Source organism: Pseudoalteromonas luteoviolacea, assembly GCF_001696455.1.
GTDB classification, from domain to species: domain Bacteria; phylum Pseudomonadota; class Gammaproteobacteria; order Enterobacterales; family Alteromonadaceae; genus Pseudoalteromonas; species Pseudoalteromonas luteoviolacea_C.
The window spans coordinates 245,419-303,089 of sequence record NZ_MAUJ01000003.1; the positions used below are offsets into that span (position 1 = coordinate 245,419).

Annotated in this window: 53 protein-coding genes (2 of these 53 only partly in view); 24 read left to right on the plus strand and 29 right to left on the minus strand. The window is 42.5% G+C overall.

The features are described from left to right. The 3 genes in view from bufB to A7985_RS11825 are tightly spaced (at most 9 nt apart) and all read left to right on the plus strand, a layout consistent with a single transcriptional unit that may run on beyond the window. Positions 1-344, plus strand: partial view of an MNIO family bufferin maturase gene (bufB, locus tag A7985_RS11815; protein ID WP_065790672.1) — the end only. Its footprint begins 502 nt before the window's first position; 344 of the gene's 846 nt are visible here — the last part of the coding sequence; its start codon lies beyond the left edge, outside the window; its stop codon occupies positions 342-344. Continuing rightward, the gene (locus A7985_RS11820; RefSeq protein WP_065790673.1) at positions 331-1,125 is read left to right on the plus strand and encodes an HvfC/BufC N-terminal domain-containing protein; all 795 of its coding nucleotides are present in this window, start codon (positions 331-333) and stop codon (positions 1,123-1,125) included. The genes bufB and A7985_RS11820 overlap by 14 nt, the downstream gene beginning before the upstream one ends. Positions 1,126-1,134: 9 nt before the next feature. Beyond that, the gene (locus A7985_RS11825) at positions 1,135-1,560 is read left to right on the plus strand and encodes a hypothetical protein (RefSeq protein WP_065790674.1); all 426 of its coding nucleotides are present in this window, start codon (positions 1,135-1,137) and stop codon (positions 1,558-1,560) included. A 180-nt stretch (positions 1,561-1,740) separates the two neighbouring features. On the opposite strand, the gene A7985_RS11830 is transcribed toward A7985_RS11825, so the two are convergent. Further along, entirely contained in the window at positions 1,741-2,115 is a 375-nt protein-coding gene (locus A7985_RS11830) for a hypothetical protein (RefSeq protein ID WP_065790675.1), read from the minus strand. Then, positions 2,112-4,667 (minus strand): reprolysin-like metallopeptidase, encoded by a 2,556-nt coding sequence (locus A7985_RS11835; RefSeq protein ID WP_065790676.1) that lies wholly within the window; start codon positions 4,665-4,667, stop codon positions 2,112-2,114. Before A7985_RS11835 ends, A7985_RS11830 begins: the two co-directional genes overlap by 4 nt. Before the next feature lie 376 nt (positions 4,668-5,043). Here A7985_RS11835 and A7985_RS11840 point away from each other — a divergent pair, with 376 nt between their 5' ends. Next, positions 5,044-5,235: a hypothetical protein gene (locus tag A7985_RS11840; protein WP_141685343.1), complete on the plus strand. Its 192-nt coding sequence runs from the start codon at positions 5,044-5,046 to the stop codon at positions 5,233-5,235. Positions 5,236-5,287: 52 nt separating this feature from the next. Here A7985_RS11840 and A7985_RS11845 read toward each other — a convergent pair whose 3' ends face one another. The 6 genes from A7985_RS11845 to A7985_RS11870 form a co-directional block, all read right to left on the minus strand. Beyond that, positions 5,288-5,956, minus strand: coding sequence for a substrate-binding periplasmic protein (locus A7985_RS11845; protein WP_081310561.1), 669 nt, complete (start codon positions 5,954-5,956; stop codon positions 5,288-5,290). A 257-nt stretch (positions 5,957-6,213) separates the two neighbouring features. Next, the gene (locus A7985_RS11850) at positions 6,214-6,672 is read right to left on the minus strand and encodes a nuclear transport factor 2 family protein (RefSeq protein ID WP_065790679.1); all 459 of its coding nucleotides are present in this window, start codon (positions 6,670-6,672) and stop codon (positions 6,214-6,216) included. Between the two features lie 84 nt (positions 6,673-6,756). After that, positions 6,757-7,497 carry a ferredoxin--NADP reductase gene (locus tag A7985_RS11855; RefSeq protein ID WP_065790680.1) on the minus strand — a complete coding sequence of 247 codons (741 nt, stop codon included), beginning with the start codon at positions 7,495-7,497 and terminating at the stop codon, positions 6,757-6,759. A 54-nt stretch (positions 7,498-7,551) separates the two neighbouring features. Further along, positions 7,552-8,562, minus strand: a complete 1,011-nt coding sequence (locus tag A7985_RS11860) for a hypothetical protein (RefSeq protein ID WP_141685344.1) — start codon at positions 8,560-8,562, stop codon at positions 7,552-7,554. A 451-nt stretch (positions 8,563-9,013) separates the two neighbouring features. After that, positions 9,014-9,715 carry a purine-nucleoside phosphorylase gene (deoD, locus tag A7985_RS11865; protein WP_065790682.1) on the minus strand — a complete coding sequence of 234 codons (702 nt, stop codon included), beginning with the start codon at positions 9,713-9,715 and terminating at the stop codon, positions 9,014-9,016. Between the two features lie 17 nt (positions 9,716-9,732). After that, positions 9,733-10,947, minus strand: a complete 1,215-nt coding sequence (locus tag A7985_RS11870) for a phosphopentomutase (RefSeq protein WP_065790683.1) — start codon at positions 10,945-10,947, stop codon at positions 9,733-9,735. A gap of 311 nt (positions 10,948-11,258) precedes the next feature. Between A7985_RS11870 and udk the strand changes: the two genes are divergently transcribed. From udk to A7985_RS11885, 3 genes are all read left to right on the plus strand, one after another. Further along, a complete protein-coding gene (gene udk, locus A7985_RS11875) occupies positions 11,259-11,888 on the plus strand; it encodes a uridine kinase (RefSeq protein WP_065790684.1) in 630 nt (209 codons plus the stop codon). Between the two features lie 17 nt (positions 11,889-11,905). Then, entirely contained in the window at positions 11,906-13,129 is a 1,224-nt protein-coding gene (locus tag A7985_RS11880; RefSeq protein WP_063358628.1) for a NupC/NupG family nucleoside CNT transporter, read from the plus strand. Between the two features lie 377 nt (positions 13,130-13,506). Beyond that, the gene (locus tag A7985_RS11885; protein ID WP_065790685.1) at positions 13,507-16,539 is read left to right on the plus strand and encodes a TonB-dependent receptor plug domain-containing protein; all 3,033 of its coding nucleotides are present in this window, start codon (positions 13,507-13,509) and stop codon (positions 16,537-16,539) included. A 92-nt stretch (positions 16,540-16,631) separates the two neighbouring features. On the opposite strand, the gene A7985_RS11890 is transcribed toward A7985_RS11885, so the two are convergent. Both A7985_RS11890 and A7985_RS11895 read right to left on the minus strand, forming a co-directional pair. Beyond that, positions 16,632-16,883 carry a DUF2999 family protein gene (locus A7985_RS11890; RefSeq protein ID WP_065790686.1) on the minus strand — a complete coding sequence of 84 codons (252 nt, stop codon included), beginning with the start codon at positions 16,881-16,883 and terminating at the stop codon, positions 16,632-16,634. 110 nt (positions 16,884-16,993) lie between these two features. Then, positions 16,994-18,220 carry an RsmB/NOP family class I SAM-dependent RNA methyltransferase gene (locus A7985_RS11895; protein ID WP_081310533.1) on the minus strand — a complete coding sequence of 409 codons (1,227 nt, stop codon included), beginning with the start codon at positions 18,218-18,220 and terminating at the stop codon, positions 16,994-16,996. Between the two features lie 315 nt (positions 18,221-18,535). Between A7985_RS11895 and A7985_RS11900 the strand changes: the two genes are divergently transcribed. Both A7985_RS11900 and A7985_RS11905 read left to right on the plus strand, forming a co-directional pair. Further along, entirely contained in the window at positions 18,536-19,921 is a 1,386-nt protein-coding gene (locus A7985_RS11900; RefSeq protein WP_065790687.1) for an FG-GAP repeat domain-containing protein, read from the plus strand. A gap of 161 nt (positions 19,922-20,082) precedes the next feature. Continuing rightward, positions 20,083-21,432: a hypothetical protein gene (locus A7985_RS11905; protein ID WP_065790688.1), complete on the plus strand. Its 1,350-nt coding sequence runs from the start codon at positions 20,083-20,085 to the stop codon at positions 21,430-21,432. Positions 21,433-21,494: 62 nt separating this feature from the next. Here A7985_RS11905 and A7985_RS11910 read toward each other — a convergent pair whose 3' ends face one another. Further along, entirely contained in the window at positions 21,495-22,964 is a 1,470-nt protein-coding gene (locus A7985_RS11910) for a chitinase (RefSeq protein WP_081310535.1), read from the minus strand. A gap of 250 nt (positions 22,965-23,214) precedes the next feature. Here A7985_RS11910 and A7985_RS11915 point away from each other — a divergent pair, with 250 nt between their 5' ends. From A7985_RS11915 to A7985_RS11925, 3 genes are all read left to right on the plus strand, one after another. Further along, a complete protein-coding gene (locus A7985_RS11915) occupies positions 23,215-23,775 on the plus strand; it encodes a GNAT family N-acetyltransferase (RefSeq protein ID WP_065790689.1) in 561 nt (186 codons plus the stop codon). Continuing rightward, positions 23,772-25,109: an NAD(P)/FAD-dependent oxidoreductase gene (locus A7985_RS11920; protein ID WP_065790690.1), complete on the plus strand. Its 1,338-nt coding sequence runs from the start codon at positions 23,772-23,774 to the stop codon at positions 25,107-25,109. Before A7985_RS11915 ends, A7985_RS11920 begins: the two co-directional genes overlap by 4 nt. 94 nt (positions 25,110-25,203) lie before the next feature. Beyond that, on the plus strand, positions 25,204-25,608 hold the full coding sequence (locus A7985_RS11925) for a hypothetical protein (RefSeq protein ID WP_141685345.1): 405 nt from the start codon (positions 25,204-25,206) through the stop codon (positions 25,606-25,608). A 98-nt stretch (positions 25,609-25,706) separates the two neighbouring features. On the opposite strand, the gene A7985_RS11930 is transcribed toward A7985_RS11925, so the two are convergent. From A7985_RS11930 to A7985_RS11940, 3 genes are all read right to left on the minus strand, one after another. After that, on the minus strand, positions 25,707-25,958 hold the full coding sequence (locus A7985_RS11930; protein WP_065790896.1) for a YdcH family protein: 252 nt from the start codon (positions 25,956-25,958) through the stop codon (positions 25,707-25,709). A 997-nt stretch (positions 25,959-26,955) separates the two neighbouring features. Continuing rightward, positions 26,956-27,654, minus strand: coding sequence for an SDR family oxidoreductase (locus tag A7985_RS11935; protein WP_065790691.1), 699 nt, complete (start codon positions 27,652-27,654; stop codon positions 26,956-26,958). A gap of 122 nt (positions 27,655-27,776) precedes the next feature. Beyond that, positions 27,777-28,160 carry an STAS/SEC14 domain-containing protein gene (locus A7985_RS11940; protein WP_065790692.1) on the minus strand — a complete coding sequence of 128 codons (384 nt, stop codon included), beginning with the start codon at positions 28,158-28,160 and terminating at the stop codon, positions 27,777-27,779. A gap of 163 nt (positions 28,161-28,323) precedes the next feature. Here A7985_RS11940 and A7985_RS11945 point away from each other — a divergent pair, with 163 nt between their 5' ends. Next, positions 28,324-29,094, plus strand: coding sequence for a putative porin (locus tag A7985_RS11945; RefSeq protein ID WP_065790693.1), 771 nt, complete (start codon positions 28,324-28,326; stop codon positions 29,092-29,094). A 22-nt stretch (positions 29,095-29,116) separates the two neighbouring features. On the opposite strand, the gene A7985_RS11950 is transcribed toward A7985_RS11945, so the two are convergent. The 8 genes from A7985_RS11950 to A7985_RS11985 form a co-directional block, all read right to left on the minus strand. Continuing rightward, positions 29,117-30,427 (minus strand): class I SAM-dependent methyltransferase, encoded by a 1,311-nt coding sequence (locus A7985_RS11950; RefSeq protein ID WP_065790694.1) that lies wholly within the window; start codon positions 30,425-30,427, stop codon positions 29,117-29,119. Between the two features lie 20 nt (positions 30,428-30,447). After that, entirely contained in the window at positions 30,448-31,053 is a 606-nt protein-coding gene (locus A7985_RS11955; protein WP_065790695.1) for a LysE family translocator, read from the minus strand. Positions 31,054-31,168: 115 nt separating this feature from the next. Further along, the gene (gene prpF, locus A7985_RS11960) at positions 31,169-32,344 is read right to left on the minus strand and encodes a 2-methylaconitate cis-trans isomerase PrpF (protein ID WP_065790696.1); all 1,176 of its coding nucleotides are present in this window, start codon (positions 32,342-32,344) and stop codon (positions 31,169-31,171) included. A gap of 54 nt (positions 32,345-32,398) precedes the next feature. Continuing rightward, the gene (acnD, locus tag A7985_RS11965) at positions 32,399-34,987 is read right to left on the minus strand and encodes a Fe/S-dependent 2-methylisocitrate dehydratase AcnD (protein WP_065790697.1); all 2,589 of its coding nucleotides are present in this window, start codon (positions 34,985-34,987) and stop codon (positions 32,399-32,401) included. A gap of 94 nt (positions 34,988-35,081) precedes the next feature. Beyond that, entirely contained in the window at positions 35,082-36,203 is a 1,122-nt protein-coding gene (prpC, locus tag A7985_RS11970; RefSeq protein ID WP_065790698.1) for a bifunctional 2-methylcitrate synthase/citrate synthase, read from the minus strand. 92 nt (positions 36,204-36,295) lie between these two features. After that, the gene (gene prpB / locus A7985_RS11975; protein ID WP_065790699.1) at positions 36,296-37,174 is read right to left on the minus strand and encodes a methylisocitrate lyase; all 879 of its coding nucleotides are present in this window, start codon (positions 37,172-37,174) and stop codon (positions 36,296-36,298) included. A gap of 27 nt (positions 37,175-37,201) precedes the next feature. After that, entirely contained in the window at positions 37,202-37,864 is a 663-nt protein-coding gene (locus tag A7985_RS11980) for a GntR family transcriptional regulator (RefSeq protein ID WP_065790700.1), read from the minus strand. Positions 37,865-38,198: 334 nt separating this feature from the next. Further along, positions 38,199-38,408, minus strand: coding sequence for a cold-shock protein (locus A7985_RS11985; protein ID WP_023398377.1), 210 nt, complete (start codon positions 38,406-38,408; stop codon positions 38,199-38,201). Positions 38,409-38,882: 474 nt separating this feature from the next. Between A7985_RS11985 and A7985_RS11990 the strand changes: the two genes are divergently transcribed. Beyond that, positions 38,883-39,560 (plus strand): hypothetical protein, encoded by a 678-nt coding sequence (locus A7985_RS11990; RefSeq protein WP_256096748.1) that lies wholly within the window; start codon positions 38,883-38,885, stop codon positions 39,558-39,560. Between the two features lie 11 nt (positions 39,561-39,571). Here A7985_RS11990 and A7985_RS11995 read toward each other — a convergent pair whose 3' ends face one another. After that, positions 39,572-41,839: a putative bifunctional diguanylate cyclase/phosphodiesterase gene (locus A7985_RS11995; RefSeq protein ID WP_065790701.1), complete on the minus strand. Its 2,268-nt coding sequence runs from the start codon at positions 41,837-41,839 to the stop codon at positions 39,572-39,574. A 173-nt stretch (positions 41,840-42,012) separates the two neighbouring features. Here A7985_RS11995 and A7985_RS12000 point away from each other — a divergent pair, with 173 nt between their 5' ends. The 6 genes from A7985_RS12000 (at position 42,013) to A7985_RS12025 (ending at position 47,633) form a co-directional block, all read left to right on the plus strand. Continuing rightward, positions 42,013-42,630 (plus strand): chemotaxis protein, encoded by a 618-nt coding sequence (locus A7985_RS12000; RefSeq protein WP_065790702.1) that lies wholly within the window; start codon positions 42,013-42,015, stop codon positions 42,628-42,630. Next, positions 42,627-43,361 carry an MBL fold metallo-hydrolase gene (locus A7985_RS12005; protein ID WP_065790703.1) on the plus strand — a complete coding sequence of 245 codons (735 nt, stop codon included), beginning with the start codon at positions 42,627-42,629 and terminating at the stop codon, positions 43,359-43,361. Before A7985_RS12000 ends, A7985_RS12005 begins: the two co-directional genes overlap by 4 nt. A gap of 317 nt (positions 43,362-43,678) precedes the next feature. Beyond that, complete coding sequence (locus tag A7985_RS12010) at positions 43,679-45,472, plus strand: glycoside hydrolase family 3 protein (RefSeq protein WP_176716736.1); 1,794 nt, start codon at positions 43,679-43,681, stop codon at positions 45,470-45,472. 56 nt (positions 45,473-45,528) lie between these two features. Then, positions 45,529-46,326: a D-glutamate cyclase family protein gene (locus A7985_RS12015; RefSeq protein WP_065790704.1), complete on the plus strand. Its 798-nt coding sequence runs from the start codon at positions 45,529-45,531 to the stop codon at positions 46,324-46,326. Positions 46,327-46,340: 14 nt separating this feature from the next. Continuing rightward, a complete protein-coding gene (locus A7985_RS12020; RefSeq protein ID WP_065790705.1) occupies positions 46,341-47,075 on the plus strand; it encodes a 5-oxoprolinase subunit PxpA in 735 nt (244 codons plus the stop codon). Positions 47,076-47,111: 36 nt separating this feature from the next. Continuing rightward, positions 47,112-47,633, plus strand: coding sequence for a GNAT family N-acetyltransferase (locus A7985_RS12025; RefSeq protein ID WP_065790706.1), 522 nt, complete (start codon positions 47,112-47,114; stop codon positions 47,631-47,633). 84 nt (positions 47,634-47,717) lie between these two features. On the opposite strand, the gene A7985_RS12030 is transcribed toward A7985_RS12025, so the two are convergent. Then, positions 47,718-49,850 carry a beta-propeller domain-containing protein gene (locus tag A7985_RS12030; protein ID WP_065790707.1) on the minus strand — a complete coding sequence of 711 codons (2,133 nt, stop codon included), beginning with the start codon at positions 49,848-49,850 and terminating at the stop codon, positions 47,718-47,720. A 155-nt stretch (positions 49,851-50,005) separates the two neighbouring features. Between A7985_RS12030 and A7985_RS12035 the strand changes: the two genes are divergently transcribed. From A7985_RS12035 to A7985_RS12050, 4 genes are read left to right on the plus strand one after another with little or no spacing between them, the layout of a single operon-like run. Next, positions 50,006-50,965 carry a MipA/OmpV family protein gene (locus A7985_RS12035; protein WP_081310537.1) on the plus strand — a complete coding sequence of 320 codons (960 nt, stop codon included), beginning with the start codon at positions 50,006-50,008 and terminating at the stop codon, positions 50,963-50,965. Then, positions 50,955-51,356: a DUF3019 domain-containing protein gene (locus tag A7985_RS12040; protein ID WP_065790708.1), complete on the plus strand. Its 402-nt coding sequence runs from the start codon at positions 50,955-50,957 to the stop codon at positions 51,354-51,356. Before A7985_RS12035 ends, A7985_RS12040 begins: the two co-directional genes overlap by 11 nt. Then, positions 51,356-52,045: a response regulator gene (locus tag A7985_RS12045; RefSeq protein ID WP_065790709.1), complete on the plus strand. Its 690-nt coding sequence runs from the start codon at positions 51,356-51,358 to the stop codon at positions 52,043-52,045. The genes A7985_RS12040 and A7985_RS12045 overlap by 1 nt, the downstream gene beginning before the upstream one ends. 7 nt (positions 52,046-52,052) lie before the next feature. Continuing rightward, positions 52,053-53,297 carry an ATP-binding protein gene (locus A7985_RS12050; protein ID WP_065790710.1) on the plus strand — a complete coding sequence of 415 codons (1,245 nt, stop codon included), beginning with the start codon at positions 52,053-52,055 and terminating at the stop codon, positions 53,295-53,297. Here A7985_RS12050 and arfB read toward each other — a convergent pair. The 5 genes from arfB to A7985_RS12075 form a co-directional block, all read right to left on the minus strand. Then, on the minus strand, positions 53,294-53,707 hold the full coding sequence (gene arfB, locus A7985_RS12055) for an alternative ribosome rescue aminoacyl-tRNA hydrolase ArfB (RefSeq protein WP_065790711.1): 414 nt from the start codon (positions 53,705-53,707) through the stop codon (positions 53,294-53,296). The genes A7985_RS12050 and arfB overlap by 4 nt on opposite strands. A gap of 233 nt (positions 53,708-53,940) precedes the next feature. Beyond that, positions 53,941-55,146 (minus strand): ABC transporter permease, encoded by a 1,206-nt coding sequence (locus A7985_RS12060; protein WP_065790712.1) that lies wholly within the window; start codon positions 55,144-55,146, stop codon positions 53,941-53,943. Positions 55,147-55,155: 9 nt separating this feature from the next. Beyond that, the gene (locus A7985_RS12065; protein WP_065790713.1) at positions 55,156-56,484 is read right to left on the minus strand and encodes an ABC transporter permease; all 1,329 of its coding nucleotides are present in this window, start codon (positions 56,482-56,484) and stop codon (positions 55,156-55,158) included. Positions 56,485-56,494: 10 nt separating this feature from the next. Next, complete coding sequence (locus A7985_RS12070; protein ID WP_081310538.1) at positions 56,495-57,184, minus strand: ABC transporter ATP-binding protein; 690 nt, start codon at positions 57,182-57,184, stop codon at positions 56,495-56,497. Between the two features lie 10 nt (positions 57,185-57,194). Then, positions 57,195-57,671: the 3' end of an efflux RND transporter periplasmic adaptor subunit gene (locus A7985_RS12075; RefSeq protein ID WP_065790715.1), read on the minus strand. The gene runs 792 nt beyond the window's last position; only the last 477 of its 1,269 coding nucleotides appear in the window; the start codon falls outside the window, past its right edge; its stop codon occupies positions 57,195-57,197.

Below are 57,671 nucleotides of genomic sequence, written 5' to 3' on the forward strand. Positions count from 1 at the left end.
GAACACAGTGCCGTTATTTGTTGGATATTAACAACATTTATGTCAGTGCTCGTAATCACGAGTTTGAACCAGAGACATTCCTTGATGCAATTCCACAACAAGCCATTGCTCAGATACATTTAGCTGGCCACAGTGATTTTGGTAGCCACATCATAGACACACATGATCAACCGATCTGCGATCAGGTATGGCGCTTGTTCGAAAATTTTGCAAAAACGCGTGGCCCGATAAATACCATGATAGAACGAGACGACAATTTTCCACCATTTTCAGAGTTGATGGCAGAACTGGATCATGCCAGAGCTATCGCACCAGAAAGTTGGAGCGTACATGACTTCGCTTGAGCAACTACAGAAAGATTTTGTCGAGATGCTCAGTCAGGACTCGCCAAAATTTGAAGCACATATCGCTGCGCAATCGGGTCTAGCCCCACAACAGCGAGCAGAAATCTATCAAAATGCATATCGTATCCGGTTAACCAAAGTACTGGAGCAAGATCACGAAATGCTGGGGCTGTACTTAGGAGATGACCTATTTGAAGAAATGGTCAAAGGCTACTTAGCAATATACCCTTCTTGCGCACCGTCACTTAGAGAATTTGGAAACAGACTGCCGCACTTTTTATCTTCGCAATCGCCGTTTAAAGAGCATGGTATACTTCAAGAGATAGCACTTTTTGAAAGGCTTTTACTCCGTGCTTTCGATGCAGCCGACAGTGACACATTACAGTTTACGCAGCTACAGAGTATCCAGCAAACAAGTTGGCCAAACATTCAATTTCGGTTACATCCCAGTGTTCAGCTACTTACTTGCCATTACCCCGCCGTTGAAAGTTGGCAAGCACTTAAAAGCGAGCAATCCCCTCCCTCTCCAGAAAACACGACTGAAAGGTACTGGATAATTGCACGAGAACAAGACAAGCGTACCGGGTTTTACGCTCTTTCAAAGTGCCACTACGAATGTTTGAAGAGTATACAGTCCGGGCTCCCTTTTGGCTTTGTTTGTGAAACTGCTGCCCAATATACAGACTCTGAAGAGCAAGGCATGATGCAAGTTATGGAACTCCTCCAAAAAGGCATTGAATTGGGTTGGCTGCAAAGCAATATTGAACTACTGCAAGCTTAGGTACTTAAAATGAGAATGAGGCAAAAATTACAGCTTTATCAAATAAGCGTTATATTCAGTATGGTTTTTGCCTTAATTGGTTTCAGCTATAACACTTGGCGACTCGAAGTTACGGAGCACAATAATAACATTAGACTTGCAAGTTTTGAGATTTTGAAGGAATTGGCAGCGCTAGAGCAATTAGTATACATCGCCCATTATGACGGTGACATGGTGATGGCAAGCCCCAGAAAAGGCTGGATAAAAGTGGGCTTGATACAAGATTTTAGCTATTTAACGAATGAAAAAGTGAAAGACGATGCAGCCTCACTGCACAATACTTGGTCTAGCAACTGGGAAAGCATCGCAACCAGCAGTCAGTCGGTGGAGCTTATCGTTCAAGATATCGACAATGTAAAAGCCAGTATCAAAGCACTGTTAATCACCCTTAAATAGCACTAAAGGACTGTGCGCTTCTGCGATATAAAGATTCAGTGACTTCAAAAAATATTACATACGGCGATTTTTTCGGGCAAACCCCACAATAAAAACCATCTGTTTTACGAACAAACTAAATAAGGGCTTCACAGCTATATCGCAGGCTTTGATACCCCGATTGACACTGAACCCCTGCCATCAGTCTCCGCTATGCATTTTTTTGCAGTGTTTAAACATTCGCAAGTTATAAGCTTTCGCAAAATTATATCGGGCAATACGGTCTCGCTTTGCGTCTTCTCCTCTAATCACGTCTCCTGATTCAGATAAGTATTTGGTTCCACAAACTCCCTTGATAGATTCGATGGAAGTCTGCTCCAAACCTGGTAAAACAGGGCGTCTGCCCTGCGTTAAGTACAATCGATAGTCTTGGCGCTTGATCGCTTGCTGTACAGCCGTATCGACTTCATCAATTACTTTTTGTTGTTCCATGTTAGGACGCTCAAGCGCTTGATTTTGCTGCTCTGTTGCGCACCCACTTATCATCCATAACCACAGTAATGGCAAAACTCTCATATTCTTCTCCTTCCTCTGTGCTCAAACATACAAAGAAGCATAAGGAGGCTCAACAGGTATGAAAACCCGCCGGACGACCCGTCAGAGTTTGACTGTGGTATTGAAACCGATATAGTCACCTGTGCTGTAGATTCAGCACCATTTGTGTCGCGGACCACATATGTTAGCAGCTCAGAGCCAATAAAATTCTGCGCGGGTGAATAAGAGATCTGGTTGTTAGATACGAACACATTGCCATTTCCCTGATAGCTAATACTTCCCAATGCCAACGTATCTCCATCAACATCACTGTCATTGGCAAGAACATTTAATAAATTGTTCCCACTGTTCTGTGCAATGTTGAAAGAGTCATTGGTTGCTTGTGGGGCATCGTTCACTGCCGTAACAGTTATTTGTGCATTAAAGAGCCCACTGGTTAGTTCACCACGCGTTGCGGTCAATGGTACTGACAAGACACCATTAAAGTTCGCATCTGGACGAATTTCAAGCCCAGTGAATGTGTAGTTTTCGCCGTTTTGAATCGTGAGCATTTCGGCATTCAAGCCACCCGTATACTTGAAGTTGTCTATTGCTAGTACAATGCTGTTATCTTCTGGAATTGCCAGTGTCTGTTGCGCTGTGATCTCTGGTGCAATGGGTTCACTCGAACCACTCAGTGATATTAAACCATCACTCACCGCAAAGAATATGTTGTCTGCGCACTCAATTTTCACCTTTCCCTGAGATGAACTGACCAATTGTGCCAATGTAACACTCTGCTCTCCATCATTGGGAACATTATCTGCAATTATCGTCGGAAATGACGCGCCTCCATCTAAAGAAAGTAAGATATCGACTTGCTGGCAAGAGATCGGCGCATTTTGAGTGCCTGCAGTATTCCACGTTACCAATTGCTCTCCTAGCGTCCACGGTGTATCTACACTCGGTTCAATCACTGAAAAGCCTTGTTGATTACCGACCACATTGATCACTGCCAAATCATCTGCAATGTTACCCGCGCCATCTCGAACGAGCAGCTTAAAAGAGAGTGTACGAGTGGTTGTCGGCAAGGCTTCACCGTAGCTTGTTTGTCCTGATAAGATATCTGATAACTTAGGAAATGTTCTTTCACCATTCTCTATGGGGTTAAATACCCTAAATAATGGCCCACTGCCATTGTCAGTGGCATCGTCTTGCGCACCACTTGTTGCGCTGCCTAAATCACTTTGTTGCCAACTAAAAGTCAGTGCGTCACCGTCATTGTCGGTCGCAATGCCTTGGAGAGTGAACGGTGTTCTCGCTGGAATTGTGTAATCGGGCCCGGCATTCACTACAGGCGCTTGGTTTGTTTTTGCAGTGCGAGTGCCACAAGTACTTCCTCCTGTTTGGCGCGTGAAAGCAGCCATTTGCTCAAGCGAGTGCACATGAAAATAGGGATCAGAGTTAGTCTGTAAGTTTTGTGATTCACAGATCCCAGTATAAGCCATGATTGTAGAGCCACTACCCGGCTCAAACGCAGAAGCGTCTACACGATTTCCAGCACAAGCACCGGCCAATCCATTATAAGTGTGATCCGCACCTAATTGATGGCCAATTTCGTGCGCTACATAGTCAATGTAAAAAGCATCATTTATCGGCTGCGGGTTCCCTGTTACTCCTTCAGCTTTTGCGCTACTGCACGCCACACCGAATCCAGCTAAGCCACCACCACCCGTGCCTACGAGGTGTCCAATATCATAGGCTTCAGCGCCAATGGCACCATCAATAACCGTACTCAGATCATCTATATCGGTATCGTCATTTACGAATGGATCTGTATCCGGGTTTAAAAAAATGAGGTCATCATTATTGGCTACCAATTCAAATGAGATGGACAAATCACGTAAGTAAACCTGGTTAATTCTATTTACTAATGTCACCAAAGCAGCCATCACGCTTGTTTTGGTCCCACCATGAAACTGGCCGTACTCACCAGTTGTTGTGATAGCTAATCGATATTTAATGTCATCCGTGAAGGGGGTTGAAAAGCTAGGTGTAATACTCGAGATAACGCCTCTATGCGCTTGCAAGGCCTCGTGTTTTATAGGTTTATGGAAAATATGCTCGCGCTCATTTAGAGGCCTAGTAAGCGCATTTTTATAGTACACTTGATATTGGTTAGCTTCGCCAGTGTCGGTAAGTGGGTCAATATATATTGTGCGCCCTGCTCGCTCATACACCCCGAAAAAGCCATTTGGAGAGTAATCAAAAACGCCTTTCACACCAGCGTCATCTACTTGCTCACCCAAATATGTTTTGATGCTGGGAAAGCGGCTTTGCAGTGCACTTGGCATCACCGAATATGCCGTCAATTTAAAACGCTGCAATGTGCCTTGGGGATTTGGAATTTCAATAAATATAGTTTGAGAGGACAACTGCTGTACAAGGCGCTCAGTATTTAATTGAGCGCGAAGGCTACTTGAATGACTTATTTGCGCTGATTTATGATGTTGAAATGACCACAAAGCTTCTTCACTTTGGGCTGAAAATACAACCGTACAAAACACGACAAAAACAGCAACAGACTTTATCATGACAGTCACCAATTATCCGCTCTCGATTATTACAGCATAGTCATATTAAGACCAATTGCCTGAAAATAGTTTATTTTTTATAACCCCGCCATAAAGAATACATACGCATCAAAACCCTTGTATGCCAGAAGTGTTCAATCAAATTGGATAGGTACACACTGTCGACAATACACAATGCCAAATATATTTGGACAATGCATACTTGTGAGATATTTCTTACATTGAGTGTAAGTTAAGCCTGTAACAAGTTGTAATTACGTACAAAAACTCATCAGACCTCTTGAAACCATCAAGCAAAGACTCTAGAGTGCAGGACATTAACTTTGCAAAGGGAAACGCAATGATATTTTTAATACGATGGATAAGTTGTATAGCTATGACAACGTTATCACTAATCTATTTGATAGAAGGGGAGTTTTTATACACCATACTGATGGCAATATTTGCTTTCATATTAAACCCCGGTACCAAAGCTTCGCCAGTTGAGTACGAAAATGGCAAGCGCCTTTTTGACAAATACCTCGTTGACAAACCCAAACGCAATCGTAGTAACGTTAAACCTTGGTGAGTTAATTAGCGACCTAGCGCATCATTAATATTCAAGTAGTATTAATGATGACCTAAGGCCCCACGAACATTTTATTATGCTCTGCGAGCGCTCGTTTAACTCTGTTAATCAATGTTTTATCCGTATCTAGGTTAAATGCCATACAAGCGCGTCTGTCAGACGAATTACGCACTTCAATAACCGGATCAACTTGACTGTAGTCAACGCCCATTAATTTCAAACGTTCGTACATGGTGTATTCCGTCGTTAGTAAGAAGTCGATACGCCCAGCGACAAGCTTTTTTTGCGAAGCGCTGGGGTCTGCAGTGATATCTAAGTTCACTCCTGCTTCAAATCCTTGGTTTACGAGAAACTCATGAACAACGCTACCGCGTACGACAGAAATGACATAATTTTTTGCATCTTCGATGGAGTTGACTTGTATGTCTGTGCGACTCTTTAATTTGAACAAGTATTGACGCACTGGCCGCATCAATGGGCATGCCCATTCAAAAAGCTTTTCGCGATCGGCGTTTCTATATATGGAATAGATCATGGTATTGGGCTGTGTTTTCGCGAGCTTCATAGATCTCGCCCAAGGATAGAGATTGATGTCGTATTCAACGCCCGCCGCGTCCAAAACCTCCCTCACTTTTTTGGTTGCACGCCCGACAATCACGCCATCTTCATTTGCATAGTTGTAGGGCACCCACTCTTCTGTGACAACTTGAAGCTTTGGCATTGATGCGCTGAGCCAACTAACAATCAAACAGCAACACAATATAACTAACCGTGCCAGTGCACTAAACACGTTTAGACCTCCAAATATTTACGCTTCACACTACACCCGAGTTAAACTCAATGGTTCTATAGATATTAGAATAGACGTTGTGCGTGAATCGTTAAAAATAAAAGTACAAAAATGTAAAAGCAGTATGCGTTATCATCCTTGCACTTTCTTACACGAGATCCTGTAGTTACTGAGTCTTCTCTGTTACATTAGCGAAAAAATACCACTTTATGAATCTTACCATTTTCAATCTGGTAGCTAGTTACAAACTCAGATCGTTTATCTACTACATCTGGCTTTTCAGAACAGATCTCAGATGTCTCATGGTCAATAACAATGTTGCCATTCGTGATCCGTTTAATAGATGTCGCTTTTAAGCAATGCATTTTCTCAAACATAAGACCATAGCGCTTAATTAACTGCTTCTTGCCTTTGAACATGAGTGTTTGTGGGTAAATATAAAACTCAACATTTTCGTCGTACAAAGAGATAAACTTTCTAATATCTTGTCGGTTGTAGGCCGAAATTAATGCGTCTACTACGGTTTCAGCTGCTTTTTCTTCATCCGACTTTTGCAAATTATACTGACTCGCAGTCCCTTCAAAAGCAGGATTTGCAGTAGTGATACAAGAAACAAGTAGCAAGATAGTTGACAATAAGTACCTCATAATTCCCCCATTTTGGTACATTCGGCGAAATTATAACAAGTTTCAGCACTTTTATATAGTAAGCAATGTATGCTTAAGTCGGTGTTACCAATATTGTTCTACTGTGATATGCCCAGACTCCGCCCTTCGATGCTTCTTAAACCCCATTTCTTGCAACATTGCTGTTGTATCTTTCACCATATCTGGATTACCACACAGCATAAAATGATGGTCTTTGGTAAATTGTTCTATATTGCAGTAGGACAGTAACTTTCCATTGTTCAACACATCGGTCACGCGCCCATGTAGACCATTTTCAGGTGTTTCTCGGCTTACAAGCTGGACATACGTGAACTGGGGGAATAACTTTTCTGTCGCTTTGATCTGGTCTTGATAACATAGATCCGTGTTGCGCCTTACACCGTGGACTAACACAACGCGATCGTAGTCACGCCATAACTTGCCATCAGCTAGGATTGATAAAAAAGGGCCGATAGCCGTACCAGTCGACAGCATCCAGAGTGTATTTGCCTTTGGCACTTCGTTGAGCACGAAAAAGCCACTCGGCTTTGTATTAACCCAGACACTGTCTCCCTCTACTAGCTGCGCGAGTTGACTTGAAAGTGCGCCCTTCTCCACTTCAATTAAAAAAAACTCCAATAGTGGATCTGCTGGTGCATTAACGAAAGAATATGCCCTAGCAACTTTTCTATTATCGATCTCAAGCCCTAATTTTGTAAATTGTCCGGCGCTAAAAGGCTCAATATCCGCGGCGACTTTGAGGCTAAATAAACTCGGTGTCCACCAATTCACTTCAACAACTTTTCCTTCCACCCAACTCGACATAGTCGCACCATAAAAAATGCATATACTAAAACAATGGCATAGAATCAAAGGTTGTCAAAGATCTTGACACCAAGCACTTCCCAACTCGTTTTTTATTTTAATTTCAGGCGGAGCAACTTCCGCTATTTTAGGGACCAAATCTCCCGCTTCAAGACTCTCAAGCAGCTGCGCAACATGCTCTGTATAGCCATACTCGATCAGTTTTGGTACATGTTGGATCGTGTAACTTATGATGTCAGCTGTCATACTGTTTTTAATGACACTTTGGTGCATTAAATCTAGCCACGCCAAATACTCTAAATCACTCTCAGGCAAGTAATCATCAGGCAACTTAACGAGTTTACTGCGATAGTGGTCAAAGATATCTAACTTTCTCGAAATAAGCGCAGCCCCCAGTAAATTAACCGTCACCCTTGCGGCACTTCTTTTGTGCTGAACCTTTAAATAATAATTACGCGCTTCACTGAAATACCTGACTGCATCACCCGCCTTGCCCAGCACCACTGCTGTATTTCCTTTCACCACTAACAACCCAGCTTTTCGGTTACCATTGAGAATGGCTTCATCAATACTTTGTAAAAGCTGAAAACTAATTGCAGGTTGTTGCATCATGCGATAGGCGATGGCCAAATTGACTTTTACAGTCATTTTATCAATATCATTGAAGGCATACTTAAAAGTACACTTATATGTAGCAATCGCATCATCTAGCTGGCCATTTCTTCGGTATGCGACCCCAATAGCATTGGTAACGACGAATAAGTAGGGTGTAATATAAGGCTCAAGCCTCGGTGCTGAAAGTAGGTCTACCATCTGCTCAATGAGTTTCATATTTTGCGTACTACTTGCTGAAATGAGTACATCTTTATATATCAATATTGTTTCTGGGCTATCTTGAGTTAACAATTTCGACGCGATTTTTTCATATTCTTTTATCGCCTCATAAGGCTGATTGCGTGCAAGATACTTAATATTCTCTGCGATAGACTTATTGGCATGCGCAGTGGGACTCTGACTCAGCATCGTTATCACAGCCATGGTATTCATCCAGACTTTTAGAATCATGCCCATCTTACTCTTTATGTTAAACAACTATTTAAAACATAGTACATTGAAGGAAAACTCGAATCCAGAATACTAAATTATGCAATAAAATCGTTCACTTTACACAAATCAAAAAGTGAAGCTGAGTAAGCTGCCTACTCCACTTCTTCGCAATATGCCCCCAATCATAGCCTGAGCACCTGGCATCTCTGTGAGATTGTAATTATCCAATACAGGACTCAAAGTAAACAACATACGTCGATGGTGTACGATTAACTATTGATTGCATTACACTTTCCAAAATAAATTTGAAAAATATCAATGCTATGTAGGACGGATCATAGAATAAAAAAAAGCCGCACTATGTGCGGCTTTTTGGGTGTGATTCGCTTTGTTTTAGGCGTGTCTCCAAAACTCTGCGATTACGTTACCAAGGAACTGTTCTAACAGCACTTTTCGTACTGCTTAAAATTTAAATCGATTCAAGCGCGATTTTAACCATTTCGTTAAACGTGCTCTGACGCTCTTCAGGTGGTGTTGCCTCACCAGTGATGACGTGATCACTTACAGTGAATAATGCCATTGCTTTTGCGCCGTATTCAGCAGCAACACCGTACATACCCGCTGTTTCCATATCAACAGCCAATACGCCTAGTTTATCTAGTTCGTTATAGAACTCACCATCTGCTTGATAGAAAGTATCTGTTGTAAATACGTTACCCACTTTCGCTTCGATACCAAGCTTACGCGCAGCATTTACGCCACTTTCAAGCAAGCCAAAATCCGCAATAGCGGCATAGTCGTAACCACGCACTCGTGCTCTATTCACGTTAGAGTCCGTGCTTGCACCTTGTGCAAAAATCACGTCGCGAATTTTTGTATCTTGGCTGATACCACCACACGTACCAATGCGAATTAAGTTTTTAACGCCAAAGCTTACAATCAGCTCACGAGCGTAAATAGACATTGATGGAATACCCATGCCTGAGCCCATGATACTTACAGGCTTGCCTTTGTATGTTCCCGTGAATCCAAACATGTTACGAACGTCTGTAACTTGTCGAGCATCTTCTAAAAAGTTCTCAGCAATATACTTTGCACGTAGTGGATCACCCGGCATCAATACCGTTTCAGCAAAATCACCTGGGTTTGCATTAATATGCGGAGTACTCATAACATGTTTCCTTTAACTTAAGCTGTAACCAACTTGTCGGCAAAGCCGTCACCATATTCTAACGCTTCAAGGTTAAACCACTGGGCAAGTGTTTGACCTATATCTGCGAAGCTATTTCTTTCACCTAATGGAGTATTGTTCATTCCATTACGGTATGCCAACACTGGCACATATTCTCTTGTATGATCGGTACCAGGCGCTGTTGGATCGCAACCATGGTCCGCAGTAATAATCAGCATATCGTCGTCTTGCATCTTTGCCAAAATTGTTGGCAAGTATGCATCAAATTCGGCAAGCGCTTCCGCATAACCTACCGCATTACGACGATGACCAAACTTTTCGTCAAAATCGACAAGGTTTGTAAATATCAGGCTATTATCAGGTGCAGATTCAATCACTTCGCTGGTTTTATTCAACAAGTTCATCAAGCCCGGAGCCTTGTGTTTTTGCGTAATGCCTTGGTGCGCATATATGTCTGCAATCTTACCAATGCTGATTACTTCGCCACCGCTATTAGCTAGCTTATCCAACACCGTAGGTGCTGGTGGCAATACAGAATAATCACGTCGATTTCCTGTACGAATAAAGTCGGCACTCGAAGTGCCTATAAACGGCCGCGCAATCACTCTACCTATGTTCATTTCATCAAGCAGTGCCCGTGCGATTTCACATACTTGATAAAGCTTTTCAAGGCCAAATGATTGCTCATGAGCGGCTATTTGAAAGACGCTATCAACTGAGGTGTAACAAATTGGCTTGCCTGTTTTGACATGCTCTTCACCCAGCTGTTCTAGAATTACTGTGCCGGAGCCATAACAATTCCCTAAAATTCCAGGGATATCCGCTCTTTTACACAGCTCATCAATAAATTCTTGCGGGAAACAAGGTTGCGTATTTGGAAAATAACCCCAGTCAAATAACACCGGTACACCCGCCATTTCCCAATGACCTGAAGGCGTGTCTTTTCCGCTCGAAAGCTCTTTGGCATAACCCCAAGCCGCATTAGGCTGCTGACGTTCAGAAACTAAGCAAGGTTCCCCCCCTGCCGCTTCACACGCATCGATTAAGCCTAGCTTGCTAAGATTCGGGATTGCTAACGCTTCACCTTTTTCCTCTTTATAAGCTTTTAAAAGATGAGCAAGTGTATTGGCGCCTACATCACCAAACTTATCTGCATCTGGCGCTGCACCCACACCAAGGCTATCTGCCATTAAAATAATTGCTCTTGCCATATATCACCTCTCATCTTTTGTCTGGGCCATATTTTATTTTTATAAAGCATTTAAGCTCCCAGAGGACGTTACTTTATTGCTACCTAAATATATCGTACAGGACATTAGTCCGCTGTCACAAAACAGTAATATAATAATCACTGTACCTATTTTACCTAAAATAAAAATCTGGTTATACCAGAGGACATAAGTCCTGTTTTGAGAACCTTAAAACATTTAAATTTGATCCTTAAGCGAGGCAAAAGAGATTAATCGTGTCTTTTTTGCTATTGTGATCTTCCAACGTTAACAATAGCTGGGTGTGAACTTTAGTGACACGAACAATTATAGCCATAGCTGGCGCTTCTGCGTCCGGTAAGTCTCTTTTTAGTCAAACAATATATAATGAATTAGTAAATGAACTTGAGTCAGGAGCTATTGCCGTTATAGAAGAAGACGCTTACTATAAAGATCAATCGCATTTGCCGTTTGAGCACCGAACTCAAACCAATTATGACCATCCGGATGCGTTTGAGCATGCGTTGATGAAAGAGCACCTTGAGCAATTGCGAAAGGGTAAATCTGTACAAGTTCCAACTTATGATTATGCTCAACATACACGCAGTAGTGAGACACGCACGGTATACCCGGCAAAAATATTAATTGTCGAAGGGATATTACTGTTAAGCGACCCAGCATTAATAGAAGAATTTGATATAAAGGTATTTATTGATACCCCACTTGATATTTGTTTACTACGCCGTATGCAGCGTGATATCGAGCATAGAGGCAGAAGTATCTCCTCTGTCGTAGAGCAATATCAGGCAACGGTAAGACCGATGTTTTACCAGTTTATCGAACCATCGAAGCACAATGCCGACTTGGTCGTGACCCGTGGCGGTATGAATCGCGTTGCGATTGATATTATTAAAAGTAAAATAAAATATTTGCTGCAAGAATAAAACGGGAACATTTTGGCATGACAACAATAATGAGCCTAGTCGGCATGATGATGCTACTAGGTATTGCTTTCGCGGCTTCAACGAACCGCAGCGCAATTAATAAAAGAACTGTGGGAATCGCATTCCTTATGCAGGTCGTCATTGGCGGCTTTGTATTATTTATAGAAGCGGGTAAAAACGCACTGGCTGCGATGTCATCAGCCGTGTCGTCAGTGATTGGTTATGCCAATGACGGTATTAGCTTTTTATTTGGCCCTCTGGCTGCACAAGAGTCCATCGGATTTATATTTGCAATTCAGGTTTTACCTGTAATTGTATTTTTCTCAGCGTTGGTAGGTGTTCTATATCATCTGGGAATCATGGAATGGATAATTAAAATTTTAGGTGGTGGATTACAAAAACTACTTAAAACGTCACGACCAGAGTCTCTGTCTGCGACTGCGAATATATTCGTTGGTCAAACAGAAGCGCCTTTGATAGTGAAACCGTTTATTCCGAAAATGACACAATCAGAATTGTTTGCGGTCATGGTGGGCGGCTTAGCCACTGTTGCAGGCTCTGTGATGGCAGGTTATGTAGCAATTGGCGTTGATCTGAAATATTTGATCGCTGCAAGCTTCATGGCGGCACCTGGTGGCTTCTTAATGGCAAAAATGATTGTGCCAGAAACAGAGAAGACAAAAGAGAATTTAGCCGAAGTAGATAGCGGCGAAGACAAGCCTGTAAACGTGATTGATGCAGCAGCAGCTGGTGCATCAAGCGGTATGCATTTAGCACTGAATGTAGGTGCAATGCTTTTAGCGTTTGTCGCTCTAATCGCGCTGATGAATGGCTTGTTAGGCGGTATTGGTAGCTGGTTTAATCACCCAGAGCTAACGCTGCAAGAGATTTTGGGTTATGTCTTTGCACCTGTCGCTTGGATGATTGGTGTACCATGGGCAGAAGCCACAACGGCTGGTAGCTTTATCGGTCAAAAATTAGTAGTCAACGAATTCGTTGCTTACTTGGACTTTATGAATTATCGAGATGGGTTAAGTCCTCATACTCAAGCAATTGTCACATTTGCGTTATGTGGATTTGCTAACCTGTCATCGATTGCAATTTTACTAGGTGGACTAGGCGGTATGGCCCCTAGTCGTCGAAAGGATATCGCACGCTTAGGGCTCAGGGCGGTTTTAGCAGGGTCAATGGCTAACCTAATGAGCGCAGCAATAGCAGGTTTTTTCCTCTCGCTAGCTTAGAAACTTAACGAGATATGCCGCTTTTGCAAAACAATTGGTTGGTTACCTTAAGGGGTTAGGGTAGCCATACTAACTTGAACGATACTTCACCAAAGGGCCTATATGGCCCTTTTATCGTTTCTATCACTCACATATTCAACCCCTCACTAATGACACTGCTTAATAAGCAATTTACCTTCAATAATAACCACCTTCTCCAAACCCAACTGGACCAACCTTTTTGAAACAACCAAGCAATATCACCATTTGATTTTACATTTGATACACAACCAAATATCATTGCATTAATCAAAAGGGAGGAAATAGAGACAAGAGGAAGGAAAAGGCCCTCTCAAGTTGATTGCCTCCACATCAAAAAACTTATTAAGGAAAGTTAAGTGTCACCAAGCAACAAGCGCAGTTTGCTTGCCATATCCGTAGCCGCTGTACTAAGTGGTTCAGGATTTGCCAACGAAGATATAAGTCGCACTCAAATTGAAGACTCGAAATCACAAGCACCCACAGCTGAAGAAAGCGAAAAAGCCGAACGTATTGTTGTAACCGGCTCCCGCATTAAGCGAGACAGCTTTTCAGTAGCAACTCCCATAGCAACACTCTCGAAAGATGCGTTGAGTGACGCGGGGTTGGGATCATTGTCTGAAATCCTCGTCGACCAAATGCCACAAATTAGTGAAGGTGCAAACAACAGTAACTCTCAAAGTAGTGTCCAAAACACCGGGCTGTCCACCGTCGACCTAAGAGAACTTGGAATAAACCGTACGCTTACATTAATCGATGGACGCCGTGTCGTTTCTAATAGCTACTCAGGTAACTATGTGAGCCTTTCAACAATTCCGACCGGCATGGTTCAAAGAGTTGAAATCATCACAGGTGGTGCGTCAGCAGCCTACGGCTCTGATGCAATTTCAGGCGTTGTAAACATTATTACGCAACAAGACAAAGAAGGTGCCTCATTTAACGTCAGAACGGGCGAAAGTACAGAAGGCGGCGGCCGAGAACTTACCTTTGATGCGGACTTTGGTACCAGCTATGCAGATGGCCAAGGCTACCTATTTATGAGTGCCTCATATGATGAGCAGTTTGGACTAGAATACTGGGATCGTGACCGGGCACAGCAACAAGATTACTGGGATTACGACGACAAACGCATGTGTAACACCATGCTCACTGCGATTTATGATGAAGAGAACAAAACGGCTTTTCAGTGTATGCGGGACATAAAGCAATCTGATTGGCGCTCTTTAAGTGACTCAATACCCGGTGGCGTATTTGATGAAGCAAGTAGCTTTAGACCTAATGCAGGCTTTTGGTATGACGGCACAACGTTAAGAGACGACTGGCAAGAAGAAAAGCACGGTATTCACTTCAATCAGTTTACCATGCTTAAAGTCCCTGACAAGGCATTCAGTGCAGCGCTCAAAACCGATTTTGAATTTGAATCTGGTACACAAGCTTATTTCCAATTTCACCTGAGCCAAAATGACTCCACTAACTTCAAATCTCCAGAAAGTGAAGATGAATGTGATCCTATCGTCACGTACGACCCACAAAATGGTGAATTTGGTTCAGATTGTATGGGTAGAATTCCATATGATAACCCATATATGCCAGAAGCCATCCGTGCCCAAGCTAGTGAACGCGGCGTAAAATGGGACCGACTTTTTCAGGAGGTTGGTAATGTCGTCAACAGCAATGACCGTACCACAATCCGCTCTTGGACTGGGTTAAGGGGTTATGTATGGGAAGATTGGGAGTGGGATGTTTCTCTCGGTTACGGAAAATTCACTCAAAAACAAACCCGTACAAATGAAATTATCGTAGCACACGCAAAATATGCGCTGGATGCTGAGAAACTCGACGATGGCACTATTCGCTGTAAAGATGCCGCAGCCCGTGAAGCAGGGTGTGTACCTCTCAACCTATTTGGCGAGGGGTCAATCACGCCGGAGGCCGCTGACTATCTGAGGGTTAACGCTGAAATCAACACCGATATAAAACAAACGACGTTTGCTGCGGTGCTTACGGGGGACTTGTATACACTGCCAGCGGGTCCTATTGCATCTGCATTCGGTTTTGAATATAGAAAAGACGAACAAAGTGTTGCAACCAATGTGCCCAGAGGGGGGATCACATTTAACTACGTCCCTGACTTCTCAGGTGATGTCAGTGTATATGAAGCATTTGCAGAAGTATCGGTACCGCTATTGAATAATGCGCCTTTTGCAAAACATTTAAGTGCTGAATTTTCAGCTCGAATTGCAGATTATAGTTGGTCCACAACGGGTTTAATCCAAAGCTATAAAGCTGGTTTCATCTATGAGCCAATTGAGGGTTATTCAGTTAGGGCAAACTGGGCAAGAGCAATGCGTGCCCCGACGATTACTGAGCTAATGTCACCTCCAAGGGGGGATTATAATACCTTCAGTGACTTCTGTGATGGGGTAACGGCAACGTCAAACAATCCTGGTCATGATAATTGTCGTCAAGAGTCTGGCATTCAATCAGCGATCGCCGCAGAAGGTGTGTTTGAAGATGAAAATAACAGCTACTCTCCCAATACGGGTAATTCCGAGTTGCACGAGGAGACAGCTGATACTTACACACTTGGCGTATCTCTCGCACCGGAGTTTATTCCCGGCCTAAGAGTTGCCATTGATTATTATGATATACAAATACAAGATGCTATCACGGCACTGTCTAATGATGACATCATTACTTTCTGTTACAACTCAACAATTGCATATGGTAGCAACAACGAGTTTTGTAATGACATACGTCGTGATGAAGAAGGTCAAATTGTAGAAGTTCAACAGCGCCTGATCAATACTGACGAAATACGTACCAAAGGCTATGACATTGCATTGCAGTACGACTATAACATCGGTGAATACGGGGATTTAACCTTCAAATTAGATTGGGGCCATGTTATTGAATATTCTATAAAGTCGACAGGTCCAGATGGCCAGTTTGAAGACTTTGAAGAAGGCTTCTTAGATAGAGATATTTTTGAAGACAAAGGCTCTGCGTCACTGACATGGCGAAGAAATGGCTGGCGTGTTCGTTGGAGTACACAGTATAAAGGTGCTATTCAACGTGATAAGGACGATTATGAAAGCTGGCTCAAAGCAATGGCTAAAAACCAAGCGCGATGCAACGAGCAAGCAGATACCTGTATCACAAACCCCGAATCACTTTGGGGCGGCGACCTCCCTTCAGTAACGACACATGGCCTAAGCATGTCTTACACCATGCCTATGAGTAATGACAGTGAATTACGCCTTTACGGAGGAGTAAGAAACCTCTTTGACGAACGAGGGCCATTTATCATCTTTGGACCAGGTAATTATAACAGTGCCTATGGTGGTGGCTTGGGTCGATTTGCCTTTATTGGCGCCCAATATACTTTTTAATCACTTAAAGTGACCTAATATAAAGCCAGCTTACAGCTGGCTTTATTGTCTGAGATACTACTTTTCTAATATCGGTTAGGCTTCGCGCTACATTATTTGTTTAACTGCGCCTTCGCCTCTTCTACTTTGGCGTAATCTAACCCTAATTCAGAAACTGCTTCTTTGATTAAACTGGGGTTTTGCATCACTAGCCCCATAAGTTGCTGCAATTTTTCAGGTGGAATCGCCAACTGCTGTACAGTTGCCATTGCCATTAATGGATTCTCTGTCAGGGCCTGAAAAACGTCCTTTATTTGCTCGTCGGAAATATTGTGCTCTTTTAGCAAAGCAATAATTGGATTCATGATTAAACCTTTCAATTTTGATCCGAGTTAGTACACAATACTGAACTCTATAAACTAAGTATGATGCCTTAGTTATTGGGACTTTAAACTTTAACTTCAAGACCTATTAATTATTCAGCACTATTTTTCACTAACAACGCGCCGTAAAAACCATCGAACTCAGAGCTAATACCAGGTAATAAGCGCAATTCACGCTCAACGGACCAGTTAGGATTGTTATCTACAAAGCGCTTCACTTGTTGTTCGTTCTCTGACGGTAGTATAGAGCAAGTCGCATAGACTAGCTTTCCGCCAACGCGACACATTTGGCTGTAACGTTGCAAAATATCTTGCTGCAATGCGATTAAATCATTCACGCTTTGCTCTTCTAGATGCCACTTGGCATCGGGGTTACGACGTAGCACACCAGTACCCGAACATGGAACATCCAATAGTACCCTATCAAACTTTTCTTTTTGCCTTTTAATAGTCTTATTATTTTGAATAAGTCGAGTTTCAATAACATGTGCACCCGCCCGTTTAGCTCGCTTTTTCAACGTATCTAGTTTGTGCTCGTGAATGTCTAGGGATAATACTCGACCTTTATTTTTGAGTAGTGCAGCTATGTGTAAGCTCTTGCCACCAGCCCCTGCACACGCATCTACGACCTTCATGCCGGGCTTTAACTCAAGAAGCGGAACTATCTGCTGAGAACCCGCATCTTGCATTTCAAACTGGCCCGATTGAAATGCATCAGTACGGAACAAGTATCCCATTTGCTTCACTTCAAGCGCATCGGTTACTCCTCCAACAGGTATAGCTTTAATACCTTGCTTTGACAGCGCTTTTGCGACCGATTCAGCGTCGGCTTTTAAGCCATTCACGCGAATAAAGTTACTCGCACTTTGATTAAGCGCTTTGGCAACCGTTGGCCATTCACTTTCTAACTCTTGCTGTGCTCTCTCATGCAGCCATCGCGGCATGCTTAGTTGGATGTCCAACGGCGCATCTTCAAGCGCTTGTTGGATATCTGACGCGCAGAATGTCTCTAACTCAGGGTAGTCGGGCACTTGACCTTCTTGCAAAAATGTCAAAGCTCCCCATAAATGCCAAACATCTTCTATGGTGCAGTCGCCAATCGCATCCACTCGTGATTTGCGTCCTGTTAGCCAACATAATTTGCGACTGAACCGGATCAAGTTGTATAGAGTTGTAACAAAGTATGCTCTTTGTTCCAATGTCCAACCACCGTTGGCAGCCAAGTGTTGTTGAATAACTTTATCAGCGTATTGCTCCAAAGTTACAGCCTGTAAGAATGCAGTATGCAAGCAATCTAGCAATTGGCGGGTTATTGTCACGGTCGTTCTCTCTTTACAAGTTTAAGGCGCGGATTGTAACGCTTTTCATTATTTGACTCCACTTAATGCCATACATTTGGCCGGATTAAATCACAAAAATTTACATCCTGAGCATTGAGCATATTCACTTCCTTCCCTAGCATGGATGAAATAATAAAAAGATAAGTTGGGCTAACTTGGCACATTGGCACATTGGCACGAATATGCACTTGCTTACTGGCAAATATATTCAAGTGCGTAACCTAAACAGTCATGTATAGCATCGCCACTTAAATAATATACCGACTAAAAATCAATAGGATTTTGAGGATCACGATGATGAAATCAACATTACTACTTTCAGTTAGTTTTATTTTCGCAAGTCAGCTGTACGCTTCTCCTATGTCGCTGAAGCTAAAAACTAAAAGCCCACTGCAGCTTACTGATTCACCCATTGTGTTTGCACTTAACAAGGATGCCAAGCAACTAGAACGTATTGATTTAAGTACCGGTCAATCCACGGTGATCCAAGCAAGCAAAAACGCTAAAGGGTTTCACTTTGGTCATATTGCCAATCGACAAAGCATTCAAGCCTTTATTATTGATGAAAAAGGGGTCTATTTAGCGACTAATAAAAGCTCGACGCGTATTATCAAGTCAGAGAGCTTACTAACACGATTACAAATAGATGATTTTAAAAAAATTGACTTTGTTTTGGATGTAAATAATGACGGCTTAAGTGATATCTATCTGCCCGGGTTTACACACAGTGAACTGTATATTCAACAGCCTGACGGCCTGTTTAACAAACATCAATTTAAATATTCTTTACCACTTAGAGCTCATAATTACAGCGACAGAATGGAAGTAAGCACAAACTTCTATTCACTCCCTACCATTCACGACTTTGACAAAGACGGTAAATTAGATCTTGTGTTTCGTACCCGTGAAAATGTCTCGGTGCTTTACGCGAATGAGAGCGGATTTAAAAGTCACATAGAGCATATTCATTTACCAACTTCATTTGGTAAAACAGATAATAATGCGATTCGTACGACGCATGAGCTGCTAGATATTAATCAAGATGGTAATTTAGACTTGATCACCAGAACTCGACCAATCACAGAGGGCATATCGGCACTTGAAGCCAAAATAGAGTACGATCTATATTTAGGTCAACCAAAAGGGTTTAATTCTGGCGCAATCAAATTACCGCATACAATTGGTGCGGGTGGCATGCGTATAGAGTATGACTTTGATGGTGACGGCTTGCTCGACCTACAAACACTGAGTGTCGATATTGGACTCACCACGATTGCAGCAATGGCACTTGGTGGGGGGAAAGCCGATGTCGATGTCGAAATGCATTTTTTTAAACAGCACCCTCACACACTCTTTGCAAAAAAGCCAAGTACAGAAAAAGAGGTTGAATTAGAAATTGATATGAAGCGCTCAATGCGTGGAATCCCCTTCTACACTGGCGATCTAAATGGCGACAATAAACACGATATTGTGTTCAAATCTGGAGATAAGACGCTAAACATTTACTATGGTACGAGTGACAACTTACTCAAAAAAGAACGTAGAAAGATCAATAAAAAGCTGCCTGAAAATGCCAACGATATCGTCTTAGTTGATATTGACGGGAATGGTAAAGAAGACTTTATATTCAAGTACGCAGACGAAGCTGGCCAAGTTAGATTGGAAACCCTGCTAAATTGACGACATAGTTTAAGTGGGCTGGTTCCATAAAATATGGTTTTCTCAGCCACACTCGCGTCTATATGTTATTTTTCATAAACAATTGATTTTAGTTTAAAAATTAACCAATATGATATATGGTTCACTTTCAGGAAAATTCATACCACGAAAGGAACTGTACTATGGAATTGAAATACAATGGCTTATTTTTAGCAACGGCTGCGGCACTGTACTTAACCGGCTGTGGAGGCAGCAATAGTAGCGATACGCCACCCGCTACAGAGAGGCCTACCCCACCTCCGACTGTTTTCTCCACGCTCTCATTAAAGGCTTTACAACAAAATAGCTGTGGCAATTTGCCCGTCGTAGCTGATGTGGTGTTTCATAAGGCGAACGGAGAATTTATTTCCAGCCAGCAAACGCAGGCAGATGGTACTTTACAGTCTACAATCCCGTTAGATGCGCAACATGCTTCATTTGTTTACAGATCGAACAATGATAAAGGCGACAAGTATTTACAAATCCAATCGGTATTAAATATTAAAAATGGGTTTGAAGTCGATGCACTTGTATTTAAAAACTACGACGACTGTGGATGCAATGCCATCAATTATAATCTAGAAGCATTACGTGCTGAAGTACCTGACCACCAGTTATACGGGGCTAGCGTTTTACCAATACGACTTGGAGATGCGGCAGACGAAGCAAAACTATGTGCCGATGCGCAGCAGCAGTTACTATTTACCCGCTATGAGGATACGAGAAAAGGCGCCATATTTGATACTTCACAGCCTACGACAATTACGCTTTCAGATGCAGAGTTTACAGCTGCAGGGACACTATTAGATTTTGGTGACCACACTTTTGAACCCAGAGAGCTCATTTCTTTGTCATCGTATATTGGCAACGTGCAGGTTTACAATGAACACGTAAATGAAGCCCGTTACAATCATGAGTCATACAAAGAGCAAAACGGTCTTGTGATATTCAATGATCTCAATACCGTAAACTATGTATCAACATCCAGATTTAATGAAACAAATGGCTTTGGTATTTCAGTTTCAACAAACTCTTATGCAGTCAGCAAAGTAGGCAGTGAAGGTAAGTTTATTGAAACGCCGCACATCACCGATGATGAAAACCTCGTACGCGGTTATCAGATTTTAGCCGAATCAATGGCCGACGAAAGTGGCAACGATGTTGCCATAATCAACTTTAGTGGCGCAGATGAGAGAATTAACACAGCTTCTTTTACTCTCGATTGGGAAGACGCCCAACAAGGTACTGCAAAATGGCAAATTATAACGGACGGTGATGACTCCATACCAAACTTAATGTTTGGAGATATCATTCCAGAAGATAGTGTTACGCCTATAAATATGTCCATAAATATTACACTGCTTGCACTAAATTCTGAGCTGAGCTTTGAAGACATGAGAGAAGCCATGATAGAAAGCCAAGAGAGCTTTGAAAAGCGTGTTGAATCAAAGCTATATGATGGGGCTGCAGTTTATTCTATAACTGCCGAATAACGTATATTGTTGTCAAAGGGGAAGCCGCTTGGCTTCCCCTCTAACTTTTACTGCCTCATAATTTATGGCATTAATTTCCAAGGACCGTTAGGGTTGGTTGGGCTTGGCGTATTACCCTGCGTCCACCATTTAGCTTCGTATATACGGCCTTCATGGCTTGCTTTGTCCCCTTTTAGGTAAACTTTCGCAGCATCCCAAGCTTTAACACCTCCTACAGGCGGTTTATCGTCAACCGGTGGTAAAGTGTCCACAGCAGTGACGCTTGGCCATCCTGTATGTGACTCATAAAAGTTCGTAACGCACTTTTCATAATCTCCCGGAACAAGCGCTGAATAAGCCGTTTGATAGCCTACTAACTTACACTCAAATGAATGACCACCTGGTCTGTCAGAATAATGCGCCCAATTTGCTTCCCAGTTTGTGTATAGTACGCCGCTAGCCCCGTCTAAATTAAGGCTACCAAACGGGGTTTGCTGCCAGCAGGTGTTTTCTTCATCTGTTTCGATAGGGATATTGTAATAGTGTGATAACCCTTCCCAATACTTAATTCGATTTACAGGCTGCCCTTTGTAACGGTTATGCTCGCCACATTCAATGCCACCATTAATTACGTTGATCGTTGTACCAAAGCCATAGCCGATTCCCGCATTGAGCTCGACTTGAGAAGGAACCCAAGTTCTATCAATTACATGCAACATCGCTGGTTTTGGAGCTTGAGGGGTTAAGAAGAACCAAATTGCTGACGCTAAGTTAAGCCAAGAATCTGCGACTCTACCTGGGTCGTTAAGTAAAACCGTCGCATCACCATCAAACATTACTTCTGAAAACATACCGTAGTTGAAATGGTATGACAGCTGCTTAGCGCCACGACCGAAATAACCTTGCCCAGCGCCACATGGCCAGCGACGGTTTTGCCAATCATTTTGGCCACACCCAGTGCGATAACCACCTTGTCCTTCAGACCATCCCATTTCGCGAACATGTACCAAGGCTTGCTGCCATTCTTCCAACCCATTAGGGTTATCTGAGGTATTATCCTTTGAAATATGGCCACCTGTTTCTTGCGCAAAATGAGCAAACGCTGTCACGATAGACTTTTTACAAATAGCATCCGAGTTTCGTCCATCCGTATACGTGCCACAAAACGCAGGGAACTTACCAATCGCACGAAGAAAGCGCGTGTAAGTGTATTCTGGCGCAGCCATTTGCGTTAAGAAGTCCCATTGCGCCTGCCCAAATACGCGCTCTACACGCTTTACATTCTCAGGGTTAGCTGCAGCACCAGGCACAATCGCCTCCACGATGGTATTGCTGCGAGTCTCTAGCGCTTTTGACCATATCGCATACATAGGATCAGACGTCAGTGCATCTTCAGCGGCTTTCAGATCAACACGCGATACAACGTATCCGTTTGGGTTGTTTGGATCTGGCTGTACGTTCATAGCTTGAGCGAATGTGCTAGCACATAAAACTGGCGCACATAACAGCGCCAGTTTAGCGAATTTGCCTACCTTAGCATTTGAAATATTCATAATTTACCTTTACATGTTGTTGAAATTATTGAATTTGAAAGTCAATTTTTATCGTTTTCAGTTACCAATTTGCGCTTGCTTATTGGCTTTAAAATTGATGAATATCAACATTCATCAATTTAACAAATATTACACATTGACATCGCTGTCAACGTGATTTACCTAATTTTTATACAAATGGAAACTTGATTCCTGCAATTTGTACTGCAAAATAAGGAAATATTATTAATAAAAAGAACACACTACCGTCATGAAGATTGAGCAATTAGAAGTACAACATTTTTCACAAGTAATTCTGTTAGGAAACTTGGTACACGGTGAGAATTATCTAGACAACGATAAACTGAAAAAAATTTATAAGATGGGCCTTAAAGACGGCCTTAATGCGTCCTTTGTTGCACTGAATGAACAAGCGCAAGTAATAGGCTTCAGGCTCACTTATAGCGCAGGCCAATGGCCAATTGACAAATGGTGTACACCCGAAAAATGGCCTGTTAATCAACCCGATATGGCTTATTTCAAATGCATCGCGATACACCCAGACGCACAAGGTAATGGAATTGGCCCAAAACTCTTGAACGCATCTGTGCAGGTATTAAAACAACAAGGTGCTAAGGCTGGCATAGCTCACCTTTGGAAACAAAGCCCTGGAAATGGCGCTGTGAAGTATTTCACTAAAGCAGGTGGCGTACTGGTTAAACTCCATGATGATAGGTGGCTAGAAAACTGTCTAAATGAAGGTTATGAGTGCCCGATATGTGGAAACGAGTGCCACTGCCAAGCCGCTGAGATGGTGTTACGGATATCATGAGCATATACGATCCACTTTACAAACCAAACTGCCAAGGTGAGACATTTGCACCAAGTTACTGGTCAACAACAATTCAGCTAGGTGATCCTGCGCCTCCCCCACAAACGGATCAAACTTATGATGTCATTGTCATTGGTGGGGGCTTTACAGGTTTATTAAGTGCTTTTTATCTCGCAACGCAATTCAACAAGAAGGTCTGTGTCGTAGAGGCTAACCAAGTTGGATTTGGGGCCAGCGCGAGAAACGCAGGCTTTGCTTTACCCTCTTCAGGCCGTTTAGGCGTGCTACAAATGAGCAAAAAGTGGGGAGAAGATACGGCGCTGCAAGTTTATCAAGAATATAAAAATGCGGTAACGCGTGTTCACGAGTTAATTGAAAATCATCAGATCGATTGCGACCGCCAAGCTAATGGCTACCTAAAGATCGCGCATTCTGATAACGCACTCGAAATGCTCAAGAATGGGCTTGAGTACAGTCGAACAGTCCTGAAAGATACCTGCCTGTCTCTAATCACAAAAGATGAACTACGTGCAAACTATATCGATATGCCAAGTAGTTATGGTGCTGTTAGAACAGGGCATGGATTTGGCCTAAACCCACTAAAATTATTGCTCGCTTACAAACGTTTAGTGCAGCAAGCTGGCGTTGATCTTTACGAGCAAAGCCTCGCTCAGCAAATCATTAAGTGTGGAGGTACCTATCAGCTTCGGGTTAATGAGGCACGATTGACTGCGCGCAAAGTGATCGTTGCTGGCAATGCTTATAACAGCAAACAAACACACCCCATTATAAATAGTCGCTATTTACCTATATTAAGCAGCATTTTAGTCACTCGCCCACTGACACAATACGAGTTGCATGCAACTGGCTTAAAAACTCACCAAGTCATGATGGATACTCGTACGTTAAAATACTACTATCGACTGCTACCAGATAACCGTCTGTTGTTTGGTGGAAGAGGTGCGGTGTTTGGCAAAGATCAAAATAAAATAAAGTATCGAAATCACCTGCAAGCCGCATTAAAAAATAGCTTTCCGGGATTATCCCAAACTACCTGCGAGTATCACTGGCATGGTTACATTGCCGCAGCCCTAGACGATCACCCCCACATACATTGTGAGGATAACATTGCGTATGCTATTGGTTATTGCGGCTCAGGGGTTGCATACAGTGCACAAGCAGCCTTTCGGTTAGCTCAATTGGTCTCTGGCCAGCCTGTACCTAAATTACCCATATACCAAACTCCTGCACCTAAGTTCCCTTTTGCGACACTCAGTAGGCTAGGTCAATTTGGCTTTTACAATTTAGCTATTTTAAAAGATAAGCTCTACTGACACACCCTGAACAAAAAATACACAAAACGTACATTAATTTTCAATATTACTCGCGTTAAATGGACTCGAAACAACTACTAACTAAGGAAAAGAAATGAACAAAATGATTGTTTTGGGTCTATTAGCTGGCCTTTCGAGCGTTGCATCTGCACAAACAATAAATCTTGAAAACGTAGATAATGGCTCTGTGGCTTTCGAAAAGGCTGAAGTAACTATCGCTGCTAACCAAGGCGTTTTTGCTTCTGGTGTTGTTACATATTACAGCCCGCGTGTATGGGTTAATGGTCGTTTACAAAGCTTCTTCGTTGGTCCAACTAATGGTAACCAATTTTGTGAAGAGCGTGGCCATAACCAAGAAGTAAGTGGCAGCACTATCAAATGTGGTGAAGACGAGTCGTCTTACGCTAACTACGACTGGTATGGTAAGTCTTGGGTTTATAAAAGCACTGGCAGCAAGAATCAGTGCTACCAACTATATGCAACAATTAAGTGCCAGTAATATACCTGCACTTACTTTAAGCCCACTCAGTTAGTGGGCTTTTTTTGTAATAAAATTTAACCGTATAACTTTCACAAAAAGCGATAGGTTTATGAAATCTATATCGTCGCTTCTGTTTTTTTGATCAATCCAAATAGCTCGTCCTTCAAATGAACACGCTCCATCTTTTTAGTATCTAAGTACTCGTCAGTTGTATTTTCAACACCATCTTCAATACGGCGTACTTCCTTATCTAACTCATTGTACTTGTTAAACAACTTGGCAAAGTGTGTGTCATTCATCTTTAGGTGGCGAATAGTATGATGATGATCTGGGAATTCATGTAATAAGTCGTGCTTTTCAATGCTCATCTGAAGGTCCTTATAAGTTAATGATTGGTCTACCTTCATTATTCTCCTAAGCTAGAAATAGTTATTGATCTGCATCACACATTAGATTTGCAAGGTATGTAATTCTTATTTTTAATTAGTTGAGGTAGCCTTCGCAAGGCCAAAACAATTGCCCCCTGTAGATTATGCAACCTCAAATTTAAAAGGGCCGAATTTAAAAACTGACATATCACCTATATTTTTTGTGAACACGAAAAGCATGGTTTAAGGCGTGTTATTTATCAACTCTTCATGCAATTATCTTTATTATATTTCTCATCCATTTTATTATTAATAGTTTCATAACCATCAACCCTTTTATTACTCAAACTTTGGAGAAATAAAAGTAATTATGCTCCAACACACAAAGAAACCAAGGGCCAGTACAGTACTGGCTCTTAATTTAATTTGGCCTTCGTGATTTTATACACTGAGGGTACCAATTTGTATAAAATTATTGGTTTTTAGACTCGAATGGCGCTACGACTTCACTGCGAGGCTTCACCTTATAACCAGTGCCGCCACCAGCTCCACCCACAACCTGCTTTAACTGACTATCCGTTAATAAAATCATTTTATTATTCCTTATTTATATTAATATTAGAGTAGTAAAATCACCACTACAAAGCACTTTAATATATGAATGATGAACTGTACAGGTTTCAAATTAACAAACACCACCAATTAATTAGACATTCACTCTAAAAAGGCACTATTTATTGATTTTAAAAACCCTAATAAAATATCGAAAACAGTTCAAGCATTAAATTAACCTCTCCACCTAAACGACCTTTACCTTCCATATAAACCATAACGCTTAGATTTTACTAAAAACGGATATATCGAAGGATTAGCGCCATAGCAAATTTATTACTCAAAACATTTTCACTATACTTTAAATACATAGCTATTTTTGTGTTAAAAATGCTTCAAAAAAACGCTGTGTGTCATTGTTTCATATCATTTATAAGTAATATATTTACCACGGAATTTTACTACCATCGAAACTAATAAAGCTGCCGCTCTCAGGGTCAGTCAAGTTATCTATCACTGCCTTCAATCCTGTTGCTGATTCTTGAGCCGTAATGAGTGCATTTGGCCCACCCATTTCAGTTTTCACCCACCCTGGATGTAGCGCAACGGTTTTAATACCTTCCGATAGCAGGTCATTCGATAAACTTTTGACTACAGAATTCAAAGCCGCTTTTGAGCTGCGATAAATGTAACCACCACCCTTAGTGTTTTCTGAGTGACTGCCAACTCTTGACGAAAGCGCCGCAAATATTTTTCTATCGCCAAGTTTCAAATTAGTATAAAACGCTTCTGCCAACTTAGCTGGCGCAATCGCATTGACTTCCATGACCTCTCTCCATGCTTCAACATCACAGTTCCCAAAGCCATATCCCTTTGGCCCGTAAAGACCCGCATTATTGATGATTAAGTCTATAGGAACTCCTGCCAATGTATTGGCTAGTTCGCTCAGTTGTTGGTAATTTGTGACATCCAGCTCGTATATCGCTAAGCCAGCACTTGCATCTTGCTCACCGAGCTTCTTTAGCGCCTCAGCTTTTGATTGCGCTCTTACTGTTGCCAACACTTGCCAGCCACTTGCCAAATACAACTCTGTCAACGCTAACCCGATGCCCCTGTTCGCTCCAGTGATTAATACACGTGCCATAAAGTCCTCAATTGTGTTTGTCCGAATTTGCTCGAGAAGTCATTGTGAATAAGGTAGAAAATCTATTCAAGTAAATGAAGATATAAGGTCGTACAGCAGTGTTTGATAATGGTATCAGATACCTAGGAAACTGCCTCTAGCCAGGTTTTTGCAGCGTTATTTCCAGAAAAATAACGCGTTTGCCCGCCAAGTATCCACCCGCCAATGGTAGACGTTATACGATGCAATCGACTGTTTCCAATTACCGCCGTTTTTGTAAATTGTTCACTATACTGAAACGCAATTCGCATGTCATTGAGTGCCTCACCCATCTCCCACCCTGTCAACTCGGTGATATCAATAAGCGCATGAACGGCATTACGCTGATTTCTAGCAATCGCGTGATCTACTACTGGTAATATAACCAGATAGTCTTTGTGTGTCAGTTTACCGACCGCTTTAAAGCTCAGTAATAACCCTGACTCTCTCACCTCAGTAGTGACAGAAATTCCGTGGAATTCATTCATTGCAATAACCGTTCACCCAAGTAAATTTTTAGTAAACAAACCGCATTATTTTAAAATAGTTCAAAATGACAAATCGCGCACATTTATTCAAATCGTCTATGCTTAAACTTAGGTATTTGTCAGCGATAACAACTAAATTATGCTTTAAAAATAGGAAAAGCCTTTGAAAATACTAATAATATTGATACTCAGCCTGTGCACTTCTCTTTGCTTTGCTAACACCGACAAAACGTGGTTTAACCAAGCGATGTATACCAAATTTGAGGATGCTGATGTCCACTCTTGGCAACTAAGCAGTCATTATTATTTTGCGCCCCAAGCTTATTTTGGGGTTTGGGATGATTTCGGCTATCTGGACACAGACAGTAATATACTGCTGACATACACCAACGACGACGATGTATACACGGGCATTGAAGGAGAGGCCTTTTTCGACAATTGGTTTATTCCTTTGGGCATAGCAGACTTAGGTAACGTTGATGACAATTACTCAATCGGAGTTGGTCACCTGTTTTATGACAGCTTTAAAGCGAGTGTCAGACATCAACACATTAAAAATGGCGAAAACATCACATGGTTTCAAGGCCAGCTAAATATCGATTTAAGCAACGAAGCGTATGTTGGTATCACAGCAAACAGTGATGACTCCCTAGATGATTGGACTGTTGAGGTTCGTTATTTTAGAGGATTAGGAGAACAAAGGTTCTTTACTTTGGATCTCATTCATCAAAATCAAGCAACTAAAAACCACAATGACTTTTTAGCCAATTACTATTTTAATCAACACTTTGCTCTGGGTGTCGGTAGCCATGCATCACATCTTCTTATTGAAGGTAAGTACTTTGTAAATCATAGCTTTTTTGTCAAGGCACGCTATCAAGAACAAAGTGATGATGAACAGTCCCTTGAAATGTCGATGCAAGCGCAATTCTAACAATCTCAGAGGCTAAACCCCCTTATAGCGCAACGTCTGTGATCTTTTCTAAACACTGCTGATTGACGGCTGTAAGTTGTTCTTTATCCAATGGACCAACACGCTCTAAGAGCCAAGTTTCAAAGTCGCTAAACCTCTCGAACTCATACATTTTACTCATTATTTCACGTGCGTTCAGTGACAGAGCATCGTATAAACAAAGCTCTCCTTGCCACTCCTGCTCAGGAGTAACGACTCTCTCACCTCGCTTAATCAAATATGCTCGCTGAAAAGCACGCTTAATTTGCACAAGACCAAGTGCGCCAGTATCACTAGACTGCGGCAGTTCAAAATTAGCTTGCTTCCATTCTGGTTTGGGAAAAACGACTGAAAAGTCCGGACTATCAAGCTGAACATATTTAAATACAATAGGTTTGTTTGACGTTAAAACAGCATCGTAAGGGCTAAAAGTAAAGGCTATGTTTAAACTACAATCGCCCTCATGCAGGGACAGTTGGCGATAGACCAGAATGTCTGTTGTCAGCTTCACAACATGCTCTGCCCAGTCTCCCTCAGGGATAGTAAGCTCAGAGCAAAAACTCGCCTCATCTCCTTTATTTAATGCCTGTGCCCGGCTTTTATCTAAGCAAAAGAACTCTCCAACGAATACGTCTGGGCCGGCCTGCTTAGATTGAGGCGTGAGCCAAGTCCTTAAGCTCACTCGTTCAGGTATTAATACACCATCAGCCTGTAAGTACTGTACTAAATGTTTAAAAATAAAAACTTGTGGCTCGCGCTTTAATAGCGCAGTCATAGTTTCAGAAATGATAATGTCGAAGTACTGTTGTTCGCTTTTAGGTCGCCATTGTGTTGCATCGCCATGTACTAATTCAATGTGATAACCCTCCAAGCCAAAATGCGTAATTAAGGCTTCAACCGCTGCTATATTTTCTTTATGGATATCCAGTAACGTTATTTCCAGTGGAAGCTGTTCGGTGCTAGCAGCCAAAAGTGGTAACAGTAAGGTTGCATAGGGGCCTGTACCAGCATAGAGAATTCTGATAGGTTTTATGGCTGCTGTTAATTTGTCAGATATTGCTTTTGCCACCCCTTGTGCAAACATTTGAGTACGTATCGTTTCTTCAAAACACTTTGCGGCCTGAACAGGAGAAATCGCGACACCACATGCCGTTTGCGCTTTTTGTGAGTCGTTCATATCCGTATCGGTAAATACCTGCGTTACTTCCCCCAAATAAGCGACCATAGCCTTCATCTCTGACTTAGTAATGGCCCCCTTTTCAGAGTTCAGAAGTTTATTGACCGCCTCTACAAATTGTATTTTGGTTTGACACATAGTATCCCTACAGATTTTTCTTATATTATTTCAGAGGATAGAGTGACAAAGAGCAAAAGTAAAACCAGTAAACTCGCAAAAAATACTCTTAAATGCTTAAGCTGTTTATTGGTTTTCACCACTCGGTGCAGTACCCCCCCTAAATAGAGCCATAGCGTATCGACAATAATCGCAACCAAAAATAGAATCACTGCCGCGACAAAACCCGCCTGAGCCTTAGAATCTAAAGGGATATTGGTGTTGGCAAAAATGGCAATACATGCTGCGTACGCTTTAGGGTTCAATAGATTAAGAATAAAGCCATCTTTAAACCCTAAAGGTTGGTTGCTTAGCTCTGTTAGTCCGCTGTCATTAGTCGCTATTTTATAAGCTACATAAAACAAATATACGAGTGCGCCTATCTGTAAAACTTTGGTCAGCTGAGGGAAGCTTAGTAGCAAGGCTCCGAGTCCCGTTGCCGAAGCGACTATCGCCACCAAAAGCCCAGTTAGAATTCCAAATAAAAAAGGCTGACCTGCTCGTACGCCAGCACTTGCGCCAACCGCAGCAAGTGCGAGTGGTGCGGGCCCCGGTGAGCCAAGCAAAAAAAATGTTGTGAGTGCCAAAGACAGTAATGCTTCATGCATAATACATCTCCAAAAGATCCTTTAGGAATTGCAAAAATTGATTAGAAAATGATAGGAATAGAAAATTTATGGGGACACACAATCTTGCCCCCAAAACAAGGGTTGTTTAGGCTAATTACACAATATCAGGAATGCGCACGCTACCTTCCATTAGAACACGTGCACTGCGGCTCATAATCGCCTTTTTCGCAAGCCAGCGTTCGCCTTGTAATTGCGCTTCAGCGCCAACTTTCAAAGTACCTGAAGGGTGGCCAAAGGTGATTTGTGTTCTGTTACCGCCGCCAGCAGCTTGGTTTACCAAGGTGCCCGGAATCGCACCTGCAGTCGCAATTGCCACCGCCGCTGTTCCCATCATTGCATGGTGTAACTTACCCATTGAAAGCGCACGTACACATAAGTCGATGTCTTGCTCATTGATGGCTTTCCCACTGGATGCCAAGTATTGCTGAGGCCCGCTCACAAACGCAATTTTTGGGGTATGTTGTCGTACTTTCGCTTCTTCCAGAGTGGAGATCAGCCCCATTTTTAACGCCCCATGAGCACGTATAGTTTCCATGCGCGCCAGAAGCTCTGCGTCACCATTAATGGCTTCTTGTAATTCAGTACCTTCAAAGCCAAGGTCTTGTGCTCTAAAAAATAAGGTTGGGATCCCTGCGTTGATCATGGTGACATCAAAGTGCCCAATATCAGGCACTTCTAGTGTGTCGACAAGATTGCCACTCGGAAACATGTCCGCATTTGCATCTGCTGGGTCTAAAAATTCCACAACCACTTCAGCAGCAGGAAAAGTCACACCGTCTAGTTCAAAGTCACCTGTTTCTTGTACTTCACCATTGGTAATAGGGATATGCGCAACGATCGTTTTACCGATATTTGCTTGCCAGATGCGGACTACGGCAATGCCATTTTGAGGGATCCGTTCGTCTGAAACTAACCCATTGCTGATGGCGAACGCCCCAACCGCAGCGGTTAGATTGCCACAATTGCCACTCCAGTCGATAAAAGGTTTATCGATTGCGACTTGGCCAAACAAATAATCGACATCGTGATCAGGCTTCGAACTTTTCGATAAAATAACCGTTTTGCTAGTACTAGACGTCGCACCGCCCATACCGTCTGTTTGCTTAGCATAAGGATCAGGACTGCCGATCACTCTCAATAGTATCTGATCTCTAATTTCTCCAGGCTCTTGGGCAGCTTGCGGTAAGTCATCCAGCTTGAAGAAGACCCCTTTTGAGGTACCTCCGCGCATATATGTCGCGGGTATTTTGATTTGTGGTTTAAAGCTCATTGTGTTTCCTAACGAAAAGCCCAAGCATTGCTTGGGCTTTAATTGATGACAGTGTTACGCGTTTGCTTCTAAGAAGTCTTTCGCGAATCGTTGCAATACGCCACCGGCTTCATAAATTGACACTTCCTCAGCCGTGTCTAATCTACATGTTACTGGCACTTCAACAACCTCACCGTTTTGTCGGTTTATCACAAGCGTTAGCGTGGTACCCGGCGTACGCGCACCTTTTACATCGTACGTTTCTGTACCATCTAAGCCTAAGGTGAGACGAGTCGTTCCTGCTTTGAATTCAAGCGGCAAAACACCCATACCAATTAAGTTGGTTCTATGTATACGCTCAAAGCCTTCAGCGACGATAACCTCAACACCTGCAAGGCGCACACCTTTTGCAGCCCAATCCCTTGATGAGCCTTGGCCATAATCTGCACCTGCAACAATTATCAGCGGCTGTTTACGCTCCATGTAGGTTTCAATCGCTTCCCACATGCGGGTCACTTTCCCCTCTGGCTCAACACGTGCAAGTGAGCCCTGCTGCACTTCACCATTGTCTTTGACCATTTCATTAAGTAGTTTAGGGTTCGCAAATGTTGCCCGTTGTGCTGTTAAATGATCACCTCGGTGAGTTGCGTAAGAGTTGAAATCCTCTTCCGGCAATCCCATTTTCGCCAAGTACTCACCCGCTGCGCTACTTGCTAAGATGGCATTAGATGGAGACAAATGGTCCGTTGTAATGTTATCGCCTAGAATTGCCAGCGGGCGCATCCCCTTCATGGTGCGTTCTCCAGCAAGTGCGCCTTCCCAGTATGGCGGGCGACGGATGTAAGTACTCATTTCTCGCCAGTTATAAAGCGGATCATTGTCCTCACCATAGTCAACACTCAAGTCAAACATTGGATCATACACTTCTCTGAACTGCTCAGGCTTTACACTTTGCGCAATAACGGCATCTATTTCTTCATCGCTTGGCCACACGTCTTTAAGGGTAACGGGGCTGCCGTTTTGATCATGACCCAAGACATCTTTTTCGATATCAAAACGCACAGAGCCAGCAATGGCATAAGCCACAACCAAAGGAGGTGACGCCAAAAATGCTTGCTTCGCATATGGGTGAATTCGTCCGTCGAAGTTTCGGTTGCCAGATAAAACCGCCGTTGCATATAAGTCCCTGTCGATGACTTCTTGTTGAATTTTAGGATCGAGTGCGCCACTCATGCCGTTACAAGTAGTACATGCAAACGCTACGATACCAAAACCAAGCGCCTCTAATTCAGGGAGTAGCTGTGCTTCAGTCATATAAGAACGAACCGCTTTTGAGCCAGGTGCAAATGAGGTTTTGACCCAAGGTTTACGTTTTAAACCCAGCTTGTTTGCATTACGAGCCAGCAAACCAGCCGCAACGACGTTGCGCGGATTACTGGTATTTGTACAACTGGTAATGGCAGCGATAATCACTGCCCCATCGGGCATTTTATCCTCTGTCTTTTCATAGTCAGCAACAATACCCTGCTTTACTAGGTCTTGTGTTGCAACCCTGCGGTGCGGGTTCGAAGGCCCAGCCAGATTTCGACCTACACTCGATAGATCAAACTTCAACACGCGCTCATACTTCGCCTGTGTCATGGAATCAGACCATAAGCCTGTTAGCTTGGCATACTGTTCTACAAGCTTGACTTGCTCATCATCACGGCCTGTCAACTTTAAATAATCAATCGTCTTTTGATCGATATAGAACATTGCAGCTGTGGCACCATACTCAGGCGTCATATTTGAAATTGTTGCACGGTCGCCCAGGGTCAAGTCATCAGCACCTTCACCGAAAAACTCTAAATAGCTCGAAACCACTTTTTCGTTTCGTAAAAACTCGGTGATCGCCAATACGATATCTGTTGCGGTGATCCCCGGTTGGCGTTTACCTACTAGCTCAACACCCACGATATCTGGCAAACGCATGTATGACGCACGTCCTAGCATGACGCTTTCAGCTTCTAAACCACCGACTCCAATCGCTATGACACCTAACGCATCAACATGCGGCGTATGACTATCTGTGCCAACGAGGGTGTCTGGGAACGCCACACCGTCACGCGCTTGAATAACAGGTGACATTTTCTCTAGATTAATTTGGTGCAAAATGCCATTTCCAGGCGGAATTACATCGACATTTTTAAATGCAGTTTTGGTCCAATTGATAAAGTGAAAGCGATCATCGTTGCGGCGGTCTTCAATAGCGCGATTTTTCTCAAACGCATTTTCTTCATAACCCGCATGCTCTACCGCTAAACTGTGGTCCACAATCAACTGAGTAGGAACAACAGGGTTGACCTTCGCCGGATCTCCACCTTTTTCAGCAATCGCATCACGTAAACCGGCTAAATCAACCAATGCAGTTTGGCCAAGAATATCATGGCACACAACGCGTGCTGGGAACCATGGGAAATCCAAATCACGACGGCGTTCAATAATTTGTGTTAAATAATCATTTAGCTTTTCAGGTTCGGCTCTTCGAACCAAGTTTTCAGCCAGTACTTTTGATGTATAAGGTAGTCCTTCATAAGCGCCGGGTTTTATTGCTTCAATGGCTTCACGCGTGTCGTAGTAGCATAAAGTTGAATCAGGTAATCGTTTTCGAAATTGGGTGTTCATAACTGCTTATTCCAACTGAGATGTGACGGTATTTCCGCTTGAAGTGCAAGAACACTTCAAGCGTGTAAAGGTCCAACATGTGGACCTAGCCTGCTTATCTTTCAGAAATAGCAGGTACTGGGCGTAATTCTTCACCTGTATATTCGGCTGAAGGGCGAATGATACGGTTATCTGCACGTTGCTCCATAACATGTGCAGCCCACCCCGTCAGTCGCGACATCACAAAGATTGGCGTAAATAATTTAGTTGGAATACCCATAAAGTTATAAGCAGAAGCATGGAAGAAATCCGCGTTACAGAACAGCTTTTTCTCACGCCACATGACTTCTTCACAACGTACTGAAACAGGATAAAGTACTGTATCACCAACATCAGCTGCCAGCTTTTCTGACCATAACTTGATGATCTCGTTACGCGGATCGGATTCAGAGTAAATAGCATGACCAAAGCCCATAATTTTTTCTTTGCGCTCTAACATGCCCATCATTTCTTGTTCAGCATGGTCAGCAGACTCAAATCGTTCAATCATTTCCATTGCAGCTTCGTTTGCGCCGCCATGTAACGGACCGCGTAGAGAGCCAATTGCACCCGTAACACAAGAGTGCATATCAGACAGTGTTGAAGCACACACACGCGCAGTGAATGTTGAAGCATTAAACTCGTGTTCTGCATATAAAATAAGTGAAACATGCATAACGCGCTCGTGAAGTTCTGAAGGCTTCTCGCCGCGTAACAAATGTAAGAAGTGTGCACCAATTGAGTCGTCATCGGTCTCAACATCGATACGTACGCCATCATGGCTGTATCGATACCAATAGCAAATGATACTCGGAAAACATGCCAACATACGGTCAGTTACTTTACCTTGTTCGTCAAAGCTCGCTTCGCCTTCAAGGTTACCTAGCATTGAGCAGCCAGTACGTAGCACATCCATTGGATGAGCATCAGCAGGAATACGTTCTAGCACATCTTTTAGTGCTAAAGGTAAGCCTCTCATCGATTTAAGAAGTGATTTGTAATCATCAAGCTCTGTTTGATTTGGCAAGTTACCCTTTAGAATCAAGTACGCAACTTCTTCAAACTGGCACTTCTCCGCCAAATCTTTTACATCATATCCACGATAGGTTAAACCTGAGCCTGACTTCCCTACAGTTGAAAGTGCGGTTTTCCCTGCAACTTGACCACGTAAGCCAGCGCCACTTAGTACTTTAGCCATGATATTCTCCTGAAATTTTTACCTGCTGAATTTATAAATTTTAGTACGGGACAAGCAAAATAAGGCTCGTCCTCTATTATTTGTTTCTATGCTTACTTATTTTTGCCTTCTGCAAATAACGCATCGAGCTTTTGTTCGTAGTCGTGATAACCAAGATAATCGTATAAATCCATACGCGTCTGCATTGTGTCGACAACCGCTTTTTGATCACCATCATTAAGCAATGTTCTGTATACTAGCTCAGCCGCTTTGTTCATCGCTCTAAACGCACTGAGTGGATAAAGCACCATACCCACACCCCATTCGGCTAACTCTTGTTTGTTCCAAAGCTCTGTTTTACCAAACTCGGTCATGTTTGCTAAAATAGGCACATCTAGCGCCTCAGAGAATGCACGGTAGTGTTCTTCTGTTTGAACAGCTTCGGCGAAAATACCATCAGCACCAGCTTCAACGTATGCTTTTGCACGCTCAATGGCAGCCTCTAAGCCTTCTTGAGCGAAAGCGTCTGTACGAGCCATGATGAAAAAGTCTTTATCAGTACGCGCATCTACTGCGGCTTTGATGCGGTCTACCATTTCTGCCGTCGAAACGATTTCTTTATTCGGTCTATGGCCACAGCGTTTTTGCGCAACTTGATCTTCAAGATGAACGGCTGCTGCACCCGCTTTTTCCATATCGCGGATCGTCTTTGCAATATTAAACGCGCCACCCCAACCCGTATCAATATCAACCATCAAAGGTAAGTCACAAGCCGACGTAATACGTTGAACATCTGCAATCACATCATTTAAAGAGGTCATGCCAAGGTCGGGTAAGCCATAAGAAGCATTAGCGACACCACCACCTGAAAGATAAATAGCTTGATGTCCGATTTGCTTAGCCATCATCGCACTGTACGCATTGATGGTGCCTACAATCTGCAATGGTTGATTTGCTTTTAATGCGTCGCGAAATTTTTTTCCTGCACTCATGATGATGATATCTCCTGTGATGATCTTTTACATTTTGGATAATTTGACGGCAATATTATTTTTTGAATATTGAATGTGGCGTCTCATTAGAATTTCAGCCAATTCACCATCTCGATTTGCGATGGCCTTAACGATATGTTTATGCTCGTCATATGCGGTTGTAACACGAGGGCCAGTCATACCTAGTTGCACTCGGTACATTCTCGCTAAGTGGTATATACCATTACTTAACATAGTGATTAGTTGTTGATTTTGACTGCCAACAATAATGCGGTAGTGAAAATCTAGATCGCCAGCTTCTTGATAATATGACTGCCCTTGCTTTACTAGTTCAAATTGATCGTCGAGGAGGTTAGAAAGCTTCTCTATTTCTGTTTCTGGCATATTTTGTGCCGCTAAGCGCGCAGCCATCCCCTCTAATGCCTCTCTGATCTGATAAAGTTCAAGCAGTCCCTCAGCGGTCAAAGTAACGACTCGCGCACCGACATTTGCTTTTCGCTCCACAATATTACACGCTTCCAAGCGATTAATTGCTTCACGAACAACAGCACGACTCACTTCGTATTTTGTCGACAATTCAACTTCACTAAGCTTCACTCCAGCAGGAATTTCGCCCTCAACAATTTCTTCTCTTAAACGAAAAAACGTTTTATCTGAGGATGTTACAGCCTGCTCTTGGAAAAAGCTCATTATCAACCTATGTGTATGTAATCTGTTAATGCCAACAATATAGATACACTTTACGTTAACGTCAACCTAATGATTGGCAAATTGTCGACAATTTCATTATACAGAGTATTCATACGATTTATTTTTATATGACTGCTTACATACAACAGTCTGTATCGAACCCATTATAGGTTCACATTCATGTCTATTTGATTGCATATACCTATTCTGAATCGGCAATATCAATAAAGTAGTAAAGCGTGGGCGGGTATGTAAGGTAAAAGTTGAGGGGATAAATTCTGGGCATTAAAAAAGCAAGCTAAGCTTGCTTTTTTAGGTGTTTAAACTGTGACAGTTACAGCTTAACGATTTCTTCAGCCTGAGGACCTTTTTGGCCTGTAGTAAGTTTAAACTCTACACGCTCGCCTTCAGCTAATGTACGGAAACCGTCGCCTTTGATTGCACTGAAGTGTGCAAATACGTCTGGGCCATTTTCCTGAGCGATAAAACCGAAGCCTTTTGACTCGTTAAACCACTTTACTGTACCTGTTAAAGTATTAGACATAATAATAAATCCTGATAAAAAATATAAATGCCAATCCTTAAAAGCAAACTCTAAACTGCTTAAAGAGAATCTATTTTTACAAAACTGGCAAACCTATGCCCTTGTGGGCGCATAGACCTAAATTTTGCCGGTGATAAAACTTCAGGACGGTACTACTACAAGCTAACACTTATACAACATCGTAATGGAGATTTATAAACACTGACCGAAATTCTGTCTATGTTCATCTTATAGGGATGCCCCTCTAAGTCAACTAATTTTTAAACATATTTATGAATGCTTAATGACATATTCTCATAAGCAATGTGAACAATTAAATACAGTTCTATAACACCACTAAAAATGCGGGGTGCGACGGGATTGACGCAACTCAATCTTTATTGATTTTTATGCACAAAAATATCAAAAAAAAGCACTTTTTTAAAAGCAGAAATGTATAATCAATCAGCTGAAAGTTACTTGGGAATAACATAGTTGAATATTGTTATAATCGGATTAATTTTGATGTTCAGTATTGCATCTTACGCAACAGAAAATGTAGCACCACCTGCAAAGCTGACTATTTCTTATATCGATCATCCAAGCGTTTTACATCAAGCGCTCCCTCTCGTTGCGCAAGCTTACCAAGCAGAACGTATTAACGTCGACTTTGTTGCTATCCCATCTCATCGCTTAATCAATGAAATTCAGGCACAACATATTGACGGCGATGTCATACTCGCTAAAGAGATATTTTCACCATATAAAGAGCTAATTTCAGTTGGACCACCACTCACAAAAGTTCAATTTGTATTACTGTGTGTAGAGGGAGTACCTTGCAATCAGCAAGTGTTACAGACCTCTCCAAAAACAATTTTAGCAACTGACGAATCAATGCGGGTAATCCTCAACAAGTTCCCAACGTCGAGAAGGAATAGATATTACCAACTTAATCAGCTCGGCAGATTGCCTCACCTGCTACAAGAAAAGCGCTTTGAGTACGCGATATATGTGATGTCCTCTTCATGGCCAATTCCACAGGCCTTAGAACACCTCAATAGACATACATTGTTTGAAACACCGGCTTATCACGTTATTCACAAGAGACATGCCGCGATAGCGGATAAAATTGCCCCTCGCCTCACGGCTATTTTGGCCAAACAAAGGAAGTAATAATAGACAAGTCAGTCAGTACGCAATAAGTGCTCCATTTCATCCAATGCAAGTGGTGTGGTAAAAAAATGCCCTTGTAATTGATTACAGCCATGTGCCGCCAGAGTCGTCGCTTGAAGTTCACTTTCTACACCTTCAGCAATACAATTCACACCCAAGCTCTTTGCGATATTAATCATCACTAGGGCTAAATCATCCTGTTGCTCCGTACCATAAATTTCACTCACAAAGCTCGGGTCGATTTTAATTGAATCAAAATGAAGCTCTTTCAATAACGCAGGGTTTGTCTGCCCTAACCCAAAATCGTCGATAGACAATTTAAACCCAAATTTACTCAATAGGACCAACCTTTCAGACAACTCATCTGCATTTTCAAGAAGCGGACGCTCTGCAATTTCAAGTTCAAACTGGCAAGGGCTTAATTGGTGCTTTTCCAATAAATCGATTATTTGCTCTGGAAATGAGCCATCTAGCAAATGCCGTACAGAAAGGTTCATGCATAGCTGCAAATTCGGTTTGCGGGTAACCAAATCAGCAAAAGCAACTATAGCCTGTTCAAATACTTGCATACTAAGTTGAATACCAATTCCCGCTTCTTCAGCTGTTTCAATAAATTGTTCTGCTGCAACAATATCATTCCCATGTTGCCACCTTGCTAGCACCTCTAGTTTTTCTATTTCATGAGTTTTTGCGTTAACAATGGGTTGGAAGTAAGGTAAAAACTCACTGCGAGCTAAAGCGTTGACGAGCTCTTTTTCACGTTCAAGGCAGTATTCCGCTTCTTTATCTAGCATGGTACAGTAAAATTGGTAGTTTGAATGGCCAACCTTTTTCGCCCTATACATGGCGCTGTCAGCGCATTTCATGAGTGTGTCGGCGTTGTCCCCATCATTGGGGTACAATGCAATACCAGCGCTAAATGAGATATTGACTGAAGCTGTTTTCACATCATATTCGCCGCTGGCTGCTGCAAAGATCTTATCAATCACGTGCCGCACATTGCGTCTATCTTCCATTGCATCAATAAGCAACACAAACTCATCACCACCGATGCGAGAAACCGTATCACATGCTCGGATAGTAGACGTCAGTTTTTTTGCCACCTGCTTGAGTAACTCGTCTCCAAAATCATGTCCATAGGTATCATTGATTAACTTAAATTTATTCAAGTCTAAAAAAATTACAGCAAATTGATGCTTATGCCGTTTTGCTCGCTTACAGGCTTGGATCAACCTGTCTTGCAACAACAACCTATTAGGTAACCCTGAAAGTGCATCATGGTGTGCAAGATGTGCCATTTTTTTTCTGAGTAATCTAGACTCAGTGACATCTTGAAAAACTAACACGGCTCCTGCGATATGCTCTGAACTTAAAAAAACTGGTGAACAAGAAATCTCAATAGCAAACTCTAACCCCAAATGATTGCGAAAACAGGCCAGCTGAGTCAGTGACACTGTCTGCATTTGCGTCATGGCAGATTGCATTGGGTCATCGATAGGCTCTTTACTTTCCTCATGGATCAGAGGCATCACTTCATGAAATGGTTTTCCAACAACTTCTCTTTCTAGTAAAGCGAGTACCGCTTCTGCAACAGGGTTCATAAAAGAGATATTGCCATCAATGTCCGTACATATTACGCCGTCTCCAACAGAACTGAGTGTTATTGCGAGCAGTTCATGCTGTTTTTGGGTTTGCGTTCGCTCGTAGTTATCTATTAATTGGCCAAGGAAAACACCGTTAAGGTGGGTATGATTCAAGCTCACAATAAAGTGTTCCAAACCGCCACGATGTGCGCTTAGATGAAGTTCCAGTTGCTCAAACTCCTCTCCCGCGTCTTGCCACTTTTGGAACTTCTCAAAGCTTGATTCATCGACCAGCCCCTTCAAACTCGCTTCGATTAATTCGGCCTCTGGCATTTTTAAGCGGGCGCACATACCCTGGCTAACCGCATAAAAAGTGCCATTTTCACACACTAGAAATTGTGCGCTTAGAGTTTCTTTAAAAACCTCGTAATACAACTCACCATGCTCTCCAAACCCTATTTCTTGTTGTTTTTTCCGCGCAAGAAAGATCACACCACCGCCAGTCACTATCGCCATGACGAAACCAACTATGCCTAAAGAAAAATAGTTAAACAGTTCAATCAATGCTTCGTTGCCATAGATCCCAGCTTCTGCAAATAACAAGTTTTCAATAAGCTGGCTAATCTGAATACCAAAGGATAAACCAACCAACAGGAAGAAAAAGCTAAACAGTAGCTTTTGGGTCACTCGATTCATTTATGTGTCCACAGTAAACGGGATTTAAAAAGTAATTCTTTTGTCAAATTTAATATTAGACAAAGTCACATAAATTGGATAGCCAAGACAAAACAAAGAGATTGTTTATATTTCTGGAATTAAATGGTTTTTTGGCCTACATCTAATAGGGGTGTAATCTTTGGAAAGCAACTATGATGAGCTTAAGCGATGATTCTAAAGTGGTGGAGAATTTTGTGCGCGTAGCGCAGATAATTGCCAATTTAGAAGCGATTTTGAGCCAAGCGAAAAACCTTTCATTAACAGCGAAAAATGCACGAGTGGTCGCTTTGCGCGCAGGAGATGCTGCACTTGGATTTAAGCCCATCACCAATTTTATCGATGAGTTTTCAGAGCAAACCATTTCTTCAACGACCAAAATTTCCAATCTATCTAACCAGCTTTTTAAAGTTGCGTTAGAGTTGGTGAGATGTAGCCAGTATTACGAGCAGGTTTGCAAGCTAAGAAAGGAAGTACGCTCCAACCAAGTAGAAAATATGTACGTAAAGGCTGTTAAATCACAGCGGCTCGCTGCAAATCATTTGTCTCAAGCCTTAAGTGAACTGGAAAATCATTTTGAAGATATTCAAAAACAAATGCAAAGTGCGGAGTACATCGCGGTCACAAGCCGTGTTGAAGCCACCAATGCAGGCGAGTTTAGCGACAGCTTGCAATCTGTTTCTGATTTTATCGCCAGTGCGGCTAAAACAATTAAAACAGCTGTAGTTTATAACTTGAGTGAAATTCATACATTGCGAGGACTATTAAGGTGAAACTAACAGAACTGCATAAAACAAAAACTCACAGCTGGTTAATACTTGAGCGCAATGACGATATGCTCAAGACACTTGGTTCGGTCAATCAGTATTTCATTCATACTCAATATGAGTCTATGATCATGGATCCCGGTGGAATTGAGCTCTTTTCTCCCATGCTCGCTGCCATCTTACAGCAAACAGAACTTGATAAGCTCACAACTGTTTTTGCTTCCCATCAAGACCCGGATATTATATCAACGCTGGGGCTTTGGGACAAAGCAGTACCCAATGCAACTTTGTATGCTCCCGCTCTGTGGGACAGGTTCATAGACCACTTTGATTTGGATAATCTTAATTACGAAGGCATAAATGATGATGGCGGCGAAATCCAACTCGGTGGCGTTAGGCTGAGATTATTGCCAGCTCATTACCTGCATTCTGCAGGAAACTTTCACCTCTACGACCCATCCGCCAAGATTCTGATGTCTGCAAATGTAGGGTCAGCAATAAAATCCGAAACCAGCAATCAATTTGTCGAAGATTTTGCTCAACACATCAAGCATATTGAACAATTTCACAGACGATGGATGCCCTCAAATAAGGCCAAGGAAAATTGGATAGCAAGAGTAAAAGAACTAGACATAGATATTTTGGCGCCCAATCACGGTAAGCTCTACAAAGGAGATCAAGTGCATGAGTTTTTAGAGTGGTTCGCAAAATTGGATGTTGGCAGTGCGGTACGTTGAAGCATTGAAGTCCTAACGAACAGGGCTGAAAAGCGACGTTATCAATGCTTCTGGGGATATTATCGTTCTTGTTTATTTACTTTAATGCAGACTATGTTCTTGATGGAAGTCATGCGGGTCTGCTCAAACCTCATCCACATATTCTTAGAACATGACGTCACCCCCTGTATAGAAAGGCGCTATTCATAAATCCTGTGCTATTTAACTAATTCCCATCCATCATTGCTTGATGACATGGTAAAGTAATCGCAAAACCCTATAAATATAAGTTCGTGCGTATTTTTAAATTTTTCAAACAATTAGGTTTCATCTCGATTATGACAATCAGCCCTCTTTCAAGTGCACATGATGCTCAGCCAAATTTACGTGAAATGGTTGGCCAAAAACTGATGCTGGATTTTCGTTACTTTTGCGAGACAGGCAATGCCAGCAAATGTCGACAACCAATGACACAGTTACCTCCCCCCCTTCAAAAGTTATTGCAGAAATACCACATTGGTGGGGTGATATTGTTTGCTGAAAATGTGCAAGATACCGAACAAATTGTCAATCTAACAAACACCTTACAGCAAATTAGCAAGACCCCGATATTTATATCAATTGACCAAGAAGGGGGACGTGTTGCGCGTATCAATCGAGCTGAAGCCACCTCATTTACCGGCAATATGAGCATTGGCGCAACCTACGATGAACACGGCGATAAGTATGCAACTGGGGTAGCTACGGCGATTGCTAAGGAATTGTCTAGTTTGGGTATCAACGTGAATTTTGCACCGACAGTTGATGTTAATGCCAATCCATTGAACCCAGTCATCAATGTCCGATCATTTGGTGAAGACCCCAAGCGCGTAGCTAAGCTAGGTGAAGCCCAAGTTAGAGCTTTTGAAAAGCAGGGCGTAGTTTCAGCTTTGAAGCATTTTCCAGGTCATGGTGACACGCAAGTAGACAGCCACACAGGACTGCCCAAAGTCACTCACTCTCTTGCACAAATAAAACAACGCGATTTACTGCCATTTGAGCACGTAATTCAGGCCCAACAACCAGGTATGATTATGACGGCACATATTCAGTACCCAGCTTTAGATAGCAGTCAAGTACTCAATAGCCAAGGTGAGCGCATGATCCGCCCCGCAACCATGTCCAGAGCGATAATGCACGATTTATTGCGCAATAAAATGGGCTATAACGGCGTCACTATCACGGATGCACTTGATATGGCAGGGATCAGTGACTTTTTTACGCCCACAGACGCGGTCATAGAAACATTCAATGCAGGTGTTGATATAGCACTGATGCCAATACCTGTGCGCACATCGTCAGACATTGAAAAGTTCGAACGCTTTTTTGACACAATTTTAAAGGCCGCCTCAGACGGTAGATTACAACAACAGGAAGTTTTCGCATCGTATCAAAGAATTATGAGCCTAAAAGCGCGCATCGCAGAGCAACAGTTCACAGCAACAACGGCTATTGCGAAAGCAACCTTAGGCAACCCACAACACCGACAACTAGAAGCAGAACTTGCTTTGGCAGCAATTACCAAAGTCAAAAATAACAATTTACTCCCAATCAAACCTAAAAAAGGCTCGCACTTTCACCTAGTTATGCCTGACAGGCAAAAAGCCACAGCGTTAAAACAAGCATTGCAAGCTGCGACCTCTGCTGAAATTAAAGTCACCATTACCAGCTTACAAGCCTACAAACCCGAGCGTGCTCAGCAATTTATCAAAGATGCTGACGTTGTGATCAGTGCCCATGCCTCACCTCAGCAGAGCGCCGCTGAAATTGGGGGGATGGATGATGTCGCGGAATTGAAAAGTTATGAACTCTCAAAACAAGAACAACCCAAAGCATTGCTAAGGCTGATGCAATATGCTCACTCACTAGAAAAGGCGAGTATATTTATCAGCTTGCGAGCGCCTTATGAAATTTCAAAATATGTACAATACAATCAGGCAGTTTTAGCAAGCTATGCCTATAATGTGGATGTAGCTCTAGAAAATGATGTGCGCGGCCCAGCTTATACTGCACTCGCTAACGTGATTTTAGGCAATGCTGAAGCACGTGGACATTTACCAGTCAGTATTGAGTTAGAAACTTTGAGAAAGTAAACACACTTTTACTTTGCCCGCGCTCGATAATGACATGTATTACACGTGGGGGAATTATGGATCCAAAGGCGTCCTTAACGGCACCTAATGCGATTCGAGAAATGATAAGAGCAGGTGACTATTCGGGCCCTACCAACGGGTTTGTGCCCGGTTTCACCCAGTGCAATATCGTTATTTTACCCAAAGCCTATGCATTTGACTTTCAAAAGTATTGTTTACAAAACCACGATTGCTGCCCACTTTTAGCAACCAGTGTTACGCCGGGAGATCATCATTTAGATGCACTTGGCGGAAATATCGATATTCGCAGCGATATTCCAAAATACCGTGTTTTACGCGACGGCCAGCTCATTGATGAAGTCAATAATATTCACCAATTGTGGCGTGAAGACTTTGTCACTTTCGCACTTGCCAGCTACGTCGCTTTTGATTACGTACTGCACAGTTTTGGCTTTTCTCATTCGACATCTAGCCCAGCGCATACACTGCCAATGTATATAAGTAACATACCCAGCTTGCCTGTAGGCCCTTTTGCAGGAGACAAAGTCGTTTGTTTAAGGCCAATGGATACGCAAGAAATCATCAAGGCGATTCAAGCGGGCAGTATTAGCAGAGTTCCTCACGGTATTCCTGTTCATTTTGGCGATCCAAGTCAGATTGGCATAAAAAACTTGAGCAAGCCGAACTTCGGCGAGCCAATATTCTTCGCTGAAGACAAGCAACCCGTGTTTTGGACCACCAGTTTGACAGCTCATCTTGCAATTACCCGCGCAGCACCAGAATTGTGTATTATAAACAGTCCACAACATATGCTGGTCACCGATAGGCCAGATATGGACCTATTAATACAGTAAAATAAGTTGGGTATATGCTTTTAAATTGTGACTTAGGGGAAAGTTTTGGCGCATGGGAAATGGGCCTAGACAGCGAAGTAATGCCGCATATCGATATGGCGAACATCGCCTGTGGGTTTCACGGCGGAGATCCAAGTGTACTGGCTAATACGTTAGAACTTGCAAAATTACACAATGTAACGATCGGTGCACATCCGAGCTACCCTGACCTGCAAGGCTTTGGTCGCCGTTCATTGAATATGTCTCGTCAAGAGCTTATCCATTGTGTGCACTATCAAATTGCAGCCGTAGAAGGGATGGCAAAGGTTGCTGGCACCACGCTGTCTTACGTAAAACCGCACGGCGCGCTTTACAATGATATGATGCGCGATGAGCGTGTTTTACTATCCCTTATCGAAGCTATCAGCTTGTACCCTTCGAACTTAAAACTAATGATTTTAGCCACCGCTCAAGCTGCGCATCATAAGTCTCTAGCAAAGCAATTTGGCGTGACTCTGATTATGGAGGCATTTGCCGACAGGCTATACACGGACGAAGGTTTGCTTACACCCAGAACCGAAACGGGCGCTGTCCATAATAAAGAAAAGTTAATTGAACAAGTACAACATCTTGCACGCGATGGTGCAGTGATAACCGCTGGTGGCAAAATCTTACAACTACCCGCACAGACCCTCTGTGTACATGGGGATAACCAAGCCGCAATAACACAAATAAAGCAGATCAGAGCTATTTTAACTGGCGAAAAATAGCGCCCCCAAAGTCACAGGAAATGAAAAGGATACTCGATGACGCTTTCAACACCGCGTTTAAAGCTCAGGCTGCTAACCAATAGTGATTGGTTATTTTTTAAAAATTTGAATCAAAACCAACAAACCATGCAATACGTTGCTGATATTGAAGATGAACAAACCCTATCTGCTCTATTCGAATCACGCATCACAGCGAGAGAAAAAGGGCAAGAAGGCTGGCTTAGTTTCGTTATAGAAATGGCTGATACGAACGAGTTAGTTGGGCTACATGGTCTTAAAATGATAACTGAAGGTCAGTCTCAAGCTGAAATTGGTTTTATGCTGCACCCCGCTTTTCAGGGTAGGGGGCTAGCTTATGAGGCAACCAAAGCAATCATTGATTTTGCCTTTAAAGAACTAAACTATGAAGCACTGATAGCAACCGTCACGGCGGGCAACATCGCATCGGTCAATTTGCTAGAGAAGCTCGGTTTCACTCACATTGAAACTATTAAAAACAATTACCAAATCAATGGCAGATGGTACGACGACTTAATACTCGTTTTAAGGCAAAGCTAAACTCACACAAAAAAGCGTCACCTTGCGTAAAAAGGTGACGCTTGGTCCCTTAGAGAGTTAACTCAAAGGTTTGACATGTACGAGTTAGAACGGGCCCATATTTTCGGCTGGATTTTGCCATAAACTTGACCAGACGAAATTACCATGAACATAATAAATTATATCGTCATGAATAACGCCTCTATCGTCCGAAGCTCGTACATAAGGAACGCTTTGTGAAGGTGTGTCATAAGTTGCAACGCTGCTACCTAAATAACTCAAACTAGGACTGCTTCCAACGTTTACTTCAAACGCAGCAAGTTCGTTTTTGTTGCTCCAAATCATATCTCCACCCACTTCTTGCTCTGTTTTCCATGTCTCAACAGGCAATGTCATTCTGAATTGCTCATCGCTAATTTTTAAGAAACTGAAAGCGTGATGATCAAACTCGACGGGTGAGTATCCGTTAGCAAAAACATGCTCGTTTACCAACTTGGGAGAGCTCATATCTGAGACATCAAACAAACTGACTTTGGCACCTATTTGCGAATCATTGTCTGACTCAGGCGCTGCCCAAAACCACTCATCGACATTTTGTCCTATACCAATCAAGAGAGACTCAGATACTGGATGTAGATAAGCTGAGTAACCAGGAATTTCCAGTGCACCTGCAATAGTGGGTTTTGAGGCGTCTGCCAAGTCAATAACATAAAGAGGGTCAATTCTTCTAAAAGTAACAATATATGCCTTGTCTCCGACGTATCGTACTGCATATACATTTTCTTCCACTTGACCGTTTGTCTCCACTTTGCCAATAGGTGTAGGTTGTTCATCATTAGGTAACTTAGCCAATACACTTAGTTCAGCACCCTGCTGTTCTAGAATAAACAACTGATGAACAAGTCCAGCCGTGGCGCTGAAACGGGTCGTCAACAGCCTTAGTTTCCCTTCGTGCTCACTGAGTCGAAACGCTGCATTGCTAATGCCGCCAATAACAGCAGGCTCAATAAAGTTACCACCACCAAAGCCTAGTGAGCCAGGTACTGCTCCTGAAGCGCTGTATGAAATATCTGTATTGGATATATCAAATTTATGCAAAGCAGTTTGTGTTAAATCTTCGACACTCGCCACATCATTTGGCCAAAAGCTATTGTATAGATAAATGCTATTCTGAGCGGCATAGACACCGTCACTCGGCGTGTTAATACACGTAGACTGCAGTTGTGTAGGATCATTTAATGAAACCCGTGTAATAGTGGTAATTCGATTCGCACTGTCTAAGGATGTTGTGTCTGCTGGAATGAAGCAATTACTGGGCTCAAAAAGCGGTGATGTAGCCCCAGAACTTAGGTCCGTTATTTTTGGTAGAAGCTGAGAGATATCGGCTTGATATAATGCTTGATAGGCTGCGAGTGCTTCCGTTTGGGAAAATTCAAAGTACGCGCTGAAATTACTGACGACATATAGGTTTCCATCAATAACACGACTATCAATAATGTCACCTTCAATTCGGTATTGTTTCAATATTGAAGCTTGCTCTGGAGATGTTACATCCGCAATGCTCAATTCAAAAGTACTCGGATAAACATCACTGACAGGCGATGTTGCCGCAGTTGAATCAGAAGTTGAATCGTCTGTATTTAAAGGCGAGCTGTCCATTGTATATACTGGATACTTAAACACTGAAGCTAGTCTGTTTTCACTTAAATACAGCTCCTGATGGCTGTATAAACTGTCTGATGCTTCTATTTTTGCAACTTCCGCTATCCCTTGCTCAGTACGCTTCATTACACGCACATACTGTTTAAATTCATCTTGAATAATGACATCTTGCTCAGAATGCCCAGCAATGTACAAATATGTGCCGTCATATTCAATTCTATCTCCCTCATCAACACCCGCTTCTTGTACATTGGTTGTCGAGAAGTTAGTAGAACCGCTGTCAGCTTCTGGCGCAGCATTGGCCACCTTATCCGTGTCATCTCCCCCTGATTGCCATCGGCTTAGATACATACCGTTCTTGACTAATTGATTAAACTCACTTGATGAAGCCTGACGTAATGTCGATGATGATTCCGCTAACCAAGTTAATTCAGGAACTGAATTTGGCACATTTGAATTTCCCTCTCCTGGCGTGTCATCACTACTGTTGCTTCCCCCACAAGCGACAAGAGCGGGTAATGCAACAACAAAAATGCTGCTCCTTGCAATTGGGTGGGAATATCTAAAGTACAACATAGTTTTTCTCCTTGACTGAAAGTAATTCAACTTTAATACATCAAGGTCAATCTTCTGTTATTTAGCTCGATCTATTTGTTATTTTATGTAACTACTTCTGGAAATTGATAAAATTACTGGTAAATTTAAGCCTATCTTTTACAGGAGTCGACTGATTGAAACATTTCTTCTTTTTGCTGCCCATCTATTTGCTCTTGATGAGTCCACACAGTAAGGCAAACTGTGAGGAAGGTAATGAGCAATGTATTGAAGTTGGACAATGGGATTTCGCCGTTGCGATAGGTGCTGGGGTTATTACAAACCCAGTAAGGGGCGGAGACAACGTGCCACTGGTATTACTGCCATATATAAGCTATTACGGAGACAAGTTTTTTGTCGACAATACGAGCCTAGGCTACACATTTTTAGAACAGCCAAGATATGATGTGAGCATTGTCACACAGCTCAATACCGAGCGCGCTTATTTCGAACGGTTTCACCCATCCAATATCTTGGTCAGTAATAGCTTTACCAATGAGTCGAATGCTCCTTCGAACCCTGTCACAGATCCACACCCAGATACGGGTACAGATTCAGATGAACCAGGAGACGTTACCGGAGGAGATAACGACAAAGGTTCTCCCGACGATAAACAATCCCCAGATGTGATTACAATTGATGATATTTCAAAGCGAGACTGGGCATTGGACGGCGGCATACTGGCTCATTGGTATTTTGAGGAATACGGCAAGCTTTCAATACTTTGGCTGCATGACATCACCAGTACCTATAAAGGCCATAATGCACGGATAGATTATAGCTTTAATGTGCCACTGGGTATGCCAGATGTAGCCAGACTTAAGTTAAAAATAGGTGCCGAGTACAAAGATCAGAAACTTGTGGACTATTATTATGGTATTAGTTCAATAGATACAGAGTCCGAACGTCATCTATACAATGGCAAGACAGCTATCAACCCATTTATTAGCATTGCTTTTAATTACCGCCTCAATGAGGACTGGCAAATCAAGTTTAGTGCAAAACAAACTTGGTTGGATTCTGGGATAACCGACAGCCCATTAATTGATAAAAAGTACACCTCCAACATCTTTATTGGAGGCTTGTATGAATTCTAAGTGGTCATATGCACTTATGGCTTCAGTCTGTCTGGTAGCCACAAAAACAAGTGATGTACATGCGGTAGCTGAAAGTAACGCAGAACTAAAAGTTAAGCCAATGATATGTATGGTTAAGTCAATCGGGCAAATTTGTGAAATGACAATCGCCATTCAGTGGCAAACAGCAACGGCTCAAGATGTCTGCCTATATCAAGACAAACAACAATTAAAATGTTGGCAAGGGACTCATCAAGCAAAAGCAAAGTTAAACATTTCTCTAGAGCAAGACATGACCTTTTCACTCAAAAATGCACGCATGGAGACGCTAGCTTCACAAAAAGTAAAGGTAAATGCTGCATTAAGCAGAAAATATAGACGCAAACTAAAATCTGATTGGAGTTTTTTCTAATGGCCAAAGTAATACTTGTTGAAGACGATGAAAGACTTGCGCAGCTTACTGGACAGTTTCTAGAGAGCAATAACTTTGCGGTAACGCTGGTGCATGACGGTGCACAGGCTGTAGAAAAAATTGTGTCGACGCAGCCGGACATTGTGATTCTCGACATCATGCTGCCAAATATGGATGGGTTTTCAATTTGCCGCGAAATCCGCAACTCATATACAGGCCCCGTACTATTCTTAACAGCCAAAGACAGTGACTTTGACCATGTCAGGGGCTTGGAAATTGGCGCTGATGATTATGTCATTAAGCCTGTCGAGCCCTACGTTTTGTTAGCGCGGTTAAATGCACTACTGCGCAGAGGAGGAGGACCGATAGCCAGCACTGACACAATAAAACTTGGTCAATTAGAAGTAGATAAAGCAGCCAGAAAAGCTTATCTGGCTAAAGAGGAAGTCGAGCTCACCAGCTATGAGTTTGACCTCTTATGGGAGTTGGCAAATAACGCCGGCCAGACTCTTAGCAGGGAACATATATACAAATGCGTTGTCGGCCGAGAATATGATGGTTTAGACCGAAGCGTAGATGTACGTATATCGCGTCTACGGAAAAAGCTTGGTGACAATACCGATCAGCCGTTTAGGCTAGTTACTGTTTGGGGCAAGGGGTACCTTTGTTCAAAATCAGCATGGGATTAAACACCGCATGCTAAGACTCCTTGCTAGCCTGTATCTTTTTGTGTTCGTCAGCATCGTATTTATTAACCAAAGTAGTGAATATATATGGAAAAACTGGGGAAACCAAACGCCGAACGAACTAAGTTATGCCAAGCAAGTTGCATTAAACTTAAAAGCTGTACTGGATGAAATTGGCATTGAAAACTACGCGCAAAGTGAACAGTTCAGTGTAATCAATATCAATGACATCGCATGGTTTCCCGAACAGCTAGAGACCTTATACAGAGGCGAAGTTGTCGTTTCTTTTGATACCAATGACCACTACCAACTCAGTATGCTACTGGATGACGGTCAGCACCTTGTACAACTGGGGCCATATGCCCCAAACCAAGCGTCTTTTTTCGCGCAATATGGATTTAGACTGGTTTCGTTCTCCATCTTAGCGCTGCTATTAGTATTATGGCTAAGACCTTTATGGCGAGACCTTACCCAACTTAAGCTGATCACGACAAAGTTAGCGACTGGCCAGCTTGATATTGAAACAAGACCTTCCCGTTTCTCGGCTATATCAACACTCACCCAACAAATCCAAAAGCTGGCATTGCAAACTGCCAGTTTAATGCAAAATCAAAAGCACTTAGTCAATGCGGTATCCCATGAGCTAAGAACCCCCCTTGCTCGATTAAAATTTGCCCTTGCTATGCTCGCTGCAAAGGATCCTGAGCAAGTAAAGGCGATGAATAATGATGTATTGGAAATGGAACAACTAATCGATGAAATGCTTAGTTATGCAAGACTTGAGTTTTCTGAAAGAGAGATGCAAAAGAGCCAGATAGACTTTAGCCAGCTGCTCAATGAGTCGATAGAAAAAGCCCAAATCAGCACCAGTAAAAAGATTCAATGCGATATTCAGCGCAACCTACATGTACATGGAAATAGCCACTACCTTTCTCGTATTCTACAAAATTTACTGCAAAATGCGGATAAATACGGAAAGCATGAAATACACATTTGTCTTGATACAACCAACGAAGGTAATTTACATTTACAAGTTAGCGATGATGGACCTGGTATCCCTCAAGACAAACGAGAGAACGTATTTAGTCCATTTATACGATTGGATAAAAGCCGAAGTAAAGAAACCGGTGGTTTTGGACTCGGCCTTGCAATTGTCAAAAAAATTCTCGATTGGCATGAGGGACAATGTTGGATAAGTGATTCTGACTTAGGCGGCGCAACGTTTAATGTCACCATTGCACTGCAACCAAATTAAAATTTAACAGAACGTCGCATGACTTTTGTTTGAGCCCGCTTATTCTTGCTGTCTAGTCGCCTTTTTTGTGACCCTTTAGTTGGCTTAGTTTGCTTGCGTTTTTTTTCCACTTTAATGGCGTCTAAGATCAATTGCTTCAGCCTAGCAAGCGCATCTTCTTTGTTTTGCTCTTGCGTTCTGAAGCTTTGTGCTTTGATAATGATGACGCCCTCTTTATTGACTCGACTGTCTGAAAGCGCGAGTAAACGCTCTTTATAAAACACGGGCAGGCTCGAGCGATTAATATCAAACCTTAAATGAATTGCTGAAGACACTTTATTCACATTTTGCCCACCAGCGCCCTGAGCCCTAATTGCCGTGAGCTCTATCTCCCAAGAAGACAGCTCCACATTATTTGAAAGTCTCAACATTTTATTCCCACCACTTCTTAAGAGCGAGTTTTATACCAAACCGTTACAAGCTTAGCCACATCCAATTTGCAAAACGTTCAACTTACATGTGACTTCAAAGGAAAGTTTAAAGTAGCCCAATATTTGGAATAAAAGTACCACCGAGAAATCACGTACAACGATTGCTAAATACGGATTATATCAATCTAGCCAATGCATTGACTAGCGCAGCTCAGCCAGAATGCTGATATTGGTTATACAATTCTCGTCGCTACCGCAGGAGGCAGCTGAGCGGCACGAAATGCGGGGTAAAACACTGCAACTTGACCCAAGAGTAAAGTACACACACTACCATATATCATGTAACTCATAGGTACCGTACCCAGCTCAAATACATTGCTAAAAGCAACGCTTAACACAATCGCCGAAATGATACCCAGTATCACCCCGAGACATGTCAATATGACGTTTTCCAACATAAAGTAGCGAATTATTTCTCCCTTACTCGCTCCCATAGCACGTCTGATCCCTATTAGTTTAAAGCGCTTTACAATGCCATATCTAGATTGGCCATAGATCCCCAAAGTCGTTACCAACAAAAGCCCTGCAATGACGCCTAACAGCGTTTTACTTGCAGCATTTTCAGCACTGTATGCGCGCGCTTTAACGTCAGTAAACATCTCGACTTTATCAATTTTACGCCCATGTGTTTCCATCAGATAAGAGAGTGTCTGATCAACGACACTTGTTGGTACACCGGACTCAGTTCGGATAACAAAATTGACTATGCCATCTGTTTCCTTGACTGCTGAAATAACGCCATGTTCGACAACTACCCAAGATGGCCAAGCTGACTGGAGAGTTTTTACTACGCCCACTATGCGCTGCGGCTTGTTGTTAATGTACAGCGTTTGACCGACGATCTGCTCCCAACTCTCATCAAACAACGACTTAGCCAACGCTTTCGTGACCATTGCTTCAGATGCAATTTTATAACCGTCTACTCGTGCCGTCAGCTCTTCTTCTTTTTTAAAATGCCTGCCCGCGATAAGCTCCACACCGAAACTCTTAACCAATTGTGCATCACCACCATAATACCCAGAAAAGGTATCATACTTAGTATCAGGCTTAGTTGCGACTTCCACCAATCGTCCCCATCCCGTAAGAGGAAGGCCGGTAGAAACCGCAGCGCTTGTCACCCCATTGATGGCATTTAACCTTAATAAATCCTGTTCAAGCAGCGCCTTTTTTTCTGCATCTTTTACCGGTAAATTAGTCGCAACATAAAAAATATTGTGCTCATCTAAGCCCGATGGTCTCGAGATTACCTCTCGCTTCTCTAATGCTAAGAAAATTGCATTCACCAATATCGTAAAAGTAATTGCAACTTGCGTAATAAAAAGCAGTGCGGCAATGTAGTTGCTCTTTAAAGACTTTAAAATTGGCAGAAAATCTTTCATCCTTGGCCCCTACAAGCTTTTAAGTTGTTTAGCTGGCTGCACACCAATCGCTCTAATTATGGGAAACAACCCAAATAGCAAACTTGATACAACTGACAAAATCACCGTCGCTAGCATCAGCTCAACACTCATACTCATAATGTCTTTACTTAAATGCGTATAAAGTTGACTCGATACATAAAGGCAAATGTGAGTCATAATTAGCCCTAACACACCGCCCAAGACTCCAATGATACTGGTTTCCAGTGTATATTGTTGGACCAAATCAAAGCTACTGGCTCCTACCGCTCTACGCAAAGCAACTTCAGCTGCTTTACCTTGAAACTTAGTCATAATAATGCTCATTGCATTCAGTAAACACAAAACCAAAAAACAGCCAGCTAGCCAGACTGCAATTTTGCTATCACTAGAGTAAGCTCTGCGCTCTTGCATATACTCTGCTGCGGTTTGTAGCTCATTTATAATCGGTCTTTGAAAACGTCCTAACGCCTGTTGTTCTTGTACATAGGCGTTTAAAAAGGCTAAATATTCTGGCTTTTGTGCTTTGTCACTGAGCTCAACCCAGAAGAACACCCAAACGCACTCTGATGCCCAAAGTGCTGCGACTGTGGTGTTTTCTGGTTCTTTCCAACATTCATAAGACTGAAGATTTGATGTCCACAATTCTAAGTTTATCTGAGTCTGAAATGGCACAAAAATATCTCTTGGTGCCTTAAACGCGCGCATAGAATCGCCATAAAAACGAGGAAGTGCAAACCAGTCATCCAACACGCCAACAACCTTGAATTGATGGTCTCCAAGCATCAGAGAACGACCAATCGAGTTTTCACCAGCAAACAATGTTTGATTCATTTTTTTAGATAAAACAACCACCTGCTCACCATTCTCATCGACAGATTGCGGCCATTCTGAACCATACAAGAAAGGGACTTCAAAGGAGCTAAAGAAATCTCTTGAAGTCGCGCGAACAAAAGTCATTTCAGCGTCGATAGCACCTTGTTCAGGCAGCTTTAGCATATCTTTGAAGCCTGCAATGGGAATATGCCCCTGTGCTTTATTTTGTTTAATTAAGTTAACTGTATCCTGAACAGAAAGATAAGTAGGCGGTCGCTCCTGCGCCCGGTTTCGGTATGCAGCCTCAGGGCTCCAATTATTCAGCCGAACAAGGAATACACGATCACTTTTAGAAGGCAGGGGATCCTTAGTCATCATATAGTTAATCGTATAAGTCGTCATTGTCGCTGAAATACCTACCGCTATAATCAAAATAGCCAAGATACTCAAAGAACGAGTTTGCCACAGACTTAAACACGCTAGTTTAATGTAATAAATAACCATATAGCTCCCTCTAAGCAATTGCTTGGGCAGGCCTTTTTACTTCACTGATCGAGCCATCTTTCACTTCTATAATGCGGCTCGCTTGAGTTGCCTGCTCGAGGTCATGAGTCACCATAATGATGGTCGTACCCGCTGCATTAATTTCCTTAAGTAAAGACATGACACCATCGGCCATTTTTGAGTCCAAATTACCCGTAGGTTCATCGGCTAACAAAAATGCAGGTGAGCCAGCGAGTGCCCGGGCAATCGCAACCCTTTGTTGCTGTCCACCTGACAGCTGAGACGGGAAGTGACTATGTCGACTCCCCAGCCCAACCTGTGCCAGTGCATGGTTTACACGTGCTTTTCTCTCTGCACTGGAAAGCTTTCGATACCGTAGTGGCATTTCAACATTATCGTAAATGTTGAGCTCTGGAATTAGATTAAAACTTTGAAAGACAAAGCCAATCTTTTCATTTCTCAACCGAGATTTTTGTTTGTCATTTAAAGCGCAGACATCAGCGCCATCGAGCCAGTACTCCCCTTCTGAAGCGGCTTCCAATAACCCTGTTATGTTAAGAAAGGTTGTCTTGCCAGATCCCGAAGGACCTACAACAGCGACAAATTCACCTTGTTGTACTTCTAAGTCAAACGGTGCTAGCGCCTGAGTAATTACAGTATCTGTACGGTAAGTTTTCGCTAGTTTACGCATTCTTAACATACTCACTCCTTTATTGAACGATTCTTACGCTACCTGCTTCTTTAAAAACACTAAGGTCAGAAATCACCACTTTTTCACCCATCGCCAAACCGGATATCACCTCCACTTGGCCCAAGCTTCTCGACCCTAATTTGATTGGCTTTTTGACTGCGGTGTCGTCTTGTACCACGTAAACATAACGCCCCCCACCGGTCTCTGCAAATTGACCTCTTGGTAAAAAGTAAACATCACTTTTTTCTTCCAGAACGACGCGGCTCGTCAAGCGCTGATTTTGTCTCAAACCTTTAATATTTTTACTTTTAAATCTAATTTTACCTTCAACTTGACCATTTACTATTTCTGGAGAAATCGCGATCAATTCGCCTTTGTAAGTGCTGCCATTGAGCGTCAAATCTGCACTCATTCCCAGCGCCAAATCATCCGCATAGTTTTCAGGAATATTAACTTCCACCTCGTATTGAGACAGATCGACCACACTCAACAGTGG

Coding starts and splice junctions, on each gene's coding strand:
- A7985_RS11820 (WP_065790673.1), top strand. CDS start 331: ATGACTTCGCTTGAGCAACTACAGAAAGATTTTGTCGAGATGCTCAGT.
- A7985_RS11825 (WP_065790674.1), top strand. CDS start 1,135: ATGAGAATGAGGCAAAAATTACAGCTTTATCAAATAAGCGTTATATTC.
- A7985_RS11830 (WP_065790675.1), bottom strand. CDS start 2,115: ATGAGAGTTTTGCCATTACTGTGGTTATGGATGATAAGTGGGTGCGCA.
- A7985_RS11835 (WP_065790676.1), bottom strand. CDS start 4,667: ATGATAAAGTCTGTTGCTGTTTTTGTCGTGTTTTGTACGGTTGTATTT.
- A7985_RS11840 (WP_141685343.1), top strand. CDS start 5,044: ATGACAACGTTATCACTAATCTATTTGATAGAAGGGGAGTTTTTATAC.
- A7985_RS11845 (WP_081310561.1), bottom strand. CDS start 5,956: ATGCCAAAGCTTCAAGTTGTCACAGAAGAGTGGGTGCCCTACAACTAT.
- A7985_RS11850 (WP_065790679.1), bottom strand. CDS start 6,672: ATGAGGTACTTATTGTCAACTATCTTGCTACTTGTTTCTTGTATCACT.
- A7985_RS11855 (WP_065790680.1), bottom strand. CDS start 7,497: ATGTCGAGTTGGGTGGAAGGAAAAGTTGTTGAAGTGAATTGGTGGACA.
- A7985_RS11860 (WP_141685344.1), bottom strand. CDS start 8,562: ATGATTCTAAAAGTCTGGATGAATACCATGGCTGTGATAACGATGCTG.
- deoD (WP_065790682.1), bottom strand. CDS start 9,715: ATGAGTACTCCGCATATTAATGCAAACCCAGGTGATTTTGCTGAAACG.
- A7985_RS11870 (WP_065790683.1), bottom strand. CDS start 10,947: ATGGCAAGAGCAATTATTTTAATGGCAGATAGCCTTGGTGTGGGTGCA.
- A7985_RS11880 (WP_063358628.1), top strand. CDS start 11,906: ATGACAACAATAATGAGCCTAGTCGGCATGATGATGCTACTAGGTATT.
- A7985_RS11890 (WP_065790686.1), bottom strand. CDS start 16,883: ATGAATCCAATTATTGCTTTGCTAAAAGAGCACAATATTTCCGACGAG.
- A7985_RS11900 (WP_065790687.1), top strand. CDS start 18,536: ATGATGAAATCAACATTACTACTTTCAGTTAGTTTTATTTTCGCAAGT.
- A7985_RS11905 (WP_065790688.1), top strand. CDS start 20,083: ATGGAATTGAAATACAATGGCTTATTTTTAGCAACGGCTGCGGCACTG.
- A7985_RS11910 (WP_081310535.1), bottom strand. CDS start 22,964: ATGAATATTTCAAATGCTAAGGTAGGCAAATTCGCTAAACTGGCGCTG.
- A7985_RS11915 (WP_065790689.1), top strand. CDS start 23,215: ATGAAGATTGAGCAATTAGAAGTACAACATTTTTCACAAGTAATTCTG.
- A7985_RS11920 (WP_065790690.1), top strand. CDS start 23,772: ATGAGCATATACGATCCACTTTACAAACCAAACTGCCAAGGTGAGACA.
- A7985_RS11925 (WP_141685345.1), top strand. CDS start 25,204: ATGAACAAAATGATTGTTTTGGGTCTATTAGCTGGCCTTTCGAGCGTT.
- A7985_RS11930 (WP_065790896.1), bottom strand. CDS start 25,958: ATGAGCATTGAAAAGCACGACTTATTACATGAATTCCCAGATCATCAT.
- A7985_RS11935 (WP_065790691.1), bottom strand. CDS start 27,654: ATGGCACGTGTATTAATCACTGGAGCGAACAGGGGCATCGGGTTAGCG.
- A7985_RS11940 (WP_065790692.1), bottom strand. CDS start 28,160: ATGAATGAATTCCACGGAATTTCTGTCACTACTGAGGTGAGAGAGTCA.
- A7985_RS11950 (WP_065790694.1), bottom strand. CDS start 30,427: ATGTGTCAAACCAAAATACAATTTGTAGAGGCGGTCAATAAACTTCTG.
- A7985_RS11955 (WP_065790695.1), bottom strand. CDS start 31,053: ATGCATGAAGCATTACTGTCTTTGGCACTCACAACATTTTTTTTGCTT.
- prpF (WP_065790696.1), bottom strand. CDS start 32,344: ATGAGCTTTAAACCACAAATCAAAATACCCGCGACATATATGCGCGGA.
- acnD (WP_065790697.1), bottom strand. CDS start 34,987: ATGAACACCCAATTTCGAAAACGATTACCTGATTCAACTTTATGCTAC.
- prpC (WP_065790698.1), bottom strand. CDS start 36,203: ATGGCTAAAGTACTAAGTGGCGCTGGCTTACGTGGTCAAGTTGCAGGG.
- prpB (WP_065790699.1), bottom strand. CDS start 37,174: ATGAGTGCAGGAAAAAAATTTCGCGACGCATTAAAAGCAAATCAACCA.
- A7985_RS11980 (WP_065790700.1), bottom strand. CDS start 37,864: ATGAGCTTTTTCCAAGAGCAGGCTGTAACATCCTCAGATAAAACGTTT.
- A7985_RS11985 (WP_023398377.1), bottom strand. CDS start 38,408: ATGTCTAATACTTTAACAGGTACAGTAAAGTGGTTTAACGAGTCAAAA.
- A7985_RS11995 (WP_065790701.1), bottom strand. CDS start 41,839: ATGAATCGAGTGACCCAAAAGCTACTGTTTAGCTTTTTCTTCCTGTTG.
- A7985_RS12000 (WP_065790702.1), top strand. CDS start 42,013: ATGATGAGCTTAAGCGATGATTCTAAAGTGGTGGAGAATTTTGTGCGC.
- A7985_RS12010 (WP_176716736.1), top strand. CDS start 43,679: ATGACAATCAGCCCTCTTTCAAGTGCACATGATGCTCAGCCAAATTTA.
- A7985_RS12015 (WP_065790704.1), top strand. CDS start 45,529: ATGGATCCAAAGGCGTCCTTAACGGCACCTAATGCGATTCGAGAAATG.
- A7985_RS12020 (WP_065790705.1), top strand. CDS start 46,341: ATGCTTTTAAATTGTGACTTAGGGGAAAGTTTTGGCGCATGGGAAATG.
- A7985_RS12025 (WP_065790706.1), top strand. CDS start 47,112: ATGACGCTTTCAACACCGCGTTTAAAGCTCAGGCTGCTAACCAATAGT.
- A7985_RS12030 (WP_065790707.1), bottom strand. CDS start 49,850: ATGTTGTACTTTAGATATTCCCACCCAATTGCAAGGAGCAGCATTTTT.
- A7985_RS12040 (WP_065790708.1), top strand. CDS start 50,955: ATGAATTCTAAGTGGTCATATGCACTTATGGCTTCAGTCTGTCTGGTA.
- A7985_RS12045 (WP_065790709.1), top strand. CDS start 51,356: ATGGCCAAAGTAATACTTGTTGAAGACGATGAAAGACTTGCGCAGCTT.
- A7985_RS12050 (WP_065790710.1), top strand. CDS start 52,053: ATGCTAAGACTCCTTGCTAGCCTGTATCTTTTTGTGTTCGTCAGCATC.
- arfB (WP_065790711.1), bottom strand. CDS start 53,707: ATGTTGAGACTTTCAAATAATGTGGAGCTGTCTTCTTGGGAGATAGAG.
- A7985_RS12060 (WP_065790712.1), bottom strand. CDS start 55,146: ATGAAAGATTTTCTGCCAATTTTAAAGTCTTTAAAGAGCAACTACATT.
- A7985_RS12065 (WP_065790713.1), bottom strand. CDS start 56,484: ATGGTTATTTATTACATTAAACTAGCGTGTTTAAGTCTGTGGCAAACT.
- A7985_RS12070 (WP_081310538.1), bottom strand. CDS start 57,184: ATGTTAAGAATGCGTAAACTAGCGAAAACTTACCGTACAGATACTGTA.